This window comes from Candidatus Enterococcus moelleringii, from assembly GCF_017377575.1.
GTDB lineage: Bacteria > Bacillota > Bacilli > Lactobacillales > Enterococcaceae > Enterococcus_A > Enterococcus_A moelleringii.
On sequence record NZ_JAFREM010000011.1, the window covers coordinates 115344 to 158032 of the forward strand.

The window sequence follows — 42689 nt, forward strand, 5'->3', positions numbered from 1 at the left end:
TTGTTGAAACGTCCGGTATCCGTGTTGGCTATATCTTATGGCACCTTGCTTCTTTTAGGACCGATAGCTTCGTTAAATGAAACGACGCAGCAAATTTTGTCCTACACTCCTTATGGGAAAGATATTAGTCAATTAACTCTTACTATGAGCAATCGTTATTTTGGAGAACGTTTAGTGATCAATTTAATTTTTGTTTTGCTGATGATTCTTGTGAGCTATGGTATCTTTCGTAAAAGTGAAGTGAAATAAGGGTCGTTTAAGATCGTTTTTCAGCTGTTCCGGACATTTATAACAATAGGAGCGAATATTTTGATATTATTTCTTCATCAATAGATGAGGTGAAAGATAATGAAGAATCATACGATTGTGTGCTTAATATTTATGGCTCTGTTGTTAAATGTTCTTATTCCTCAACCTTACTGCTGGATAACGTTGGCTGCAGTAGTAACTGTGGGAATTGTTCTGTTTTGTTTAGCTTTAAAAAATAAATCAAACGTGTAAAAGCAGGTGCTTCTTCTAGTTAAGTTGAGCAGTTGCTTTTTTATTTGCCCTTTTCAACCCTGTAATTCACAGGTAGAATAAATAGAAGGACAGGGGGGCGTTAAGGTTGGAAGAGGAGATCAAAGAAGTTTTGGCTTCTAAGGATACTAAGGAGTCGCTGCAGCGCTTTAGGAAGTTGGAGGCTCGCTGTGTGGAGAGTAAGGAAATGTATCAGTATTGGCCTCTCTACTTAGCAGGTTTGCAGGGGAAGACGTCCTGCAACCGGGCCAGGAGCTTTAAATTGTTGATGAAAACAGTTAAGTGGGATCAACAAGGGCAAATAGATCAACACTTGCCAGTTATTTTGGCTATTCTAGAAGACGAAAAGTCAATTGTGGTTCGACAGTGTGTTCCTTATTTAGAGGAGCTGCTGATTCAACGGCCTGACTTGAAGACGATAGTATTAGAGAAGCTAGCTAGTCTGAATTTAGACAAATACAAAGAAAGTATGCAGCATTTAATCAAGCGAGATATTGAAAGCTTGGTAAATGTAGTAAAGGGAACTTCAATATGACAATTCTTTTTGGTATTGCGATTGGTTTAACAGTCGGGTGTTTCGTAGGGATAATTTTAGGAATTATTCTCAGAAATACTAAATACAAACGTGACAGAGCGCAAAACGCTCAGCAATTAAAGAAATTACTGCAACAAATTAATCCTTACATCAATAGTGTGACCTTCATCTTGTTAGGAATTGGTTTGATTTGGACGGTTTACTATTTGATCTTAGGTATCGTTGATACGACTCAAACAGAGTTTGCCACCAATGTTTCCCAATTGATTGTCTCGGTTTTAACGGTTTTTTCTATTATTGTAGCTTTTTATCAATTTATTCGTGAACGTTGAGAAGGTAGAATGGCTAATGGCGATTTCTATATTTGGCTTAATTTTATGGCTTTGTCAGGACTCTATCGAAATAAGCAGAAGATTGACACTTGTTTTGCAGGTCATCCTCGCTTTTTAGCAATCAAAGGCTAGCATTTTGGCAATCGGTTAAATAGGAAAAATCAATATGCTTTTGCGGCAAATACAGTATTAGTTGTTTGGCTGGTAATTATTGGCTTAACTGCTGGATAAGGAGGGGGAAAATGAAACAGGACATCAATCACTTTGCTCGGATCGTTTTTTTAACGTTAATGATATTTCTGATCATATGGCGTAGAGGACAATTTACTATTTATAGTGCTGCGGGTTTGAGTCTGCTGTTGGTCTTTTATATGCTAAGTTATGTGTTTGAACGAAAATGGCTGGTGGGGCGATACTGGCAATTAGGTATTTATTGTGCCTATTGGTTTTTAGCCGGAACCTTCTGTTCATTGGTTCTAGCGGGAAATCCCGCCTCCCTGCAAATGATAGTACTTTACTTTGGCCTTAGCTTCATCGGTTCCGCGATTTGGTGTGCTGTTTTACCAAAGCTCTTCAGGCATCGTTTTCCGAAAAAAATCAGATAGGCAATTTCGAGTGTCGGCAACCTGCTGGCACTTTTTTTGTTGTGAACAAGTGACGGTCAAAAATACTATTCATATTGACAACTGATATGCACTGTTATATACTGTTTACGAAAAGAGGGATGTTCAGTGAAACTTATTATTCAGCATTCGTCAATGACACCGATTTATGAGCAGCTGGTGGAACAAATCAAAGCAGCCATTATTCAAGGGACTTTAAAAGAGAATGATCCGTTGCCCTCCGTCCGTTCGTTAGCCAAGGAATTGAAGATCAGTGCCTTAACTGTGAAGAAGGCTTACGACGCGTTAGATCAGGAGGGAATGATTGCAACCGTTCATGGCAAAGGCAGTTTTGTCCGAGCGATCAATCCAACATTGAAGCGAGAAGAGCAGTTGAAGGCAACCCAAGAAGAATTGGAAGTGATTGTTAACAAAGCGCGTTTAGCCGGAATTAGTGATGAGGACTTGCAGGAATTATTTACCATCGTATTGGAGGAATCATAATGCTTACACTAAAAAATGTACAAAAAACCTATCCGGATTTTAGTTTAAACTGTTCATTACAGATCGGTGCTGGACAAATTGTCGGTTTGGTGGGGCGCAACGGTGCCGGGAAAAGTACAACCTTTAAGATTGCTTTGGGTCTGATTTCTAGTGAACAAGGAGAAATCACTCTCTTTGATAAGCCGCTAGAAAAGGTCACCGAGGATGACCGGCAAAAGCTGGGCGTGTCTTTGGCAGAAGCAGGGTTTAGCGAATATTTGACGATTCAAGATATTGTGCCGATGCTGGATACCTTCTACCAATCATTCGAAAAAGACTTTTTCCAAGCAAAATGTGCTGAGTTTCAACTGCCAACAAACAAAGCAATCAAAGATTTTTCCACAGGAATGAAAGCTCGGCTAAAAGTCTTAATCGCCATTAGTCATCAAGCTTCACTGCTTATTTTAGATGAACCGACAGCCGGACTAGATGTGATTGCCCGGGAGGAAATTTTAAGTCTATTGCAGGAGTACTTGGATCAAGATGAGAGTCGCAGTATTTTAATTAGCTCTCATATTTCAAAAGACTTGGAACAGCTATGTGATTCGTTATATTTCATTGATCAAGGTCAAATTATTTTGCAGGAAGATACAGATGTTTTATTGGGTGAATACGGCATTCTTAAAATGACAGAAGAGCAATATTATGAAGTAGACAAGGAACACATGATTGCTACTAAGAAAACCAGCTTTGGCTATCAATGTTTAACCAAACAGCGGCAATTTTATTTGGAGAATTATCCGGAAATCGTAGTGGAGAAAACCAGTATTGATGAAATTATTTTGATGATTATGGGGCGCTAGTTCTACTTTTCACAGTAAGTATTTGTTGGAAAGCAAATGAACTGACAATACTAGTAACGAAGAACTTAGTAGAATAGTGTGCGTGGTGAGAATCAGATTTATTTTTTCAGAGAAAAAATAAATACTTTAAAACGAAATAGGAGGGGAAACGAATGAGAGGCCTATACATTAAAGACCTGCGCTTAATAATGAAACAAAAAGCTCTTTTGCTAGTGTTTATACTTTTGACCGTCTTCAATTCATACCAGCTTAATAATAATGCGGTTGTTCCTAGTTTGATGATCTTTTTTCTGACAACGTTGGCATTTACTACGGTTACCTATGATGAGATGGATCATGGATTAACCTTTTTGTTCACTTTGCCGATTTCACGAAAGAAGTATGTTGCCGGCAAATATCTGTTGTCAATCGCTACCATTCTTCTAGCTATAGTGCTGTCAATCGGGATTGTGCTGGTTATGAATGCAATTAAAAGTCAGGTAGTCAATTTTGAACTGTTCAGCTTTACTTTTGGCTTTGTTTTCTTACTGGGTCTTTTATACATGAGCATAATGCTGCCGATTTATTTCAAATTCGGTGCCGAAAAAAGCCGCTTAATTTTACTTTTAATTATAGGTGTGATTTTTTTCCTCACTTTCGCAGGAGGCTACTTGATACAGAAAACAAACTTTGACATAGCGGGGCAGGTAAACACCATTATGGCCCAACCTCTATGGCTGCTAACTGCTATCAGCATCTTAGTCACAGCTGCTGCAGTGGTAATTTCCTATCTTATGTCAGTAAAAATCGTGAAGAAAAAAGAGTTGTAAGTCTCAAAAAGGGCCGCCCTCATCGCGAGAGCGGCCCTTTTTGTGTTTAATATTTTTTGGCTTGAGGCGGCTCATAAGTAGCAATAAAGTCTTCGATTTCTTGGATAGTATGGGCAAAGCACATTTTTTTGCGATCACTGGCAGATAGAAAATCGGTCTCCACCATTTTGTCAAAAAAGTCCTGCAGGGGACGATAATAATCATTGGTATCGTAGAAAATACAAGGACTATCATTCTGACCGACACGGGCCCAAGAGATGGCTTCGCTGATTTCTTCCAAGGTACCAGGACCTCCTGGTAAAGCAATGCAGACATCGGCTGCTGCAATCATCTTATTTTTTCGTTCGGACATCGTTTTAACGACGATCAGTTCTTCTAAGTTTGGATGCGCTAATTCGCGTTTTTGCAAGAAGGTGGGAATAATGCCAGTGGCACTGCCGCCTTTGGCTAAAACCGTATCAGCGATCACACCCATCAAGCCAGCCTTGCCGCCGCCATAAATTAAATGATGACTATTTTCAGCAATCCAAGTGCCTAGTGTTTGAGCATTTTCGCTATAGACCGGCTCGTTGCCGACACTTGCACCACAATATACAGCTATATTCATAAGAGCCCTCATTTCTTTTTTACTCAGTATTATAGCAGAAGGGAAACGTAAATTGGGCATTAAAAATTATCAGCAATGGATCAGTGGATTTTATAAGGAACGTAAGTTGTTCGCGTAAAAAATCAGCTATTGAGGCATCTGGCTTCAATAGCTGATTTTCTGAGGTTTTTAGTAGTCAAATTCTTTAATTTCAATCGTTTGCTTCGTTTCTTCGATGACTAGACCGGTTTTTTCTTCCCACCATTGTTTCATCTCTTTTTCATAAGTAGTTGGGAACTGACGAACCACATCCAGCAAGGGAGCGCCTTGAAGGGTAGCATATGGGAAATTCAGAGTTAAATTGTACTTTAGTTCATGCAATAGACTGTAGTATTGGAACATCATGTAGTACATTTCTTCAAGATCGTCTTGGGCTAACACACGAGGTGCGCGATCCAGCATAAAGCCTAAGCTGCGCATCATAAATAGGAAGCCTGGCAGCTGTTCCGGGCAAATATCATCTACTTCTTTTAGGATATCGATGTGCAAATCCAGTGCTTGCAGCAAATCCTCTTTTAACTGTTCATAGGTAATCATAGGCGATCCTCCTTTACTTAGTATCTTTAGTATAGCATAATCTTTACGCAGGCTATCGACGAGTTTAGGATTTTTTTAATGCGCCTTCAGGAGTAAAATAAAAGGAGATGATTGGATGGGGAAACTGGCGATTATTAGTGATCTTCACGCCGACATTAATCATTTAGCAGAAGCAGAATTGAATATTTTGCTGGAAGTTTTGCAGGAAAGAGCGATTACGCGGCTGCACTTTGCCGGAGACAGTGCCAATCAGATCCAGCAGACGCTGGAGATTAATGCATACTTTCGCAAGCAAGGGATTGAAACCACCTTTAATCTAGGAAATCACGAAATGGGCAGCGTTGTGGGAGAAGCGATGATTGAACACTATCCCGACAGTCATTTTTTGAATTTTCGTTATTTGCCATTAAATGAATCAACGGTACTGCTGGGAGTGAATGGCTGGTATGATTATCAATTCTCTGATTTAACGGACCAAGAAAAGATTGCTTCCATGAAAAATTTGTATTGGTATGATCGGATTATTCAACGATCGGGAGATGATCCCGCCGTAAACCAGCGAATTCTGGAACAGTTGGACATGGTGTTAAGGGATTTGAAGGAAAAAAATTACCGTGTGATTTTAGCTACGCACTTTGTTCCGCAAGGCCAATTTATCGTGCGTTTAGAAGGACGTTACCAAATTTGGAACAAACTGAACGCTTTTTTAGGTTCAGCTTCTATGGGGCATTTGCTGGATCAATATGATAACATTTCAGATGTTGTCTTTGGACACACCCATCGTCGTTTTGAAGAACAGATGATTCAAGGGACTTGCTATCATTGCCGCCCTTTAGGCTATTACTATGAGTGGCGCCTAACCCGAGATTTTGTGCTGCAAAATAAGCTGGTAGAAGAATACAATCCTATGAAATTACGGAGCGTATTGCGTAAGCATCAGGAAGCTTTTCAAAACTATAAAGTGCAACACTTGAAACAAGAATTTCAACAGGCGATGACCGTGATCGCTTATTAAGAAAAGAGGCATTCGGATGGAAAAGATGAAAACTGTGTGGCGAAGCTTTGCGCAAGCCACACCCTTTATTTTATCCAACACATTAATTATTGTTCCCTATTTACTGTACATTCATTTAATCGACAGCTCTAAAAGCGCCAGTGTGCTGCCCTTTGTGTTATTCTATACTTTTCGCATGACGGGGGTCTTTTTAATTCGCAGTTTCGAGCGCTCAATAGAGAAATATACGTTACTAATTGTAGCGTTGCTGTTAGGCGGAATTGGCTCATTGTTGAGTCTTCTGGGGGCAGTAGCCTTTCCTTTCTTCTTAGTAGGCAGTATTTTCTTAGGCTTGAGTGCTTCGCTGTTCCCGCCGGCGAATGTCAGTGTGAATTATTTTGAACGAGCACAAGGCAGTAAAATTGCTGGCGGAAAAACGTATTTGTTCGGGTTGCTTCTGCTGGTGCCGTTGTTTTTTGGGTTGAGTTTGCCGATTAAAGATCAACTGGTGATTGTGTCAGGGCTCTACACCTTGTATTTTGTCTTTGCTTATGCGACGATTCGCCGTTATCCGCATTACGAATTAGACTTTAAGGATCTTTCAAAAAATGTCTTTTCAACGAAAGAACTGGTCTGGTTTGGCTTGTTTTTTGTCGCTATTTTTCTTTTACGGAGTGGACGTTTGCTCTTTAATGAAGTATATTTGAATGCGGCTATTCTGGTGTTCAGTCTGATTTTTGTTCTTTCTGTTTATTGGGTAAAGGTGAAAAAGCGGACTTGGCGGTTGCCTTTGTGGGTGAATACGCTGACCTTTTATAATGGTATGATCGGTAATTTTCTGATTTTATTTGGCACCTTTTATGTCGCTGTTGTTTACGGCAAGGACAACCTGTCACTGTATCTGTTTTTACCTTATTCATTAGGGCTGATTGGAGCGATGCTTTTTGGCGGAGTACTGAGGAAAAAAGCTGAGAATCCGCTGAAGATTCAGCTGCTAGGGATGGGACTAGGTTTAGTGCTGTTGTTTTACCAACCGGCTTTCCCGTTAGCAATCGGGGTACTGTCTTTTTTCAAAAGCAGTGTCGGCAGTTGGCTAAACGGCTGGTATTATCAGCAAGAGAGCATTGAAACCGAACAGCGGATCATTGCGAAGTATGCTACATCCAATAAGGGGAGTATTGCTCATCAGTTTGTCTTGATGGTTTTTCTGCTGCTGGTGTTAAGGTATGCGCATTTTCCAGCGAATGAATTATTTGTGCTGCCTAACCTGTATCAGAGTAATCAAGCGTTAATAGAGGTAATGAATATCGTGAAAAACGGCTCAAGTATTTTTCTGCTGATTTGGCTGGCAGTTATTGGAAGGATGGGACGACATGCGTTTGATCATTGATGGAGACGGCTCTCCAGTAAAAGATACGACAATCGAGATTGCCCAGCAGTTCGGGCTGGAGGTAGTAATTGTCACCAGCATTGACCATTACTCCACCAAAGAGTATCCTGAATTTGTGAGATTTGTTTATGTAGATCGGGGAATGGATGCGGCAGATTACAAAATTGTTTCATTGATTCAACCGAAAGACATTTTAATTACGCAAGATTATGGCTTGGCTTCGTTGACTATTCATAAAGCGGCGCATGTCTTGCATCAGTCGGGTATGGAGTATACCATAAACAACATCGACGGCTTGCTGGGACAACGCTATCTCAGCGGGAAAATGCGTCAAGCTAAGCAACGGACGAAAGGTCCAAAACCTTATACTGAAGCGGATCGTGAACAGTTTCGCCAAGCTTTGCTTGGACTGATCCAATAATAGAAAACCTTAAGCTTTGTAACATTTGTAAAAAAATTTTTGGGCTTTTTGGTTTTTATGCTAAAATATGGGGGAATCTTAAAAGTAATGGGGGATAAGTACTTGAAGATTATTTTACTATACGGTGGAAAAAGTCCAGAACATGACGTTTCCATCCTATCTGCTTTCTCGGTCATTTCAGCCGTTTATTTCGATTACTATCAAGTGCAGCTTGTTTATATTGATAAAACGGGACAATGGGTGAAGGGGCCGCTCTTAACGGAGGCGCCTGAATCTGACGAAGCCCTGCGCTTAACTTGGGATCCAACAGGTGCCATGGTAGAAGGCTTCACTGGTCAAGTGATTGCACCAGGTGATATTAAAGAAGACGATGCAATTGTCTTTCCCGTTTTACACGGACCTAACGGTGAAGATGGAACCATTCAAGGATTCTTGGAAGTCTTGGACATGCCGTATGTTGGAGCTGGTGTCTTAGCGAGCTCAAGTGCCATGGACAAGATTATGACTAAATACATCTTGCAGGCAGCGGGAATTCCGCAAGTACCGTATGTACCAGTATTGAAAAACGAGTGGAAAGAAAATCCTAAGCAAATTTTCGATAAGTGTGAAGGTACTTTGTTGTATCCGATGTTTATCAAACCAGCTAACATGGGTTCTAGTGTCGGCATTACGCGGGCAGAGAATCGTGAAGAGCTGCAAAATGCGTTGAAGGAAGCTTACCGCTTTGATTCACGGGCAGTTGTCGAACAAGGGATTGAAGCTCGTGAAATCGAAATCGCCATTTTGGGCAATGCTGATGTGCGAACTACCTTGCCGGGTGAAGTCGTAAAAGAAGTTGCCTTTTATGATTACAATGCGAAATACATTGATAATTCTATTACGATGGCTATTCCAGCGGAGGTTCCAGAAGAAGTTAGCGATAAAGCTAGAGAATACGCGAAGCTGGCTTACACAATGTTGGGGGGATCTGGCTTAACTCGCTGTGATTTCTTTCTAACCAACAAAAACGAATTATTCTTAAATGAATTAAATACGATGCCAGGCTTCACTGAATTCAGCATGTACCCATTGCTATGGGAAAACATGGGCTTGAAATATGGTGACTTGATTGAAGAATTGATTCAATTAGGGTTAAATCGGTACAAGCAGCAAGCTGATTTTGAGTAGTCTGCGAGGATAGTGAGGCAGTCGGTAACAATTCAATACCGGCTCATCAACTTGCTTCTTTTATGAACGCTTAGTAGGAAAAGAGTCTGGAGCGCTTAATACTGCCAGACTCTTTTTTTATTGAGAAAGAAAGTATAAAATAAGAATGAGGAACTAGCTTAGCAGTATTGGGCGATACCTGGCTTCACAGAATCACTTTTTCGCAATAAATGAAAAAGCGAAACGAGTTTACGAAGCTTTTTCAAGATAGAAATGGGAGGAACACACACCATGAAATTAACGACAACGATCATCAACAGAGCTGTTCAAGGTGAATTATTAGGGGCAGAGGAAGTAACAGTCACGGGTGTTGAATTTGATTCACGCAAAATCAAGGCCGGCGATTTATTTGTGCCGCTTCAAGGCAATGCCGATGGTCATTTGTTTGTTCAAAAAGCAATTGAGAACGGCGCTGTTGCGACGTTTTGGAGCAATGAAAATATACAGGTGCCGGAAAATATCGCGGTCATCAAAGTACCTGATACATTGAAAGCTTTTCAGGCACTAGCCAGCTATTATTTGTTGGAAGAAAATCCGGATGTGATTGCCATTACAGGTTCAAATGGTAAAACGACCACCAAAGACATGACGGAAGCGGTGCTGCATCAAAAATTCAGAACATATAAGACGCAAGGCAACTACAATAACGATATCGGTTTGCCTTATACAATCTTACATATGCCAGAAGGAACTGAAAAACTGATTTTAGAAATGGGCATGGATCATGCCGGAGAAATCCAGGTTCTTTCGGAGCTGGCGGAACCAGATGTGGCGGCTATCACCATCATCGGCGAAGCCCATATTGAAAATCTAGGCTCGCGGGCCGGGATTGCGGAAGCGAAGCTGGAAATTACCAATGGTTTAATTGAAGACGGGCTATTGCTGATCCCAGCGGATGAACCCTTATTAACTGAACGAACAGAAAAGCTTTCGCAAAAGCAGCAAACCTTTGGGATCCAAACCGGTGATATTTCGGCAACTGTTATGTCAGAATCACGAGAAGCAACTTTATTCACTGTAGATGGCAAAGCTTACCAAATTCCAATGCCAGGAAAATACAATGTGAAGAATGCGCTGATTGCTTTAGCGATTGGCCGCTGGTATGGCTTAAGCGATGAAGAAATTTATCAAGGCTTAGCCTACGTTGAGATTACTCAAAACCGCACCCAATGGTTGAAAGCAGCTAATGGTGCCGATATATTAAGTGATGTTTATAATGCCAACCCAACGGCGATGGGCTTAGTCTTGGACACGTTTGCCAAACTCCCGACGAACGGACGCCGTCTGGCTGTCTTAGCGGATATGCTGGAGCTGGGTCCTGACACAACACTTTTACACAATAATATGGTGGAGCATTTGAACGATCAAGAATTTGCAGCCGTTTATCTTTATGGTGAGCAAATGAAGAATCTGGCCGCGGTCATTGCCATACGTTATCCGCGTTTGTCAGTGAAGTCCTTTGGTGAGGCTGAAAAAGCGGAGCTGATTGAAACGGTAAAAGAAGATTTATTGCCAGAAGATAGTATCGTATTAAAGGGCAGCAATGGCATGGGACTGCTGGAAGTTATCGAGGCTCTGCAAGCTTAAAAATTGAAACTTGCAGAAAAGAGTTTCATGTGCTATAATTAGCCGTTGCCGAGAAATGAAGTAATGATTGAATGAGTCATCCAATAGATTATTTAGAGCCCCATAAACCGGGCTTTTTTTTGAGAGATGTTCCTTCCGCCTGTCTTCAAGGAGCGGTTTTTCGGTGGTATCACAATGAGCGGCAACTAGGGACGGTTGCAGATTATTGATAGATACAAGGACCTACACGCTCCACCTGACATAAGTCAACATATACTAGGAGGATATCATTTGAAATTCAAAGAACTACATTTAGCACCAGAACTATTAGCAGCAATCGAACGCGCGGGCTTTGAAGAAGCAACCCCGATTCAAGAACAGACTATTCCTTTAGCGTTAGATGGAAAAGACGTCATTGGACAAGCACAAACAGGAACAGGTAAAACAGCTGCTTTCGGTTTGCCGATGTTGGATAAGATTGATACAAAAAATCAAATTCTGCAAGGCCTTGTCATTGCGCCTACTCGTGAATTAGCTATCCAAACGCAAGAAGAATTGTTCCGCTTAGGTCGCGACAAAAAGATCCGTGTTCAAGCTGTTTATGGTGGTGCTGATATTGGTCGCCAAATCCGCGGCTTGAAAGACCGTCCACATATCGTTGTTGGTACACCAGGACGTATGCTGGACCATATTAACCGTCACACCCTGAAATTAGAAACAGTTGAAACGTTAGTACTAGATGAAGCCGATGAAATGCTGAACATGGGCTTCCTAGAAGATATCGAAAAAATCATCAGCAAAGTCCCAGCAAGTCGTCAGACACTATTGTTCTCTGCTACGATGCCTGATGCCATTAAGAAAATCGGCGTTAAATTCATGAACAAGCCAGAACATGTAAAAATCAAAGCAACTGAAATGACAGCTGACTTGATTGACCAATACTACGTGAAGGCAAAAGACTTCGAAAAATTTGATGTAATGACTCGTCTGTTTGACGTTCAAACACCAGATTTGGCTATCGTTTTCGGTCGTACCAAACGTCGTGTTGACGAATTGGCTCGCGGCTTAGAAGCACGTGGCTACAAAGCTGAAGGAATCCATGGCGATTTATCTCAGCAAAAACGGATGAGCGTTTTACGTTCATTCAAAAAAGGTGATCTAGATATTTTAGTTGCGACAGACGTTGCTGCTCGAGGATTAGATATCTCTGGCGTAACTCACGTTTACAACTACGATATCCCGCAAGATCCTGAAAGCTATGTCCATCGTATTGGACGTACAGGCCGTGCTGGTAAAGGCGGAATGTCCGTAACGTTTGTTACACCAAACGAAATGGGCTACTTGCATGTCATTGAAAACTTAACTAAAAAACGTATGAATCCATTGCGTCCGCCAACCGAAAAAGAAGCCTTCAAAGGCCAATTAGGTGCGGCAATTGACCAAGTTCATTCACAATTGGATGAAAGTGCTGAAAGCTTGGATAAATACACTGAATCAGCTGCTGAGTTACTTGAAAAGTACTCTCCAGAAGAATTAGCTGCTTTGTTGTTGAAGACGGTAGCGAAAGATCCTTCTGACGCATCACCAGTTAAAATCACTCCTGAACGCCCATTGCCTTCTAACAAAAAAGGCGGCTTCAATCGTGGAGGCGGCGGAAAACGCGGTGGAAACAACAACCGCAACCGTGGCAAAGACGGCAACCGTGATCGTAACAGCAGTCGCGAACGCTCAAACAAGAATAAAAACTACAGTGGCTCAAAACGGTCTAACCCCCGTAATGACAAAAAGCGTGGTTTCGTGATTCGCAGCAACAACGACTAATTAAAAATGGAGCAATCTGAATATTTATTCGGATTGCTCTTTTTTTGGTGAATTCTAAACTTATTTGAGTAAATTACCATTTCTTTTCTAACCAATCGTCTAAGTAATAGGGGGAGAAGGATAATTAGAAGACTGAAAAATCATTTATAATATCCAGCAAAACATAAAATACGGCGGAATTTACAGTTCATATTGCATTATTTTTGTGATATTCTATTTAGTATTAAGACTGTTGTCGCTGATGTTTTTGAAATAAGTGGCCATGCAAGTGTTTATTCAGTGTTATTCATAAAAAAATAGGTATGGTGGGATACCAATGATCTAGCTGATTTATTAAGTAAGTCTTCTTTTTTTTTGTTCTTTTAAAAAAATAAATAGATTTTGAGGGAGACTTTGGTAAAATGGTAGTGATACAGGAAAGGGTGGTAGAATGATTAAAGGGATTGGCATCGATGCAGTTGAACTGGATCGTATGGCGAAAATCATCGCAACAAAGCCCCAATTTGCCCCGCGCGTATTGACAGAAAAAGAATTAGCGCTTTTTACTAGCCATTCTGACCATCGCAAGGTAGAATTTTTAGCAGGACGATATGCCTGCAAGGAAGCTTTTTCCAAGGCCTGGGGAACTGGGATTGGCGAAGTGAGTTTTCAAGAATTGGAGATTTTGCGCAATGAAGCCGGTGCACCTTTTTTTAGTCAGTCTCCATTTGACGGCAAGGTCTTTGTCACTTTAACACATACAGATACTTTGGCGATTGCTCAAGTATTATTAGAAGAATAGAAAGAAGGACTATTACGTGGTTGTTACGTACCATCGACCAACACGAGCACTTATACATAGAAAAGCAATTGAAGAAAACATAAGGCAAGAGATCCAGCGGCTGCCTCAAGAGGTGGAGTTGTTCGCAGTAGTGAAAGCACAGGGTTATGGACATGGGGCTGTAGCAACGGCACAGACCGCGCTAGCTGCCGGGGCTACTGGTTTTTGTGTTGCAACACTAGACGAGGCGATTGAGCTGCGAGAAGTCGGAATCGTTGAACCGATTCTGATTTTGAGTGTCGTTTTTCCCAGCTACTTATCTTTAGTTCTGGATTATGATTTGTCAGTGACGGCAGCTACTAAGGATTGGCTAGTGGAAGCTCAAGAAATGCTAGCAGAGATCGGCTCTGAGATTCCTTTGAAGCTTCACATCAAGGCTGATACCGGGATGGGACGCATCGGATTTTTAACGCCTGATGAAGTACGTGAGGCTGCGCTGTTTATACAGGATTCACCTAATATGCTGTGGGAAGGCTTGTTCACCCATTTTTCAACGGCGGATGAAGCTGACACCAGCTATTGGGAGCTGCAAAATCAGCGCTTTAAAAATATATTGGCTGTGCTAGAGGAAACGCCGCGATATGTGCATGCCAGCAATAGCGCAACGGCTTTATGGCACAAGGATTTTCCAGGCAACATGATTCGTTATGGTGTCGCAATGTTTGGCTTGAATCCTTCGGGTCATGCTTTGCCGGAAGCCTATCCGTTAACACCAGCCTTGGAGCTTGTCTCTGAGTTGATTCAAGTAAAGGAACTGGCCCCGGGTGAAGGCATAGGTTATGGGGAAACTTATGTCACGCCAGAAAAAGAATGGGTCGGGACTGTGCCGATCGGTTATGCCGATGGCTGGTTAAGAAAAATGCAAGGTTTTTCAATTTTGGTAGATGGCAATTTTTGTGAAATTATTGGCCGCGTATGTATGGATCAGTTGATGATTCGCTTGCCTCATGAGTACAAAGTGGGGACACCAGTGACATTAATCGGAAAAAATGGTGCTGCAGAGATTACGATGCAGGATGTAGCAGATCATTTAGACACGATTCATTACGAAGTAGCTTGTATGATTTCAGAAAGAGTGCCACGAATTTATAAGGAGTAGGAGGAGAGTCATGGTTAAGCGTGGTGATATTTACTTTGCGGATTTATCCCCAGTCATTGGGTCAGAACAAGGAGGGGTTCGGCCCGTCTTGGTAATACAGAATAATTTAGGAAATCATTTTAGTCCAACCATTATCGTGGCAGCAATCACGGCAAAAATGGCGAAGCCTAAGTTGCCGACCCACATTGGGATTAATGCGAATAAAACGGGGATTGAGAGGGATTCGGTTATTCTTTTGGAACAAATCCGAACCATCGATAAATCGCGACTAAAAGAAAAAGTGTGTCATTTGGATAAAGGTATGATGAAGTCAGTCGATGAAGCTTTACGAGTAAGCGTAGGAATAGAGATGACCTCTTCAGTCGTAGCTGCGCAATCAAATTATACATAAATTTTTCCAAGTAACGAAAAATAAGCATGTGATTAGGTAGACAGTTTACCGGTTCTTCTGGTATTCTTATGTGTTAGATACTCTCAAGTTTCTAGAAAGAAGCTGTCTACGATAGAGAAATGATTAACCAGGTCTGATGTTGGAGATCAAAGCAGTCATTTGTTTTTTTTATCATTTATAGTTAAGCAGACTTTTGTTCACAAACAAGTTATTTCAAAGCAAGAGAGTGAAGCTGTAAATCTTGGGATTTATGAGTCACTCTCTTGTTTTTGGTACTTTATAGACAAATTAGTTTGAAAAGATTGCTTAACCATTATTTGTTTAGGATTGTTAGTTTTTTAATTTTGTTTAAAAGCTTATGTGAGAAGAAACTACTTATATTGGGGTATAATAAAAAGGGGTTCTTCCAATTATAATTTTTTGAATAGCTTGTTGGAAAAATAGATCAAAGTAATGATGAGCAGAGGAGGGCTTCCCATGAAGCACCTATTAAAAACGACGATTCAACGCCGATTATCTATCATAGGAATATTAAGGGATTTCTTTGATTGGCAAGACCCTCAACTGCTGGCAGATTTGCTGGATTGTTCTACAAAAACAATCTTATCAGATGTTGAAGCAATCAATCATGACTGGCAAGATAAGATTGGCATTGAGTACTCAAGGACCAAAGGGATTCGTTTGGATGACAGCTTACATAATAAGATTCGCCCGCTAGCGGCAGATATCATGGAAGAATCGGAAAGCTTCCAGTTTTTGGAGCGGGTATTCTTCCGTCCAAATGAAGATGCAGATTACTGGATTAACGAGCTGTTTATTAGTGAAGCAACCTTTTACCGGATGGTTCGACAAATCGACGATGTGATGGAAAAGCGCGGCTTGCGTTTAGAACGCAAACCATTTCGAATCACGGCGGAAGACGAACGTTGGGTTCGCATTTTTTATGTCCATCTTTTCCTAGAGAAATATGGCTTAAGCGAATGGCCGTTTGCCTTGAAAAAAGAGCGGGTAGTTAATTTCGTGCGTACCTCCAGCCAATCCTTTGATATTTTGATGAATGATCGGGATACGATGGAGTACAGTTTTTTGTTGTCGATTATTATCATTCGCTGTTCCCAAGGCTTGATGCTGGATGAACAGAAGGTCAATGAGCCTGACGATGAAGTTTTAACCAAGCTTAATGAGCTGTATGATTTGGCTGAAGAGACGGTGGCTGACTCGGATTATGTAGTGACAGAAACCTGGTATCAAGAAGTGATCCACAGCCTGTTTTACGATTATTTCATCATTGACAAGCAGCATACCTATGATAGAGTATGTACGGGGATCGAAGGCTTCTTAGAGCAACTGGTAACCACCTTCAAAATGCCGCTGGAAGAACTCAATCAAAAGCACATTACACAAAAAATGTTACGGATTTACCGCGGATTTTATGTCTATCCCTACACCCGAGCAATGCTTTTCAACGAAGCAGCCTTTTTCAGCCGTTCGGCCCAGCACTATTATCCTCACTTCGCTAAAGTTGTTCAGCAGCAATTAATTGCTTTAGAAAAGGAAATGGACTTTCCTTGGTTTAGTCAGTTTTACTTTTTAGTTCTACGGTGTTTATTCACTGAATGGGGACAGCTGGCTCACTATTTGGATGTCCTATCACCGAAAGTGAAAATCATGATTGTCAGCGATTCAGGTCGTCGTCACGGAGAGATGCTGTCTGAGTTGATTCAAAGCCGATTTTATTATCGGGTGGAAATCAGGGTATATGATGAATCTATTCTGGAGTTAACACCAGAAAAGGTAGATGCCTTTGGAGCCTATGATTTAGTGATCTCCAACTATAGTTTAAAAGATTATCCTTATAAAAATTTGCAAATTGTCGATGATTTTCTAACAGAGGTCGATTTTTCAATTGTTAATTCAGTGATTAAGCAGATTCGTTAATAACGAGACAAGGAAAAGGGAGGCCTGGGCCTCTCTTTTCTGTTGATGTTAAAGAAGCAGCTTTTTTTTAATCGTTAGTAAGCCCGTTGCGGCAATGCTGATGGTGTCTGGCTTTGCAAATCAGCTGGGTGATCAGGAAGCGAAATTGAAAGCAGCTTGTGAGTTAGTTGCTTTCAATTTTAGTCTTGCTGTTTCAAAGCTCAGCGAGTTTGCAAAGCCTTTCTTAAGCAAGTAGTTAGAAATACCTGCCAGAAACTCATATACTGGTAGTGAGTGAAGTGAAAGGACGTGAATGTATGCTGAAGAAGCTGCTGGCAAATGTCGGCGAATACAAAAAAGATAGTTTGTTAACCCCGCTGTTTACGATGGGGGAAGTATTAATGGATGTCATCATGCCGCTGATTATGGCGAGCTTGATTGACCAAGGGATTCAAAAAAGTGATCAGTCGCTGATTTTACGTTATGGCGGATTGCTGTTTCTTTGTGCTTTATTTGCATTGTTTATGGGGACGTTGGGAGGACGAACGGCCGCGATTGCGTCTGCCGGTTTTGCAAAGAACCTGCGTCATCGCTTGTTTGAAAAAGTTCAAGGCTTCTCATTTTCCAACATTGACCGTTTCTCAAGCTCCAGCTTGATCACCCGTATGACCACCGATGTCACCAATATTCAAAACGCTTATCAAATGATTATTCGTATTTTGGTGCGTTCGCCGTTGATTTTGATTTTTTCTTTAATCATGGCTTTCCACATCAATCGTAGTCTGTCGATGATTTATTTGATTATTGTGCCATTATTAGGGATCGGCTTAGGTCTGATCATTCGTTTTGCCTATCCGATTTTTATGAAAGTCTTCCGGACCTATGACCGTTTAAATAATGTGGTTCAGGAAAATCTTCAAGGGATTCGCGTGGTTAAATCTTATATTCGTGAAGAACATGAAGAAGAAAAATTCGGTGAAGTATCGCAAGCCGTTTACAACAATTTCGCTAAAGCCCAACGAATCGTCGCCTTTAATATGCCAGTTATGCAAATTGCTATTTATACTTGTATGTTGTTAATTTCTTGGCTAGGGGCTGAATTGATCGTCGAACAAAGCTCATTAACCACTGGTGAATTGGTTAGTATGTTCAACTACACCATGCAAATTTTGATGAGCTTGATGATGATGTCTATGACTTTCGTGCAATTGATGATTGCTCGTACATCAGCTGAACGGGTTATTGCGGTAATCGACGAAGAAAGTGATTTGCAAAATGGCGAAAATCCATTGACTGAAGTACCCGATGGTTCAGTGGTTTTCCAAGATGTTTGCTTCAGTTATCAAGATGATATGGACAAACTGGTGCTGGAAAATGTCGACCTTTCCATCAAATCTGGTGAAATGGTGGGGATTGTCGGCGGTACCGGGAGCTCCAAGTCTAGTCTGGTTCAGTTGATTCCGCGGCTGTATGACGTAACTCACGGCCAGGTGAAGGTTGGCGGACACGATGTTCGCGAATACGACTTAGAGGCACTCCGGGATCAAGTAGGGATGGTTCTGCAAAACAATGTCTTGTTCAGCGGAACGATCACTGAAAACCTGCGCTGGGGAAATGAACAGGCGACGGATGAAGAAATCCAAGCCGCTGCTCAAATTGCCCAAGCCGATCCCTTTATCCAAGAGTTTCCTAAGAAATACGAAACCATGATTTCCCAAGGCGGGAACAACGTATCCGGTGGTCAAAAGCAGCGTTTAACGATTGCACGGGCACTATTGAAGAAGCCTAAGATTCTAATTTTAGATGATTCAACCAGTGCGGTGGATACCAAAACCGATCGCGCGATTCGCGAAGGCTTGAAGAAAGCTATTCCGGGAACAACGACCTTTATTATTTCGCAACGGGTCAGCTCGATTCAAGATGCTGATCGCATCATCGTCCTAGATGACGGCAAAATTAACGGGGTAGGAACCCACGATGAATTGCTGGCCAATAACCAGATTTATCAAGAAGTCTTTAATTCTCAACAGAAAGGATTTGGTGAACATGATTCCGAATAATCGAAAATTTGTTAAATCCAGTCCAATGAAGACCTTAAAGCGTCTGTTGAAAATTATGCTGCAAAAATATAAACTGCAACTTTTTATTGTCTTTATCGCAATTTTAGTCAGTGCTTTTGCCAATGTGCGGGGATCATTGTTCCTGCAGGTAGTAATTGATGATTACATCACGCCATTGCTGGGCCAATCGAATCCCGATTTCAGCGGCTTGATGAAGGCGATTATGACGATGGCGCTAATTTACGCGGTCGGAATTGCCGGCACACTGTTTTACAACTTAATCATGGTAAAGGTTTCGGAAGGAACGCAAAAAACGATCCGCGACAACATGTTCACCCATATGGAGAGCTTGCCGCTGCGTTACTTTGATGCGAACTCTGACGGGGATATCATGAGTCATTTTACCAATGATACTGATACGCTGCGTCAAATGATTTCCCAAAGTATTCCGAACTTGCTGATGGCCTTTGTTACTTTCGTTTCCGTGTTTATCGCGATGTTTTCTATCAGTATTCCGTTGACTATCTTTGTAATGGTTTCGGTGTCCTTGATGTTCGTGATGCTGCGCTTTATTTCAAAACGCAGCGGCCGCTACTTTGGGGATCAGCAACGCGACCTTGGTAAGGTAAACGGCTATGTAGAAGAAATGATGCATGGACAAAAAGTCGTAAAAGTCTTTAACCATGAGAAAAAGGCGATCGCTGAGTTTGATGAGATCAATGAAAATTTGCGGGAAAGTGCGGCGAAAGCCAACGGTACAGCCAACATGCTGATGCCGATCATGATGAACCTGCTGAATGTTCAGTATGTATTAGTGGCAATCGTCGGCGGATTGTTTGCGGTTTATGGAGTGTCAGCTCTAACTGTTGGGATGATTGCGTCGTTCCTGCAGCTGAGCCGTTCATTAAATGGACCAATCAGTCAGATTTCGCAACAAATCAACTTCGTTATCATGGCCTTGGCCGGTGCTGACCGGATTTTCCAATTACTGGATGAAGAACCAGAAGTGGACGACGGCTATGTAACGTTGGTGAACGTCACCGAAGAAAATGGTCAGTTGGTAGAATCAGAACAACGTACCGGGCTATGGGCGTGGAAGCATCCTCACGAGGACGGCAGCACGACGTATACTCGACTAACGGGGGATGTCCGTTTTGAAGATGTTGATTTTGGTTATGATGCCAACCAAATGGTGCTGCATGATATTAATCTTTATGCGGAGCCAGGGCAAAAGGTGGCCTTCGTTGGGGCGACCGGTGCTGGTAAAACCACGATTACGAATTTGATCAATCGCTTTTACGATATTCAAGATGGAAAGATTCGTTACGATGGTATCAATGTCAAGAAAATCAAAAAGAATTCATTGCGCCATTCGTTAGGGATTGTCCTGCAGGATACCCACTTGTTTACCGGCTCGATTAAAGAAAACATTCGTTACGGCCGTTTGGATGCGACGGATGAAGAAGTTTATGAGGCGGCTAAACTGTCTAATGCGGATATGTTTATCCAGCATTTGCCAGAAAAATACGAAACAGTCATTACTGGCGATGGCGATGGCTTGTCTCAAGGTCAGCGTCAGCTGTTGGCGATTGCCCGGGCAGCGATTGCTGATCCGCCGGTTATGATCATGGATGAGGCCACCTCAAGTATTGATACTCGGACGGAAAGTATCGTTCAAACGGGGATGGACCGCTTGATGGAGGGTCGCACGGTATTCGTGATTGCCCATCGCTTGTCTACCATCCAAAACTCGGATGTGATCATGGTAATGGACCACGGACGAATCATCGAACGGGGCGATCATGACAGCTTGTTAGAAGAGCATGGCATGTATTATCAATTGTATACCGGTAAGGTTGAGTTAGATTAAGGCTAGATAGTTTCAAAGCTGGCCATTTTGTATTATTGTTAAGATAGGTAAGCGGCGAGGTTTCGTGTAAACCTGGCCGCTTTTTTATGTTCGGATGCAGGCTTAATCAGCTTGCCAAGTTTTTTGTACAGAAAGGATGAGGGAAAATGAAACGATTTGCAATGAAAGAATATGGTTCTGCCAAAGAAGTCTTAACGGAAATCGAGGCAGCACCTCGGGAGATGGATGAGACCCATGTTCGGGTAAAAACTATGGCCTTTGGCGTGAATCCCTATGATGTTTCGCTGCGTCAAGGACAAATGAGCAGCTTTCGTACCTTGAAGTTTCCTTACGTACTCGGCAATGACGGTGCCGGAATTGTAACAGAAGTTGGTTCGCAGGTTGATCATGTAGCAGTAGGGGATCAGGTCATTTTGCATGCAGTCGGTGGGACTTATGGCGAAGAGATCGTAGTCCCTGGCAGCAAGGTTGCCAAGAAAATTCCCGCTATCAGTTGGGCGGAAGCAGCCGGTGGGGTTACGCCTTGGTTGACGGCTTACAACATAGTTACCCATACATTAGCTGACAAAATTGGCGAAACGATTCTAGTCCAGGGCGCTTCTGGCGCGGTGGGCTCATTACTGGTACGTCTTTTAAAATATCGAGGGAAAACTGTTTATGCCACTGCTTCAAAGAAAAATGAAGAGCTGGTCCGTTCGTTAGGTGTGGATGAATTTGCAGCCTATGATCAAGATGACGTTGGCGAACGATTTAAAGAGCAGATTGATACCGTTATTGATGCAACCAAAGGCAGCCGGACTGCTGAATCCGGATTGATGGCTATGAAAGCTGGCGGAAACTATGTAGTATTGAACGATTTGCCGGAGGACCAATCCAAACCAGGCAATTATCAGCATTATGCACCATCTAAGGAATACTCAGATTTAGAGGCTTTAAATGCCTTTAACCAGCTTTACCAAGAAGCAGATCTGCATGTTACGATCGCTCAGAAATATCCTTTTACGTTAGAAAGTGTCATTGAAGCCCATGAAGCCTTAGAAGGTCATCCGCCAGCAGGCAAGTTCATCGTAGAAAGGGAAGAAGACTAATGGATCAAAAAAAATGGGAAGCAGTAACAGCGAATTATTCAGCGGACAAAGAATATATTGGAGATGGCTATTATCGTTTACGGCCAACCGAGGAAGGCTATCAGATGGCTTTTCTTGTTCCAGGACTTTGTGGGGAAACGCTGATCCATCCTGAGATTACGGTTCAAGTAATCGATGGAATAGCAACACCGATCCGTTTAATGGATTTGGAGCATACACCAACCCTGCGCTTGAGTGTCAAAGAAGGCGATGGGGAAGAAATTGAGCGCCAAGCTGAGGAATTGTTAAACAAATTCATGGCAGCCAAAAAGCTCTCTCTTTAAACTTTTCTTTAGGTTTGCTGATTGGAAAGGGATACAATTATGACAGATCGTCACAGGTGTCGTAAAAGTTGATCCCACGGGGTTTCAATGATTGAAATCAATCAAATTTCCATGCTAAAGTAAGTCAGTAAAAAAATATAACTAGTGGGTGAAATAAAATGAAACCATTCCAATCAATCAAACATACGTTACAGCTATACGCCCTCGATTGGAAGCGAATCGCCAAGAATCCAATTGCGGTTCTGCTGATGATCGCTTTGATGGTTATTCCATCCCTCTATGCTTGGTTTAACATTAAAGCTTTGTGGGACCCGTACTCAAACACCGGCGAGCTGCCGATTGCTGTTTACAGTGCCGATGCCGGCGCGTCGTTTCAAGGCAAAGACATCGAGATCGGCGATCAAGTCATCGACAATCTCCATGAAAACAAACAGCTGGGCTGGCAATTCGTCGATTCCAAGGATGAAGTAGTTGAAGGCGTGAAGTCTGGGAAATATTATGCCGGGATTTATTTGCCAAAGGAATTCTCGGAAGACTTGCTGAGCTTTACTTCCGGCGATATTAAGAAACCGAAAATTGAGTATTACTTGAACCAGAAAATCAATGCGATTGCGCCGAAAATTACTGACAAGGGAGCCGGCTCTATCCAGCAGGAAATAACGGATGAGTTCATTAAAACGGCCAGCTCCACATTAATTTCTGCTTTTAACGAAATTGGTTACAATATCGATGAAAATCTGGTCAGCATCAACAAGGTGAAGGATCTGATCCTCAAAACCAACGATAATTTGGATGAGATTGATCAATACACGCAAGAAATCGTAGCGGTGCAAGGGAAGCTGCCTGAGCTGAAGGAAAAGCTGGCGCAAGCCAATCAAATGCAAAGCTATCTGCCGCAAATTGATGACTTAGGTCAAAAGCTGGTTACTCTTAATCAGAAGTTTCCTGAACTGAAGCAGCAGGCCAGTGTCATCTTAACCTTGCAGCAAAAAATTCCGGAAATCCAACAAGCTGGTCAACAGCTGGCAATGGTGGATTCCGATTTCGATTCGATCCAACAAACCTTAACGGATGGCATCAATGAAGCCAAACAAGGTTTGCAAATCATCCAGCAGGTGCAACAAATCTTACCAGATGTACAAAAGCTGGGAAGCCAAGCGGGTGATTTAGCAACGACTACTAAGAATGGTGCGGAACAGCTGAAGAGTGCGGTGCCAAGTATTGCCAGCAGTGCCAGCGCAACGTTAAGCTCAATCGGGCAAGTAGCAACGGCGACTGATTCATTATTAGCTAACATTCAAGAGCTGTTAAACAAGGGCGAATTAACGCCTGATGAAAAGCAGCATATCGCGTCACTTATTCAAGATTTCCAAACCAATATCGCAACGCAACAAAGTGCGATCGATAATTTAGTTGGATTTTTGAATCAGCTGAAAGACTATGCGGATCAAAATGATTTACCTGATGCCAGCCAAGCTTTGGCAACGATGGTGGGTCAATTAAGCAACGTGAAAAATAGTTTAGGTGATTTGAGCAATCGCTTTGGTCAATTAAATAATTTGGTGCAAAATGGTTCAACAGCAGAAGCTGTGGCATACTTAGGTCAAATTAGAGCTGTGTCTGCGAAGATTGCTGAAGATGTTGGTCAAATCGATGTACAACAAGCTTCTAGCACCATTACTAACGTTTTGGACAAAGTGATCAGCACGATTACCACTGCTCAAGGTGTCTTGAATCAAGCGCAACAAATCGATTTTAATTCATTGCTGGCTAATACCCAACAAACTGTTGCTAATGCGATTCCGATTTTGGAAAAGTATCAAGCGCAAATGCCAGCGATTGGTCAAGAAGTTCATGATGCCAATGTCTTGTTAAATGGACATATGGATACCATCGTCAATGGTATTAACACAGGTGCTAGTCTCTACAACAACGAATTGCCAGTAGTAGAACAGCGGCTGGGACAAGCCGCAGACTTCATGCAAAACGATTGGCCAGGGGTTAAGGATGATATTAATCAAGGTTTGAACATTGCCAATGAAAAAATGCCGGAAGTTGAATCGGCTTTGAACATGGCGACGGATCTGATCCAAAATGATTGGCCAACCTTGAAAGGCGGGATTCAAAAAGCGGCCGCAGCTATTAATCAAGGAGAACAGACCATTGATTTTGGCGAAGTGGTTAAGCTGTTCAAGCTGGATGCCCAAAAGGAAAGTAATTTCTTTGCGGAACCGGTGGATCTGCAAACCAATACCATGTACCCAATTGAAAATAATGGATCAGCTAGTGCTCCATTTTACACCGCGCTCTGTCTATGGGTTGGTGCCGTGCTGTTTTCTAGCGTAACGACCACTGACTTTTATTTAGACAAAAAAGATCGTGGCAAATACACCAAACGGGAACAATTTGGCGCTCGTTTGCTAACTTATATGACTATGGGAATTGGTCAAGCCTTGGTTGTTTCTCTAGGCAACTACTTCTTGCTGGGCGTTTATGTGAAGAACCCAGTTTGGAGTGTCCTGTTCGCTCTGTTGGTCGTTGTAGCCTTTACTATGATGGTTTACGTGCTTGTCGCGCTGTTTGGAACTGTCGGCAAGGGGGCGGCTATCATCATACTGGTGCTGTCCATCTCAGGTGGCGGCGGGAACTACCCAATCCAAGTATCCGGTAAATTCTTCCAAGCAGTCAATCCATGGTTGCCATTCACCCATGCAGTCAATCTGTTGCGGGAAAGTGCGGGTGGAATTTACTGGCCAAATGCCCAAACAGATATACTAATTATGATATTTATCATCATTTTGTTCGGTGTAATTGGTACGTGGGCTTACCCAATTATTCAACCGAAAACAGCGAAGCTAACCAAAGTTTCTCATGAAAGTAAAATCTTCCATTAAGCAAATGCAGGTGATCACGTTGTTGGTGATTGCCTGCTTTTTTGAAATTAACGAAGTATAAATTATTCGCAATAAAAAAATATTAAACCACAATGTTAACGGTGTCCGGCTTCACAAACTAGCTTTGTCGGCATTAAGCGAAAAGTTGGAGAAACTTGAGGAGCAGTTTATCCAACTTTTAGTCTTAATGCTCCAAAGCTGAACGAGTTTGCGAAGCCTTTCTTACTTACCCAGCTTTTAACGGATTCTAATCAAAACTGATATTGACTTTTATTTCAAAGGCGAGTAGTATGGCGATTGCTTGCGATTAATTATTATAAGAACTGAAAAAGCATTTCATCTCTGCGCAGGATGCTTTGCTCAGTTTTTAGCTAAATGTGTCAATCCCAAGCAGTTTAGTTGGAAGCCTTAGAAAATGAGGCTACACTAGAAGTGAAACAGATAATTAGGTGAAGAATATAGAAAAAACGAATCCGCTAGTTAAAAGTTAAATACTGTCCTTGTTTATAGAGCTCGTCTAGTGAGCTGCGTAAAACAAAGATTAGGTTAGAAGAATGGTACACGTACGAAAATCGAACTAATTCTTCCACAGAAAAATTAATCCCTTATTTAAGAGTTAGGTGCCAGTTCTCCTTTTCGCAGTTTTACCTGGTGAGCAGTCTAAACAAAAAGTTGCACAAAACAAGACGCATCCAGTCTAGAAGAATGGTACACGTACGAAAATCGAACTAATTTTTCCACAAGAAAAATTAATCCCTTAGTTAAGAGTTAGGTGCCAGTTCTCCTTTTCGCAGTTTTATCTGGTGAGCAGTCTAAACAAAAAGTAGCACAAAACAAAGCGTATCCAGTCTAAAAGAATGGTACACGTACGAAAATCAGACTAATTTTTTCTCAAGAAAAATTAATCCCTTAATATTAGTTAGGTGCCAGTTCTTCTTTTCGCAGTTTTATCTGGTGAGCAGTCTAAACAAAAAGTTTCGCAAAACAAGGCTCATCCAGTCTAGAAGAATGGTACACGTACGAGAATCAAACTAATTTTTCCATAGAAAAATTAATACCTTATTTAAGAGTTAGGTGCCAGTTCTCCTTTTCGCAGTTTTACAAGGTGAGCAGTCTAAACAAAAAGTTGCACAAAACAAGGAGTATCCAGTCTAGAAGAATGGTACACGTACGAAAATCGAACTAATTTTTCCTCAAGAAAAATTAATCCCTTAATATGAGTTAGGAGCTGAACAGAGTGAATTATTTAAAACGGTTGTTGGTAGGGCGACCCTTAAAATCATCAGAAAACGATGAACAAAGCTTGTCCCGTTTTGCGGCGTTGGCATTATTGTCTTCGGATGCCTTGTCATCAGTGGCGTATGGGACGGAACAGATCGTTGTTGTATTGATGACCCTATCGGCTGCGGCTATCTGGTATTCCTTACCAATTGCTGCGGTGGTCTTAGTTTTATTGGCTTCGCTGATTTTTTCTTATCGGCAAATTATCCATGCTTATCCTCACGGTGGGGGCGCTTATGTCGTCAGTAGTGAGAATCTAGGTAAAGGTGCTGGGCTAGTGTCTGGCGGGTCCCTCTTGGTGGATTATATGCTGACGGTCGCCGTGTCTGTCTCGGCTGGGGCTGAGGCGATTGCATCGGCAATCCCAGCCCTGTACAACCATCGAGTGCTGATTGCAGTAGTGATTGTGTTGCTGTTGATGCTGATGAACCTGCGAGGCTTGCGGGAATCAGCGGGATTTTTGGTATTTCCGGTTTATTTGTTTATTGCTATTATGACTGTTTTAATTGTTGTTGGATTGTTCAAAATTGCCACCGGAATGGCACCGATTCAGGCAACAGCGCAAGTAGGATCGTTTGTGCCGGGGATTAGTATCGCACTCTTGCTGCGGGCTTTCTCATCGGGTTCTTCTTCCTTAACTGGGGTGGAAGCCATCAGTAATGCGGTGCCGTTTTTCAAAAAGCCGCGGGCTAAAAATGCTGCTGGGACGTTAGCAATGATGGGAATCATCCTGGCCTTCTTCTTCACAGGGATTACTTTCTTGAACTACTGGTTTGGGATTGTTCCTTCTGAGCAGGTGACGGTCTTGTCTCAAGTCGGAGAAGCGGTCTTTGGTAACGGGATTATGTACTATGTGATGCAGTTTGCTACGGCATTGATCCTAGCAGTTGCGGCCAACACGGGATTTTCAGCTTTTCCGGTTTTAGCCTACAATTTAGCCAAGGATAAATTCTTACCTCACCGCTATCAAGATCGTGGGGATCGGTTAGGCTACTCTAACGGGATCATTACCTTGGCGCTAGGTTCAATTGTACTGCTGCTGATTTTCCAAGGCTCAACGGAACGGTTGATTCCGCTGTATTCAGTGGGTGTATTCATCCCATTCACTTTATCGCAAACCGGGATGGTGAAGAAGTGGTACAGTGAAGGCGGCCCTTGGTTAAGAAAATCGATCGCCAACATTATTGGTGCCTTGATTTCCTTCTCCATCGTGGTAATCCTGTTCATTTATCGCTTGAATGATATTTGGCCGTTCTTCATTATTATGCCGATTTTGATTTTTGTCTTTTACAAAATTCATCAACATTATCAAAATGTCGCAGAACAATTGCGTCTGGCTGACGAGGTAGAGCTGCATGAGTATGATGGCAACACCGTGATTGTGCTGGTTGGGAATGTTACCCAAGTGAATATCGGCGCCATTAATTATGCTCGTTCTATCGGAGATTATGTGATTGCGATGCACGTTTCCTTGGATGAAAATTCCGAGAAGGAAAAAGAGATCCAGCGAGAATTTAAAGAAAAATTCCCGGATGTTCGCTTCTCGGTAGTCCGTTCGCCGTATCGTTCAATCGTTAATCCGGTGGCTCGTTATGTGGATCGAGTAAGCAAGAAGTCGAAAACATACAATTATACGACGACTGTCTTGATTCCTGAATTTGTACCGAACAAGGCTTGGAAGCTTTCGCTGCATAACCAAACTGCTTTACGGTTACGTCTGCGCTTGTCGTATCGTGATGATATCGTAATTAGTACCTATAATTATCATTTGAAGAAATAAAAGAAGCTTCGCAAACTTTTTCAGCTTTAGCGCTGGAAATGAGTTTGCGAAGCTTTTATTATTTACTCGTTTTAGTCGCTGGATCTAGGCGTTTTTCCACTAAGCCTAACAGCCAGTCGGTGATGATAGCCATTAAAGCAGTAGGTAAAGCGCCGGCTAAGATAATCGCTGTTCCATCAGTGGCATTGGTTCCGCGGATGATAATGTCACCCAAGCCGCCAGCCCCGACGAAGGCACCGATTGCTGTGATCCCAATTGCAACCACTAGTGCATTTCGAATCCCTGCCATGATGACTGATACAGACAGAGGAAGTTCGATCATGTAAAGCCGCTGGAAGGAGGTCATGCCCATTCCTTTTCCGACATCTAGGGCATTGCGATCGACTTGCCGCATGCCAGTGTAAGTGTTCTTGATAATCGGCAATAAAGAATAAAGAAAGACCGTCAGGATAACCACGTTGGCACCTAACCCCATACCCAACATCAAAATAGAAATCATCGCCAGTGAGGGGATGGTTTGGATAATATTGGCAATCCGAATTACCCAGTTGGCTAATTTGTAGTGTTTAGAGATAAAGATCCCGATGGGAATCCCGACAATTCCTGCAAACAGCACGCCGTAAATTGAAATCAAGAAGTGGCGATAGAATTGTGAGAAGACATAGCCGCCATTCACTTGAAAATACTCAATGAATTGTTGAAAAGTATTCAGGTTTTCCATTGCGCTCACTTCCCTTCAAAGTAATTGTGCTCTTCTAAGAATTCTTTGGCGACCACTGAAGGCTCTACCAAATCATTGTCGGCACGATAGTTTAGTTTTTGCATCTGCTCGGTATCGATAGTTCCAGCTAGTTTATTTAAAGCTTCCCGAATGTCAGGATTCTTATTCAAAACTTCATCGGTAGCAACCGCTGCGGCATCATAAGGCGGGAAGAAATGTAAATCATCCTCCAACATCACCAAGTCATAGCTGGCAATCCGGCCGTCAGTAGAATAACCCAATACGATATCCATCCGTCCGGCTTCTACCGCGTCATAGACCAAACCAATCTGCATTGGCAAGATCGAAGAAAACTCGAAGCCATACATTTCCTTAAAGCCTTCGTAGCCGTCTCCTTCACGGGTGATCCAGGCAGTATCCACGCCAGCGGATAATTCACCAGCAACATCTTTTAAATCGCTGACTTTAGTTAAGTTGTATTGCTCAGCCGTTTCTCTACTAACTAAGAATACATAGGTGTTGTCAAAGCCGTAAGAAGGGAACCAGGTTTGCTGATAGCGTTTCTGGAACTCGTCGCTGACAATCTCGAAAGCTTTGTCAGGATCATTCTCAGCCGGCAAGCCTAAAGTCGCGGTTACGTCAGTCCCGGTGTAACGAGCGGCTGAAATTGAGGCGTTGCCATTCATCATGGCCTGATGATTAATGGTAGTCGTTGCTAAATTATTGATGACAGTGGCATTCAAATCAGTATAATGTTCCACCATCTCAGCAGCAATCCCACCTAGAATTTGTGCTTCAGTGGTAACGCCGCCGGTAATTGCGACCGTGTCTTCGTTGTCATTTGACGATAGTCCAGGAAAGGAACAGCTGCTTAGTACAAGCAGCGCGAGCCCTAAAATAAGTAATTTGGCTTTTTTCACAGGCTACTCCTCCTCCTTTCGTAGTGCAGTCGGGGTCATTTTGTTTTCCAAAAAGCCCAACAGGAAATCTGATAGCAAAGCGATTATAATGACCGGAATTGTTCCGGCAAAAATCAATGGCGGTTGGAAGTTGTTCAGTCCGCTAAAGATTAAATCCCCTAAGCCGCCGGCACCGATGTAAGAAGCCAAGGTTGCCCAAGCGACTACATAGACGGCCGCCAAACGGATCCCAGCCATAATCGTAGGAATCGCAATCGGCACTTCGACTGAAATAATCGACTGCATATTAGTCATTCCCATGCCTTGGGCAACATCGCGATAATTTCGGTCGACATTCTTCATCCCGATATAGGTATTACGCAAAATCGGCAGTAAAGAATAGATAAACAGCGCAATGATTGCCGGCACTTTCCCAACACCAAAGAAGGGTATCATCAAAGCTAACAAAGCCAATGAGGGAACCGTCTGCAATACGCTGGCAATCCCGATGACGACATTAGCTACTCGGGGCAAGCGGGTCAATAAAATTCCTAAAGGCACCGCAAACAGAATACCTAGAATTAAGGCAAAGGCTGAGATATAAATATGCTCGGCGCTTTTGGTCATAATCTGTCCGCCGTATTCGTTAATGAATTGCTGCATACTTACGCCTCCCCATTCGTAGCAGTAATCGCTCCATTGGCACTAATCACTGTGTCTTCTTCACCCCAAAGGGCATCATAGACAATATCTACTAAAGAAACCCGGGTCAAAATGCCCACCAAATGGTTGTTGTCATCCACTACTGGTACGTATTTCACACCGCGTTTCAAAATACGCTGCAAGCTGTCGCGCAATAAGGCGGATTCTTTTACATAGAAGACTTTGGTATTAATGATATCGCCGACACTAGTTGCGGTGCCGCGGCGACGTTCTTTTTCAATTGTTTCAACGTCTACAAAGCCTTTTAAGGTATTGGTATCGTCGACGACTAACAGGGTATCTACCCGTTTTTCCCGCATCAGACGAACTGCGCTTTGCAAAGTCTTTTCCGCAGTGATGGAAACCGCTGTGTTCATCATAATTTCGCCCACGGTGGTAGTATCCGATTTTGCCTGCAATAGGCGATCTTCTCCCAACAGCTCTTCCACGAAATCGTTGGCAGGCTCACGTAAAATATTTTCGGGCGTATCAAATTGAATCACATGGCCTTCATCCATAATGGCGATGCGGTTAGCTAATTTTAGCGCTTCATCCATATCGTGGGTAACAAAGACAATCGTTTTACCTAGACGTTCCTGCAAATCCTTCACTAGATCCTGCAAGGAATCGCGGGTAATCGGGTCTAGGGCACCAAAAGGCTCATCCATCAAAATGATGTCCTGGTCAGCCGCTAGTGCACGCACCACACCGATCCGCTGTTGTTGTCCGCCAGATAGCTCGTGCGGGTAGCGGTCCAGCATATCTCTAGGCAATTCCACTAAGTCAATCATGCGCTCAGCTGTTTTGTCCCGTTTGTCTTGGTCTACTTTTAACAGCTTTTGTACGAGGGTAATGTTTTCACGGATGGTCATATGGGGCATTAAACCGATGTTTTGAATTACATAGCCGATTTGGCGGCGTAATTCAACGGGATTAATATTTTGGATATCCTCACCATCAATTTTAATCGTTCCTTCGGTGGGATCGATCATTCGATTAATCATTCTCATTGTCGTAGTTTTCCCACTACCACTGGTACCAATTAAACAAATAAATTCACCTTTGTTGAAGGAAAGGTTGACATTTTCCACGGCCATTTTATTGCCGGGATAGATTTTTGACACATTCTCAAACTCAATCATATTTTTCCACCTTTACGTCCTTTTAGTCATTACTGCTATAACTAGTATGCAATAAATAAAAAGAAAAGACAAATTTGAAGTCAGGAATATCGAGATTAAATGCGGAAAAAAGTCGAAAAAGAAGGTTATAAAATAACTAGAGCGTTTAATTTGAAAGGGTTTAGTGAGTAATAGCAAGCATAGAAGAGGTGAAAGCTGTAGCGGAATAAGGGCCAAAAATAAAAAAACAATCCTCCAGCGAAAATTAGAGGATTGAAGAAAAATGACTATTTTTCAGGATAAATGTTCTTTTCGATCTCTTCCCGTTGATCTGCTAGAAATGGCGGCAGGGCAAATGTTTCGCCTAAATGGGCTAAATCTTCATCGATCGTAAATCCAGGTTCCAGCGTAGCAAACTCTACTCGAATACCGCCGGGTTCGCGAATATACAAGCTTTTGAAGTAGCCGCGAGAAACAATTTTTTCGATATGCCACTCTTGCTCCCTAGCTTTATGAAGCAGGGCATCCAAGGCTTGGTCATCCTTAACGGCAAAAGCGACATGATCGATACTGCCGCGGCCCATATGGGTTTTGTCGGTTGAGTCCGTTGCCGAGATTTTCACGTATTCCTGTGGGCTTAACTGGATGACGCCATTTTCAGTGGACCAATCCAGCAGCTCTTGGAAAAATTGACTGGTCTTAGCAGGATCGGGCACATGGAAATGAATCGAACGCAAGCCTAATAGCTGCTTGTCGGCGGGCACATCTGAGTCCACCTGATGATCCTCCGCTAAAGGTGGTTGATCGGTTTCGGTAAAAATCAGCTCCACATCGTCTGGATCATGGAAAATCAGCTGTTGATCCTTTTCGGTAAAGGGAATTTCTTCCTGTTGAAGCCGTTCTTTCCAATAAAACAGGCTCCCTTGTGGAAGACTCCATTCGACTTCCGCTAAATAGTTGCTATTGTCATAACGATGCCCCAGCTTAGGCACGACGAAGAAGGTAATCACCGAACCGGGCGAGCCTTGATAGTCGCCATAATAATAGTGCAGCATGCGATGATTGTCTTGATTAACCGTGTTCTTCACAAAGCGCAGGCCTAATAGTTTGGTATAGAAGTTTACATTTTCTTCCCGATGTCTAGTTAATAGTGAAACATGATGATAATAGGTCATGAACCTCACTCCTTACTTTTAATAAGTATAACTTGTTTCTATTAAAAGACAAAGGAACCTGCTTTCCATTAATGAGCCTCCGTGTTAGAATAGCCAAGGATGCGCCGCAAGTTAAAAATCGGCAAATAAATGAACTATATAATAGAAATAAAGGAAGAAAAATATGTTAACAACTGAAGATTTCGATTTCGATTTACCAGAAGAATTAATTGCTCAGACCCCGTTGTCAAAACGCGACAGCTCACGCTTGCTGATTCTGGACCGCCAAACCGGTGCCATCGAAGACAAGCATTTCCATGACATTATTGATGAATTATCACCAGGGGATGCCTTGGTGATGAACGATACTCGCGTATTGCCCGCTCGTTTATATGGTGAAAAGCCGGAAACCGGCGGACACGTAGAAGTCCTTCTATTGAATAATACCCAAGGGGACCAATGGGAAACCTTGATTAAACCCGCACGCCGGGCAAAAACCGGCACAAAGATCGTCTTTGGGGACGGTCGTTTGAAGGCTGTGGTAAAAGAAGAGCTGGATCACGGCGGACGAATCGTTGAGTTTCAATATGAAGGGATTTTTCTGGAGAACCTAGAGTCATTGGGAGAAATGCCTTTACCGCCTTACATCAAGGAACGCTTAGAAGATCCAGATCGTTACCAAACCGTTTATGCTAAGGAAAACGGCTCAGCCGCAGCACCAACCGCGGGCTTGCATTTTACACCGGAATTGCTGCAAGCGATTGAAGCTAAAGGCATTAAGCTGGTTTATTTAACGTTGCATGTGGGTCTAGGAACCTTCCGCCCAGTCAGTGTTGATAATATTGCTGAACACGAGATGCACAGTGAATTTTACCGTCTGACGCAAGAAGCTGCTGATCAGTTGAATGCGGTAAGAGAAACGGGTGGCAAGATCGTCGCTGTAGGAACCACTTCGATTCGGACCTTAGAAACAATTGGGACTAAATTTGATGGTGAAATTAAAGCGGACAGCGGCTGGACTGATATCTTCATTACCCCAGGGTATGAATTTAAAATCGTCCAAGCCTTCTCCACCAATTTCCATCTGCCAAAATCAACCTTAGTGATGCTGGTGAGTGCTTTTGCCGGTCGGGAAGAGACTTTGGCGGCTTATCACCATGCGATTGAAGAGCGTTACCGCTTCTTTAGTTTTGGCGATGCGATGTTCGTCAAATAGGTTACCGCTACTCAGGAATTAAGATAGTTAGGCAGGGATTTTTCGAAATAAAGGAAAATCCCTGCTTTTTTGCGTACATTGAAAAAGCCGATTCTTCGCTACTTTTTCAGCTGTTCCCTATAATGAATATATAGGAAACATTTAGTTGAAAGGGTGACGAAGGAATGACATTAACAACCGATATCAGTTATCACGGAGAAAAAAAGCAGCATTCTTTCTTTGAAGGCTGGTACTTGAAACACCAAATAGACCAACATACCTATGCTTTTATTCCCGGGATTTCGATTGAAAAGAACGGAAGCAAACACCCCTTTATCCAAATCATCCATGATGAAAGTTCCCATATGCTTCATTTTGACGAAAGTGAATTCTTTGCTGAAGAAGACCGTTTTGATGTGCGCATTGGAAACAATACATTTAGCGAAGAAGGCATTTCGTTGGATATTCAGGATGAGGAAGAAAACTTGTCTATTTCCGGTCAAATTACGTATGGACCATTTTCCCCAATCCAACGCAGTAAATTTTCCCCAAGTATTATGGGGCCTTTTTCTTACTTAAGCTTTATGGAATGCTATCACGGGATTCTGAGTATGGGGCATTCGCTTCAAGGGAGTCTCAACTTGAATCAGCAAGTGATCGATTTTTCTAGCGGAACTGGATATATCGAAAAAGACTGGGGCACCTCATTTCCCAAAGCCTATATTTGGTCCCAATCCAATGAGTTTCAGCAACCGGATGTTCAGTTTTTCTTTTCATTGGCAGACATCCCCTTTGTTGGCTTTGAGTTTTTAGGGTTGATCTGTGTGCTGAACCTTGCTGGCAAGGAATATCGAATTGCGACTTATAATGGAGGAAAAGTTGAATCCATCACCCGGGAAAAGGACCAGTTAGTCATTCGGCTTAGACAAAAAAATTTGGAACTAAAAATAGCCGTGGACAGTCAAGCGGGTCATGATTTAATGGCGCCAAGCCAAGGCGAAATGAACCGAATTATCCGGGAGAATGCCAATACAACTATCAACATTCGCTTAGTTGAAGGAGACAAACAGCTATTTGAAGGTGAAGGCCGGATGGCAGGATTTGAAGAAGTGGGACAGGTTAGTTCTTTTAAGTATTAAAGATAGAAATAAATCCTGAAAGAAAGTATTTCGCAGACTGGTGGTAATACGAAGCAATTAGTAGAAACACTAAATCTAGATGGAGAAAGTACTAAATTTCCTAAAACCAACATCAGTTTAATTTCAGACCAAAAACCTAAAAGGGAGTGATTCTCCTCTTTTGGGTTTTTTTATTCAATAAATATAGAAACAAAAAAGAAAAAATGTTAAACTTAACAATAAGATGACGACCTTATAACCATATATAGTATTAGCTATGAAAAAAGGTGGAGATATTATTATTTTTAAGTAATATAATAATTTCGGAAAAAACTTTATTTCTGTAGAATTTAGATTTTGGGTCCGAGATTCTTTAATTTAGGCGTTGTATGGAAAGGGTGATTAAAAAGAAATGAGATTAAAACTCAAGAATAAAGTAGTAGGGGTTCTCTTATTGGTGGCTTTGGTGGGGGCAGTTTTTGCTGGGGTAGTTAATTCCACAGTTGAGCCGCAGAAGGTTGAAGCAGCTGGAGAGAAAATTATTGGCGAACTGTCCCTTGCTGAACACAAGGCACTTTACGAAGACAGCTATCGTGCAGCTAGTGATGAATACCATGCGAGTCATGGGTTTGATCCAAGTACGAACGTAGTTACGGTTGATACTTACAATAAGTTCGTTCAAGCCTACAAGGACGAGACTGTTACTAAGATTATTATGTTAAATAATATTAGTTCACCAACTACTGGGTCAGGTTTAGTTCATAACCGAAGGAAATCCATTGAAATTGATGGTGGGGGACACAAGCTGTTGCTGTATCACAGAAATTTAGGAGTCGGTGCACCTACGGACTCTTCTCGAGTGTTTCACTTGCATGATTTAATTGCCGCAACACAAAATTCCTATGCTACGACTGAAGGAGCTAACTACTGGTCCTTCATCGGCGGTACGGGAGACTATGTGAATAATCTGACTGATCGGGGACAATGGTATTTCCGATTTGGCAATGTGTCCACTGACTATGATGCTTCTAAATATGAGGGGAATAACAGGAGCTATTCTTCAATTGGCGGACGTTTCGCCCGCGTGAATCAGGCGGAGGTAACGATGTATGGGCATAACACTCTTGTTACCGGGTCAGAGAATTTTTATCTAGGCAGCATGGTAGTTGAGCCTAACACGGTGTATAATGGAACGAACTGTAAATTGGACTATTCAGTGGTGTGGTTTGTGGATCGGCAAAGGGATGGTACGACAGGGATTAATGGCGAATTTACCATCGGTGATAATTCTTTTGTTTATTTACGAAATACGTATACTGGGACGAGTTTTCCAGCCATTTATGCCCACTATTCCACAATTACTGTCGGTGAAGGGGCCTATTACAACGCAAATATGATGGGAAGAGCTGTTTCCAATGCTGACTCGACACCCCTTGGAGGAACGAATCGTTACAGTCAAAAGCAGTTTATCGCCAAAAAAAATTCCCATGTCAATTTGCTCTCCCGTGGAAATGGGTCCGTTGTGAGGTTGGATTATGAAAATAACGGTATTTCCCCTAATATGCAGTTTAAGGCCGAGGAGGGAGCCGAGGTTTATATTTATGGAGCTACGGGAGCTACTTTGGGAACTAGGAATGATGGTATTATTTCCATGAATGGAAATGGCTGTCTATTTGAGCTTGACAAACCTAAAATGTTTGAAATTCGCAATAATCGCGGGTATACCTTCATAAATACCAGTAATAACAATACCTTTAGAATTAAGAACAGTGATATTAACACTTGGATAAACTCAGCTGATTTAGCGAATCCAGCTAACTATAGTTATGAAAGGGTAGAAAACTTGTCGATTGAGGGTACTAGTGTCACCTCAAGCGATCCTGACCTGGCAAGTACGCTAAATACAAGTGGCTTTAGGCGGATCAACGGGCTGAACGTAGCGCCAGAACTAATCTGGGATTATGTTACCGATGCTAATAAGACCTATCAGGCAAGGGTCAGCTTGGGGATGATACCGACGGGCCAGTTTGACAAAAATGGGGTAGCAATTATGACCACTAACTGGGCAAAAGCAGGCCAAGCGAATGTTTCTTTCACTGATACGCTGAATAATACTCGAACCCCGATCGAAACTGGAAATGACGGGTATGCGAAATATACCGATACGGAATTCCAAAAAGCTACGGAAGAAATGCAAGGAAGCGCTCTTCGTGGAAAAACCTGGCAAGGCGAAGTGAGCAGGACCAAGGTCATTGATGTAACGCCGCCAGAACCGATTAAGCTGGTAAAAAATAGGATTACCACGACGGATCAAACATTAGAGGCTATCGGATTAGAGCCGAATTCTAAGGTATTTATATCAGTCAATGGCGGTTCTGTCACTGCAGCTGGAGCTGCCAACGGAAATGGTGAATGGAGTCATCAGCTGGCTAATACCTTCAATAAGGATGACAAGGTTCAAATCTTTTTAGAGGATACTGCTGAAGCCTATCCAGAAGACTTTGATGCTGCTGGACTAGAAGCAACCCATACGGCAACCGGTAATCGTAACCCTGTAACAGATGTAACGTATAAGGATGCTACCTTCAAAGCAGCCACGATCTATACAGTAGAACAAGTCAGAGTTACTCTGCATGTGCGGCAGATGGTAGCGACGACAACTGAAGGCAAAGAAAAGCTGGTTCAGCCAACTGAAGGATATGCTAAGATAGTCAACACGGATACTCTGAAATACGATACTCGTTATCCTAGCGGCTATGAACTAACGGACACCGGAACTCAAGAGCAAGCCGATTTTGCGAAGATTGTGATTGATATGGAGAAGCCTAAAGTAGACAGTTTGCTGAAGTTTCAGCCGATCATCCCAGCTTATTACAAGAATCATGGCTATATTGTGACTGACACAGAGGAAGCTCATTCCTTAGCCACACCTACTCTTCAGACTGGAGAGTATCAATATAATTTCGCAGATGGTGTGTACGAAAAATGGCTGACCATTTACATTACACCGACTCAGTCAGATTTCCAGCCTTACAGCTGGGACTACGGGTTGAATGATTTGGGAATTAAGACGCGGTAGCAGTTGATTGAAGAAAAATGCAGCCACGAATGACTGTTTTTCTGATGCTTGATTATTCTTCGCCATGAAACATGGCAGAGAATAAAATTCCCCAAAAGAAGGCATGGACCCTCATCCATGCCTTCTTTTTTACGTGTATCAACTTCTACCGCTAAGCATTTCAAAATTCTAGACGCAAAGAAAAAGCCAGGCTCTCGACTGCCTGGCTTTGTGTTGACTCGGAAGGATTTGTTATTCGGATGATACTTATTTTTTCTTTACTTGCTAATACATGTAAAGTATTTTTTTGAATTTCTAGATGATAAACATAAATCTTGCTTATATTACTTTTTTCACACTATTCAGTTTTACTAAAGATCATTTTCTTACGTATCTTTACTACTTTATTTTGATTCTTTTACTCAACTGCTGATACGCATTCACTATTTATAAAGGAAATACTCTACACATACTTCTTTTACTGCTTTGTTGGTGAATCTGGTATTACTTACAACTTTATTGTTTATATTTCTTCTACTAACTATCGAGAAATTCTCCGACTAACAAATGTCCTCCTTCCTTACACCCATATAATAGCATATATTCGCACTTTTGGGAAGCGTTTACATACAATTATTTTAAAAAAATTCCTTGTTACTTTTTGACCGTTTCCCGAGTTGAATCCTTTGAATTATCGGCGAAAATCATGTTATAGTAAATAGAGAGAGCGGTTTTTTATAACGCAAAGGAGGAATAGGATGGAACCATACAAGAAGACGATTGACGAAATAAAAGAGGAATTTACTACTGATTTTGATAATGGTCTATCAGCACAAGAGGTTGATCAACGACTTAAAAATAACGGTAAAAATAAATTCGAGGAAGCCAAGAAAGAATCGGTTGCGAAAAAGTTTTTCCGCAGCTTATCAGACTTCACGACCATTATCTTATTAGTGGCCGCGGTCATTTCTTTGTACACTGCAATAGCCACGGATCACGGTGATTATTTTGAAAGTTTCTTAATCATAGCCATTGTTGTAATCAACGCCGTATTGTCGATTGTACAAGAAGGAAACGCAGAAAAAGCACTATCTGCCTTACAAGACATGAACAAACAAACCTCACAAGTCCTGCGTGATGGAAAAGTAGAAGAAATTGACGCAGAAGAACTTGTACCCGGGGATATTGTTCTATTGGAATCCGGCGCATTGATTACGGCAGACGCCCGCATCATTGAGGATTCCCAACTAAGAGTAGAAGAATCTGGACTAACAGGTGAAAGTGAGCCGGTTATGAAGGACTCCATGTACGAAACCCAGGAAGATGATTCCCTCGGCGATCGTTTAAACATGATTTATAAAGGTTCAACCGTTGTAAACGGCCGCGGCAAAGCAGTCGTTACAGCTACTGGTATGCAGACCGAGATGGGTAAAATTGCCGACCTGCTAAACCAAGATCACACGCAAAAAACACCGCTGCAGATACGTTTAAACCAACTAGGTAAACGCATCAGTATCATCGCTTTAATGGCAGCAGCACTTGTATTTGTTATTGGTGAGCTACAAGGTGAACCAGTCCTTGAGATGTTCATCACCTCAGTATCACTAGCCGTTGCCGCTGTACCAGAAACCCTGACAGTTATCGTCACCTTAACCCTCGCTTATGGGGTTCAAAAAATGGCCAAGAAAAATGCCATTATTCGAAAACTACCCGCAGTTGAAACATTAGGTTCTGCCGATGTCATTTTGTCGGACAAGACTGGTACCCTTACGCAAAACAGAATGCGTGTCCGTCGTGTGTGGACCCGGGGAGATTCCGTGGTTGATACCGAAGAAGGTATGACGGATGAAGCGATGGAAGTCCTGAGTATCGCCGCTCTTAACAGTGACGTAATTGTAGAAAAAGAAGACAACGAGATAGTCATTAAAGGAAATCCCACCGAGGCTGCAATTGTTCGCGCCGTGGAGGAAAACTACCATACCAAAGCCGAGCTGGAAGAAAAATATCCTCGGATTGGTGAAATTCCTTTCGATTCCGATCGTAAAATGATGACCACTGTTCATAAACGTGGGAAGAAATACATGTCTATTACAAAAGGGGCTTTCGATGTGCTATTGCCGAAGTTCCATTATGGCGATGTCGATCAAGCCGCTGTCGTGAATGACCGTTTTGGTAAAAAAGCCCTGCGCGTTATCGCAGTCGGTTATGCTATTCATGACGAAGAACCAAAAGAAATTACTTCAGAAGCATTGGAAAAGAATCTGCACCTGATGGGCTTAATCGGTATGATTGATCCACCGCGTCCAGAATCCAAATCAGCCATTGCCCGGGCGAAAAAAGCCGGTATCAAGACAGTTATGATCACCGGAGACCATGTGGTGACAGCTGGAGCCATTGCTAAAGAACTAGGTATCATGTCTTCGCGCAAGGAAGCCATTTCCGGAGCGCAGCTGAAGAAGATGTCGGATGAAGAACTGGATGAACAAGTCAGAGAATTATCGGTTTATGCCCGAGTAACACCAGAAGACAAGATCCGCATCGTAAAAGCTTGGCAAAGAAGTGGCGCGGTCGTTGCTATGACGGGTGACGGGGTCAACGATGCCCCTGCGCTGAAAGCTAGTGACGTCGGAGCAGCCATGGGGATCACTGGTACTGATGTTGCCAAAGGTGCCGCCGATATGGTCTTAACCGATGACAACTTTGCTACGATTGTTGATGCAGTAGCTCGTGGACGTTCAGTTTATCAAAACATCCGCAAAGCGATTAACTTCCTATTAAGCTGTAATATCTCAGAGATCTTTATCGTATTGATTGCGATGCTGTTAGGCTGGGGCGCACCATTTACCGCCGTTCAGCTATTGTACGTAAACGTCGTTGCCGATGGCCTGCCAGGCTTCGCCTTAGGTCGTGAACCAGCTGAAAAAGGCATCATGGACGAAAAGCCGATTCCTCATGATGAAGGTATTTTTGCCCGTGGATTGTGGCAGAAGATTGCGTTAAATGCAACGATCTTCACGATTGTCACCTTGATCGGTTTTTACGTTGGCGCTTTTGTCGACAACGCAAGCCATTGGATCGCACCAAGTATTGAAGTTGGTCAAACAGTAGCCTTTATCGTATTGGCTTACTCATCGATCCTGCACGTCTTTAACGTACGCAGCAGCAAATCGATCTTCCAAGTCAACCTGTTAACCAATAAATCATTAGCACAAATGGCCTTCCTAGCGATTGCCATTACTACCGTGATTGCTTTAGTACCAGTCACTCAAGGATTATTCAACCTAGTGCCAATTGGTTTGACTCATTGGATGGTAGCTATTGTGCTGTCATTCGTACCAATTATCATTAATGAGTTAATCAAGTTCCACAAAGCACCAGAAATTGATCCAGAAGAAATTTAAACTATACGAATAAAGTCAGAGAATCTGTGATGGATTCTCTGGCTTTTTTTGTAACGCTATCGTATTGTCGTTGGCGTTACTAGATGATATAATATGAAATGAAAGGAAGTGTGTATGATGGCTACTTCAAGATTAAATATTCGAATTGATGAGAAGCTAAAAGAGCAGGTAAAAGAAGTTTATTCAGAACTGGGGATGGATTTGACGACCGCTGTAACAATTTTCTTCAAGCAGTCTGTAAGAGACGGGGCCTTCCCCTTCCAACCTCATTTAGAAAATCCTGACAGTGTTCTTGCAAGGAAACAAGCAGAAAGCGGTGAAGGCGAAACTTTTTCTAGTGTTGAAGAGTGGTGGGAGAAAGCAAATGCTGAGGATTAGAGAGACTCCTACCTTCAAACGTGACTTCAAACGTATTAAGAAAAAACATTACGACATGCACAAGTTGAAAGTGGCAGTGAGTTTGATTGTTGCTCAGGAAAAAGAGACCCTTATTAGAAAGTATAAGGATCATTCATTGGTGGGGAATTGGCAAGGTTACCGGGAACTACATATTCAAAAAGATTGGCTGTTAATTTATCGAATAGACGAAAACGAATTGATTTTAACCTTAACGAGGACGGGTTCTCACGATGAAATTCTATGAGTTGTTTGAATTCCAGAAACCTGACATCTGAATTAATGGGCCTCAATAAGCATACCCTCGAAAATTGAACATAGGGCTAATCGAATCCTAGGCATAAGTTCCACAAAGCACCAGAAATTGATCCAGAAGAAATTTAAACTATACGAATAAAGCCAGAGAATCTGTGATGGATTCTCTGGCTTTTTTTGTGATTTGAAAAAATAAAAGGCTTTTTTTTGCGTACTTATATTATGGGACCAATAAATCCCTAAAAAAGTAATTACGAGACAGAAAGAAGTTGCTCGGCTAAAACAGTTAGAAAAGCCGACTGACAAAATAGCTAGACAGCAAAATGTGTTAAAAAAAACACTAATTCTAAAATAAGTGTTTGCAATCAAATAATTTTTCGGTATGATATCAAAGTTGAAATTTATCCTTGAATTAAAGAAAA

36 protein-coding genes (1 of these 36 only partly in view) are annotated in these 42689 nt (G+C 42.2%); 29 read left to right on the plus strand and 7 right to left on the minus strand.

Going from position 1 to position 42689, the window contains the following annotated elements; genetic code table 11:
- The 7 genes from JZO70_RS06770 to JZO70_RS06800 all read left to right on the plus strand — a co-directional run.
- Window positions 1-249, plus strand: partial view of a hypothetical protein gene (locus JZO70_RS06770; RefSeq protein WP_207672781.1) — the end only. The gene continues 537 nt to the left of window position 1, outside the view; the window shows 249 of its 786 coding nt (coding positions 538-786); its start codon lies beyond the left edge, outside the window; its stop codon occupies window positions 247-249.
- A 358-nt stretch (window positions 250-607) separates the two neighbouring features.
- Complete coding sequence (locus JZO70_RS06775) at window positions 608-1054, plus strand: hypothetical protein (RefSeq protein WP_207672782.1); 447 nt, start codon at window positions 608-610, stop codon at window positions 1052-1054.
- A complete protein-coding gene (locus tag JZO70_RS06780) occupies window positions 1051-1386 on the plus strand; it encodes a Z-ring associated ZapG family protein (RefSeq protein WP_207672783.1) in 336 nt (111 codons plus the stop codon). The genes JZO70_RS06775 and JZO70_RS06780 overlap by 4 nt, the downstream gene beginning before the upstream one ends.
- Window positions 1387-1628: 242 nt before the next feature.
- Window positions 1629-1991 (plus strand): hypothetical protein, encoded by a 363-nt coding sequence (locus JZO70_RS06785; protein ID WP_207672784.1) that lies wholly within the window; start codon window positions 1629-1631, stop codon window positions 1989-1991.
- A gap of 126 nt (window positions 1992-2117) precedes the next feature.
- A complete protein-coding gene (locus JZO70_RS06790) occupies window positions 2118-2492 on the plus strand; it encodes a GntR family transcriptional regulator (protein ID WP_207672785.1) in 375 nt (124 codons plus the stop codon).
- Window positions 2492-3334: an ABC transporter ATP-binding protein gene (locus JZO70_RS06795; RefSeq protein WP_207672786.1), complete on the plus strand. Its 843-nt coding sequence runs from the start codon at window positions 2492-2494 to the stop codon at window positions 3332-3334. Before JZO70_RS06790 ends, JZO70_RS06795 begins: the two co-directional genes overlap by 1 nt.
- 152 nt (window positions 3335-3486) lie before the next feature.
- The gene (locus JZO70_RS06800) at window positions 3487-4143 is read left to right on the plus strand and encodes an ABC-2 transporter permease (RefSeq protein WP_207672787.1); all 657 of its coding nucleotides are present in this window, start codon (window positions 3487-3489) and stop codon (window positions 4141-4143) included.
- Between the two features lie 46 nt (window positions 4144-4189).
- Here JZO70_RS06800 and JZO70_RS06805 read toward each other — a convergent pair whose 3' ends face one another.
- Window positions 4190-4750 (minus strand): LOG family protein, encoded by a 561-nt coding sequence (locus JZO70_RS06805; RefSeq protein ID WP_207672788.1) that lies wholly within the window; start codon window positions 4748-4750, stop codon window positions 4190-4192.
- A gap of 168 nt (window positions 4751-4918) precedes the next feature.
- Entirely contained in the window at window positions 4919-5326 is a 408-nt protein-coding gene (locus JZO70_RS06810) for a hypothetical protein (RefSeq protein WP_207672789.1), read from the minus strand.
- Window positions 5327-5441: 115 nt separating this feature from the next.
- On the opposite strand from JZO70_RS06810, the gene JZO70_RS06815 reads away from it, so the two are divergent.
- The 16 genes from JZO70_RS06815 (at window position 5442) to JZO70_RS06890 (ending at window position 28247) form a co-directional block, all read left to right on the plus strand.
- On the plus strand, window positions 5442-6341 hold the full coding sequence (locus JZO70_RS06815) for a metallophosphoesterase (RefSeq protein WP_207672790.1): 900 nt from the start codon (window positions 5442-5444) through the stop codon (window positions 6339-6341).
- A 16-nt stretch (window positions 6342-6357) separates the two neighbouring features.
- A complete protein-coding gene (locus tag JZO70_RS06820; protein WP_207672791.1) occupies window positions 6358-7710 on the plus strand; it encodes a hypothetical protein in 1353 nt (450 codons plus the stop codon).
- Complete coding sequence (locus tag JZO70_RS06825) at window positions 7694-8131, plus strand: YaiI/YqxD family protein (protein WP_207672792.1); 438 nt, start codon at window positions 7694-7696, stop codon at window positions 8129-8131. The genes JZO70_RS06820 and JZO70_RS06825 overlap by 17 nt, the downstream gene beginning before the upstream one ends.
- A gap of 102 nt (window positions 8132-8233) precedes the next feature.
- Window positions 8234-9298: a D-alanine--D-alanine ligase gene (locus JZO70_RS06830; protein ID WP_207672793.1), complete on the plus strand. Its 1065-nt coding sequence runs from the start codon at window positions 8234-8236 to the stop codon at window positions 9296-9298.
- A gap of 270 nt (window positions 9299-9568) precedes the next feature.
- Window positions 9569-10924 (plus strand): UDP-N-acetylmuramoyl-tripeptide--D-alanyl-D-alanine ligase, encoded by a 1356-nt coding sequence (locus tag JZO70_RS06835; RefSeq protein WP_207672794.1) that lies wholly within the window; start codon window positions 9569-9571, stop codon window positions 10922-10924.
- Between the two features lie 270 nt (window positions 10925-11194).
- On the plus strand, window positions 11195-12724 hold the full coding sequence (gene cshA, locus JZO70_RS06840) for a degradosome RNA helicase CshA (RefSeq protein ID WP_242703821.1): 1530 nt from the start codon (window positions 11195-11197) through the stop codon (window positions 12722-12724).
- Between the two features lie 430 nt (window positions 12725-13154).
- A complete protein-coding gene (acpS, locus tag JZO70_RS06845) occupies window positions 13155-13505 on the plus strand; it encodes a holo-ACP synthase (protein WP_207672795.1) in 351 nt (116 codons plus the stop codon).
- A gap of 16 nt (window positions 13506-13521) precedes the next feature.
- Window positions 13522-14643, plus strand: a complete 1122-nt coding sequence (gene alr, locus JZO70_RS06850) for an alanine racemase (RefSeq protein ID WP_207672796.1) — start codon at window positions 13522-13524, stop codon at window positions 14641-14643.
- A 10-nt stretch (window positions 14644-14653) separates the two neighbouring features.
- Window positions 14654-15034 carry a type II toxin-antitoxin system PemK/MazF family toxin gene (locus JZO70_RS06855; protein ID WP_207672797.1) on the plus strand — a complete coding sequence of 127 codons (381 nt, stop codon included), beginning with the start codon at window positions 14654-14656 and terminating at the stop codon, window positions 15032-15034.
- Window positions 15035-15511: 477 nt separating this feature from the next.
- The gene (locus tag JZO70_RS06860) at window positions 15512-16972 is read left to right on the plus strand and encodes an AcpB/EbpR/MafR family transcriptional regulator (protein ID WP_207672798.1); all 1461 of its coding nucleotides are present in this window, start codon (window positions 15512-15514) and stop codon (window positions 16970-16972) included.
- Between the two features lie 296 nt (window positions 16973-17268).
- Window positions 17269-19011, plus strand: a complete 1743-nt coding sequence (locus JZO70_RS06865; protein ID WP_207672799.1) for an ABC transporter ATP-binding protein — start codon at window positions 17269-17271, stop codon at window positions 19009-19011.
- Window positions 18998-20881: an ABC transporter ATP-binding protein gene (locus tag JZO70_RS06870; protein WP_207672800.1), complete on the plus strand. Its 1884-nt coding sequence runs from the start codon at window positions 18998-19000 to the stop codon at window positions 20879-20881. Before JZO70_RS06865 ends, JZO70_RS06870 begins: the two co-directional genes overlap by 14 nt.
- Before the next feature lie 146 nt (window positions 20882-21027).
- Entirely contained in the window at window positions 21028-21969 is a 942-nt protein-coding gene (locus JZO70_RS06875) for an NADP-dependent oxidoreductase (RefSeq protein ID WP_207672801.1), read from the plus strand.
- Window positions 21969-22292 carry a hypothetical protein gene (locus JZO70_RS06880; RefSeq protein WP_207672802.1) on the plus strand — a complete coding sequence of 108 codons (324 nt, stop codon included), beginning with the start codon at window positions 21969-21971 and terminating at the stop codon, window positions 22290-22292. The genes JZO70_RS06875 and JZO70_RS06880 overlap by 1 nt, the downstream gene beginning before the upstream one ends.
- Before the next feature lie 158 nt (window positions 22293-22450).
- On the plus strand, window positions 22451-25186 hold the full coding sequence (locus JZO70_RS06885; RefSeq protein ID WP_207672803.1) for a YhgE/Pip domain-containing protein: 2736 nt from the start codon (window positions 22451-22453) through the stop codon (window positions 25184-25186).
- Between the two features lie 1237 nt (window positions 25187-26423).
- Entirely contained in the window at window positions 26424-28247 is a 1824-nt protein-coding gene (locus JZO70_RS06890; protein ID WP_207672804.1) for an amino acid permease, read from the plus strand.
- Window positions 28248-28305: 58 nt separating this feature from the next.
- Here the strand turns inward: JZO70_RS06890 and JZO70_RS06895 are convergent, their stop codons facing one another.
- The 5 genes from JZO70_RS06895 to JZO70_RS06915 all read right to left on the minus strand — a co-directional run bounded on the left by JZO70_RS06895 (window position 28306) and on the right by JZO70_RS06915 (window position 32865).
- Entirely contained in the window at window positions 28306-28968 is a 663-nt protein-coding gene (locus JZO70_RS06895; protein WP_207672805.1) for an ABC transporter permease, read from the minus strand.
- Window positions 28969-28973: 5 nt separating this feature from the next.
- Window positions 28974-29888, minus strand: coding sequence for a glycine betaine ABC transporter substrate-binding protein (locus JZO70_RS06900; protein ID WP_207672806.1), 915 nt, complete (start codon window positions 29886-29888; stop codon window positions 28974-28976).
- 3 nt (window positions 29889-29891) lie between these two features.
- Window positions 29892-30530: an ABC transporter permease gene (locus JZO70_RS06905; RefSeq protein WP_207672807.1), complete on the minus strand. Its 639-nt coding sequence runs from the start codon at window positions 30528-30530 to the stop codon at window positions 29892-29894.
- Between the two features lie 2 nt (window positions 30531-30532).
- The gene (locus JZO70_RS06910; protein ID WP_207672808.1) at window positions 30533-31711 is read right to left on the minus strand and encodes a betaine/proline/choline family ABC transporter ATP-binding protein; all 1179 of its coding nucleotides are present in this window, start codon (window positions 31709-31711) and stop codon (window positions 30533-30535) included.
- Window positions 31712-31977: 266 nt separating this feature from the next.
- Window positions 31978-32865: a VOC family protein gene (locus JZO70_RS06915; protein WP_207672809.1), complete on the minus strand. Its 888-nt coding sequence runs from the start codon at window positions 32863-32865 to the stop codon at window positions 31978-31980.
- Between the two features lie 163 nt (window positions 32866-33028).
- On the opposite strand from JZO70_RS06915, the gene queA reads away from it, so the two are divergent.
- From queA to JZO70_RS06945, 6 genes are all read left to right on the plus strand, one after another.
- Complete coding sequence (gene queA, locus JZO70_RS06920; protein WP_207672810.1) at window positions 33029-34060, plus strand: tRNA preQ1(34) S-adenosylmethionine ribosyltransferase-isomerase QueA; 1032 nt, start codon at window positions 33029-33031, stop codon at window positions 34058-34060.
- Window positions 34061-34224: 164 nt separating this feature from the next.
- A complete protein-coding gene (locus JZO70_RS06925) occupies window positions 34225-35178 on the plus strand; it encodes a tocopherol cyclase family protein (protein WP_207672811.1) in 954 nt (317 codons plus the stop codon).
- 391 nt (window positions 35179-35569) lie between these two features.
- Complete coding sequence (locus JZO70_RS06930; protein ID WP_207672812.1) at window positions 35570-38236, plus strand: pectate lyase-like adhesive domain-containing protein; 2667 nt, start codon at window positions 35570-35572, stop codon at window positions 38234-38236.
- A 737-nt stretch (window positions 38237-38973) separates the two neighbouring features.
- Complete coding sequence (locus tag JZO70_RS06935; protein ID WP_207672813.1) at window positions 38974-41616, plus strand: calcium-translocating P-type ATPase, PMCA-type; 2643 nt, start codon at window positions 38974-38976, stop codon at window positions 41614-41616.
- A gap of 117 nt (window positions 41617-41733) precedes the next feature.
- A complete protein-coding gene (locus JZO70_RS06940; RefSeq protein ID WP_207672814.1) occupies window positions 41734-41994 on the plus strand; it encodes a type II toxin-antitoxin system RelB/DinJ family antitoxin in 261 nt (86 codons plus the stop codon).
- A complete protein-coding gene (locus tag JZO70_RS06945) occupies window positions 41981-42259 on the plus strand; it encodes a type II toxin-antitoxin system RelE/ParE family toxin (protein WP_207672815.1) in 279 nt (92 codons plus the stop codon). The genes JZO70_RS06940 and JZO70_RS06945 overlap by 14 nt, the downstream gene beginning before the upstream one ends.
- Window positions 42260-42689 lie beyond the last annotated feature (430 nt).

Bases quoted from the DNA above. Each gene is read 5' to 3' on its own strand.
- JZO70_RS06915 (WP_207672809.1), bottom strand. From the start codon at position 32,865: ATGACCTATTATCATCATGTTTCACTATTAACTAGACATCGGGAAGAA.
- JZO70_RS06895 (WP_207672805.1), bottom strand. From the start codon at position 28,968: ATGGAAAACCTGAATACTTTTCAACAATTCATTGAGTATTTTCAAGTG.
- JZO70_RS06860 (WP_207672798.1), top strand. From the start codon at position 15,512: ATGAAGCACCTATTAAAAACGACGATTCAACGCCGATTATCTATCATA.
- JZO70_RS06925 (WP_207672811.1), top strand. From the start codon at position 34,225: ATGACATTAACAACCGATATCAGTTATCACGGAGAAAAAAAGCAGCAT.
- JZO70_RS06825 (WP_207672792.1), top strand. From the start codon at position 7,694: ATGCGTTTGATCATTGATGGAGACGGCTCTCCAGTAAAAGATACGACA.
- JZO70_RS06805 (WP_207672788.1), bottom strand. From the start codon at position 4,750: ATGAATATAGCTGTATATTGTGGTGCAAGTGTCGGCAACGAGCCGGTC.
- queA (WP_207672810.1), top strand. From the start codon at position 33,029: ATGTTAACAACTGAAGATTTCGATTTCGATTTACCAGAAGAATTAATT.
- JZO70_RS06835 (WP_207672794.1), top strand. From the start codon at position 9,569: ATGAAATTAACGACAACGATCATCAACAGAGCTGTTCAAGGTGAATTA.
- acpS (WP_207672795.1), top strand. From the start codon at position 13,155: ATGATTAAAGGGATTGGCATCGATGCAGTTGAACTGGATCGTATGGCG.
- JZO70_RS06875 (WP_207672801.1), top strand. From the start codon at position 21,028: ATGAAACGATTTGCAATGAAAGAATATGGTTCTGCCAAAGAAGTCTTA.
- JZO70_RS06905 (WP_207672807.1), bottom strand. From the start codon at position 30,530: ATGCAGCAATTCATTAACGAATACGGCGGACAGATTATGACCAAAAGC.
- JZO70_RS06810 (WP_207672789.1), bottom strand. From the start codon at position 5,326: ATGATTACCTATGAACAGTTAAAAGAGGATTTGCTGCAAGCACTGGAT.
- JZO70_RS06780 (WP_207672783.1), top strand. From the start codon at position 1,051: ATGACAATTCTTTTTGGTATTGCGATTGGTTTAACAGTCGGGTGTTTC.
- JZO70_RS06870 (WP_207672800.1), top strand. From the start codon at position 18,998: ATGATTCCGAATAATCGAAAATTTGTTAAATCCAGTCCAATGAAGACC.
- JZO70_RS06880 (WP_207672802.1), top strand. From the start codon at position 21,969: ATGGATCAAAAAAAATGGGAAGCAGTAACAGCGAATTATTCAGCGGAC.
- JZO70_RS06865 (WP_207672799.1), top strand. From the start codon at position 17,269: ATGCTGAAGAAGCTGCTGGCAAATGTCGGCGAATACAAAAAAGATAGT.
- JZO70_RS06910 (WP_207672808.1), bottom strand. From the start codon at position 31,711: ATGATTGAGTTTGAGAATGTGTCAAAAATCTATCCCGGCAATAAAATG.
- JZO70_RS06820 (WP_207672791.1), top strand. From the start codon at position 6,358: ATGGAAAAGATGAAAACTGTGTGGCGAAGCTTTGCGCAAGCCACACCC.
- JZO70_RS06945 (WP_207672815.1), top strand. From the start codon at position 41,981: ATGCTGAGGATTAGAGAGACTCCTACCTTCAAACGTGACTTCAAACGT.
- JZO70_RS06940 (WP_207672814.1), top strand. From the start codon at position 41,734: ATGGCTACTTCAAGATTAAATATTCGAATTGATGAGAAGCTAAAAGAG.
- JZO70_RS06785 (WP_207672784.1), top strand. From the start codon at position 1,629: ATGAAACAGGACATCAATCACTTTGCTCGGATCGTTTTTTTAACGTTA.
- JZO70_RS06935 (WP_207672813.1), top strand. From the start codon at position 38,974: ATGGAACCATACAAGAAGACGATTGACGAAATAAAAGAGGAATTTACT.
- JZO70_RS06815 (WP_207672790.1), top strand. From the start codon at position 5,442: ATGGGGAAACTGGCGATTATTAGTGATCTTCACGCCGACATTAATCAT.
- JZO70_RS06930 (WP_207672812.1), top strand. From the start codon at position 35,570: ATGAGATTAAAACTCAAGAATAAAGTAGTAGGGGTTCTCTTATTGGTG.
- JZO70_RS06855 (WP_207672797.1), top strand. From the start codon at position 14,654: ATGGTTAAGCGTGGTGATATTTACTTTGCGGATTTATCCCCAGTCATT.
- JZO70_RS06795 (WP_207672786.1), top strand. From the start codon at position 2,492: ATGCTTACACTAAAAAATGTACAAAAAACCTATCCGGATTTTAGTTTA.
- JZO70_RS06800 (WP_207672787.1), top strand. From the start codon at position 3,487: ATGAGAGGCCTATACATTAAAGACCTGCGCTTAATAATGAAACAAAAA.
- JZO70_RS06885 (WP_207672803.1), top strand. From the start codon at position 22,451: ATGAAACCATTCCAATCAATCAAACATACGTTACAGCTATACGCCCTC.